Annotated in this window: 61 protein-coding genes and 1 tRNA gene (2 of these 62 cut by a window edge); 42 read left to right on the top strand and 20 right to left on the bottom strand. The window is 64.9% G+C overall.

Annotated features, from left to right (window positions below):
• From ABD050_RS11520 to ABD050_RS11545, 6 genes are all read left to right on the top strand, one after another.
• Window positions 1-967, top strand: the 3' portion of a protein-coding gene (locus ABD050_RS11520; RefSeq protein ID WP_343889483.1) for a multidrug effflux MFS transporter. 260 nt of this gene lie to the left of the window's left edge; 967 of the gene's 1,227 nt are visible here — the last part of the coding sequence; its start codon lies off the left edge, out of view; the stop codon is at window positions 965-967.
• 137 nt (window positions 968-1,104) lie between these two features.
• A complete protein-coding gene (locus tag ABD050_RS11525; protein WP_343889638.1) occupies window positions 1,105-1,440 on the top strand; it encodes a DNA primase in 336 nt (111 codons plus the stop codon).
• Window positions 1,441-1,523: 83 nt separating this feature from the next.
• The gene (locus ABD050_RS11530; protein WP_343889484.1) at window positions 1,524-2,120 is read left to right on the top strand and encodes a YdeI/OmpD-associated family protein; all 597 of its coding nucleotides are present in this window, start codon (window positions 1,524-1,526) and stop codon (window positions 2,118-2,120) included.
• Between the two features lie 81 nt (window positions 2,121-2,201).
• Window positions 2,202-2,645, top strand: a complete 444-nt coding sequence (locus ABD050_RS11535) for an ExbD/TolR family protein (RefSeq protein ID WP_343889485.1) — start codon at window positions 2,202-2,204, stop codon at window positions 2,643-2,645.
• A gap of 68 nt (window positions 2,646-2,713) precedes the next feature.
• A complete protein-coding gene (locus tag ABD050_RS11540; RefSeq protein WP_343889486.1) occupies window positions 2,714-3,379 on the top strand; it encodes a hypothetical protein in 666 nt (221 codons plus the stop codon).
• Between the two features lie 27 nt (window positions 3,380-3,406).
• Window positions 3,407-3,742: a DMT family protein gene (locus tag ABD050_RS11545; protein WP_343889487.1), complete on the top strand. Its 336-nt coding sequence runs from the start codon at window positions 3,407-3,409 to the stop codon at window positions 3,740-3,742.
• On the opposite strand, the gene ABD050_RS11550 is transcribed toward ABD050_RS11545, so the two are convergent.
• Together ABD050_RS11550 and ABD050_RS11555 are read right to left on the bottom strand one after the other, a co-directional pair.
• Window positions 3,739-3,969, bottom strand: a complete 231-nt coding sequence (locus ABD050_RS11550) for a hypothetical protein (RefSeq protein ID WP_343889488.1) — start codon at window positions 3,967-3,969, stop codon at window positions 3,739-3,741. The two genes, ABD050_RS11545 and ABD050_RS11550, sit on opposite strands and share 4 nt — an antisense overlap.
• Before the next feature lie 71 nt (window positions 3,970-4,040).
• On the bottom strand, window positions 4,041-4,226 hold the full coding sequence (locus ABD050_RS11555; protein WP_343889489.1) for a hypothetical protein: 186 nt from the start codon (window positions 4,224-4,226) through the stop codon (window positions 4,041-4,043).
• A 71-nt stretch (window positions 4,227-4,297) separates the two neighbouring features.
• Here ABD050_RS11555 and ABD050_RS11560 point away from each other — a divergent pair, with 71 nt between their 5' ends.
• The gene (locus tag ABD050_RS11560; RefSeq protein ID WP_343889490.1) at window positions 4,298-5,005 is read left to right on the top strand and encodes a Crp/Fnr family transcriptional regulator; all 708 of its coding nucleotides are present in this window, start codon (window positions 4,298-4,300) and stop codon (window positions 5,003-5,005) included.
• 77 nt (window positions 5,006-5,082) lie between these two features.
• Here ABD050_RS11560 and ABD050_RS11565 read toward each other — a convergent pair whose 3' ends face one another.
• Window positions 5,083-5,763, bottom strand: coding sequence for an RBBP9/YdeN family alpha/beta hydrolase (locus ABD050_RS11565; protein ID WP_343889491.1), 681 nt, complete (start codon window positions 5,761-5,763; stop codon window positions 5,083-5,085).
• Window positions 5,764-6,022: 259 nt separating this feature from the next.
• On the opposite strand from ABD050_RS11565, the gene ABD050_RS11570 reads away from it, so the two are divergent.
• From ABD050_RS11570 to ABD050_RS11615, 10 genes are all read left to right on the top strand, one after another.
• Entirely contained in the window at window positions 6,023-6,781 is a 759-nt protein-coding gene (locus ABD050_RS11570) for a TlyA family RNA methyltransferase (RefSeq protein ID WP_343889492.1), read from the top strand.
• Window positions 6,782-6,906: 125 nt separating this feature from the next.
• Window positions 6,907-7,461 (top strand): TspO/MBR family protein, encoded by a 555-nt coding sequence (locus ABD050_RS11575; RefSeq protein ID WP_343889493.1) that lies wholly within the window; start codon window positions 6,907-6,909, stop codon window positions 7,459-7,461.
• Window positions 7,462-7,485: 24 nt separating this feature from the next.
• Window positions 7,486-7,764, top strand: a complete 279-nt coding sequence (locus ABD050_RS11580) for an accessory factor UbiK family protein (protein ID WP_343889494.1) — start codon at window positions 7,486-7,488, stop codon at window positions 7,762-7,764.
• Window positions 7,765-7,876: 112 nt separating this feature from the next.
• Window positions 7,877-8,377, top strand: coding sequence for a type III secretion system chaperone family protein (locus ABD050_RS11585; protein ID WP_343889639.1), 501 nt, complete (start codon window positions 7,877-7,879; stop codon window positions 8,375-8,377).
• A complete protein-coding gene (locus ABD050_RS11590) occupies window positions 8,374-9,174 on the top strand; it encodes a pyrroline-5-carboxylate reductase family protein (protein WP_343889495.1) in 801 nt (266 codons plus the stop codon). Before ABD050_RS11585 ends, ABD050_RS11590 begins: the two co-directional genes overlap by 4 nt.
• Before the next feature lie 171 nt (window positions 9,175-9,345).
• Entirely contained in the window at window positions 9,346-10,599 is a 1,254-nt protein-coding gene (locus ABD050_RS11595) for a nucleotidyltransferase domain-containing protein (protein WP_343889496.1), read from the top strand.
• Window positions 10,596-11,645, top strand: coding sequence for a 50S ribosomal protein L11 methyltransferase (locus ABD050_RS11600; RefSeq protein ID WP_343889497.1), 1,050 nt, complete (start codon window positions 10,596-10,598; stop codon window positions 11,643-11,645). The genes ABD050_RS11595 and ABD050_RS11600 overlap by 4 nt, the downstream gene beginning before the upstream one ends.
• A 74-nt stretch (window positions 11,646-11,719) precedes the next feature.
• Window positions 11,720-11,872 carry a hypothetical protein gene (locus ABD050_RS11605; protein ID WP_343889498.1) on the top strand — a complete coding sequence of 51 codons (153 nt, stop codon included), beginning with the start codon at window positions 11,720-11,722 and terminating at the stop codon, window positions 11,870-11,872.
• A gap of 73 nt (window positions 11,873-11,945) precedes the next feature.
• Entirely contained in the window at window positions 11,946-12,806 is an 861-nt protein-coding gene (locus ABD050_RS11610; protein ID WP_343889499.1) for a Stf0 family sulfotransferase, read from the top strand.
• Window positions 12,803-13,501 (top strand): 2OG-Fe(II) oxygenase, encoded by a 699-nt coding sequence (locus ABD050_RS11615; RefSeq protein WP_343889500.1) that lies wholly within the window; start codon window positions 12,803-12,805, stop codon window positions 13,499-13,501. The genes ABD050_RS11610 and ABD050_RS11615 overlap by 4 nt, the downstream gene beginning before the upstream one ends.
• On the opposite strand, the gene ABD050_RS11620 is transcribed toward ABD050_RS11615, so the two are convergent.
• Window positions 13,418-13,705: a PqqD family protein gene (locus tag ABD050_RS11620; RefSeq protein WP_343889501.1), complete on the bottom strand. Its 288-nt coding sequence runs from the start codon at window positions 13,703-13,705 to the stop codon at window positions 13,418-13,420. The genes ABD050_RS11615 and ABD050_RS11620 overlap by 84 nt on opposite strands.
• 28 nt (window positions 13,706-13,733) lie before the next feature.
• Complete coding sequence (locus ABD050_RS11625) at window positions 13,734-15,668, bottom strand: asparagine synthetase B family protein (protein ID WP_343889502.1); 1,935 nt, start codon at window positions 15,666-15,668, stop codon at window positions 13,734-13,736.
• 54 nt (window positions 15,669-15,722) lie between these two features.
• Here ABD050_RS11625 and ABD050_RS11630 point away from each other — a divergent pair, with 54 nt between their 5' ends.
• The gene (locus ABD050_RS11630; protein ID WP_343889504.1) at window positions 15,723-16,655 is read left to right on the top strand and encodes a hypothetical protein; all 933 of its coding nucleotides are present in this window, start codon (window positions 15,723-15,725) and stop codon (window positions 16,653-16,655) included.
• 5 nt (window positions 16,656-16,660) lie between these two features.
• Here the strand turns inward: ABD050_RS11630 and ABD050_RS11635 are convergent, their stop codons facing one another.
• On the bottom strand, window positions 16,661-18,466 hold the full coding sequence (locus ABD050_RS11635; protein ID WP_343889505.1) for a RiPP maturation radical SAM C-methyltransferase: 1,806 nt from the start codon (window positions 18,464-18,466) through the stop codon (window positions 16,661-16,663).
• Window positions 18,467-18,622: 156 nt separating this feature from the next.
• Here ABD050_RS11635 and ABD050_RS11640 point away from each other — a divergent pair, with 156 nt between their 5' ends.
• From ABD050_RS11640 to ABD050_RS11650, 3 genes are all read left to right on the top strand, one after another.
• Complete coding sequence (locus ABD050_RS11640; RefSeq protein ID WP_343889506.1) at window positions 18,623-19,696, top strand: acyltransferase family protein; 1,074 nt, start codon at window positions 18,623-18,625, stop codon at window positions 19,694-19,696.
• Window positions 19,697-19,729: 33 nt separating this feature from the next.
• Window positions 19,730-20,011 carry a PqqD family peptide modification chaperone gene (locus tag ABD050_RS11645; protein WP_343889507.1) on the top strand — a complete coding sequence of 94 codons (282 nt, stop codon included), beginning with the start codon at window positions 19,730-19,732 and terminating at the stop codon, window positions 20,009-20,011.
• Between the two features lie 121 nt (window positions 20,012-20,132).
• On the top strand, window positions 20,133-20,492 hold the full coding sequence (locus tag ABD050_RS11650; protein ID WP_343889508.1) for a hypothetical protein: 360 nt from the start codon (window positions 20,133-20,135) through the stop codon (window positions 20,490-20,492).
• Between the two features lie 18 nt (window positions 20,493-20,510).
• Here the strand turns inward: ABD050_RS11650 and ABD050_RS11655 are convergent, their stop codons facing one another.
• Window positions 20,511-20,999: a MarR family winged helix-turn-helix transcriptional regulator gene (locus ABD050_RS11655; protein ID WP_343889509.1), complete on the bottom strand. Its 489-nt coding sequence runs from the start codon at window positions 20,997-20,999 to the stop codon at window positions 20,511-20,513.
• 71 nt (window positions 21,000-21,070) lie between these two features.
• Between ABD050_RS11655 and ABD050_RS11660 the strand changes: the two genes are divergently transcribed.
• From ABD050_RS11660 to ABD050_RS11700, 9 genes are all read left to right on the top strand, one after another.
• Complete coding sequence (locus ABD050_RS11660; RefSeq protein WP_343889510.1) at window positions 21,071-22,192, top strand: branched-chain amino acid aminotransferase; 1,122 nt, start codon at window positions 21,071-21,073, stop codon at window positions 22,190-22,192.
• Window positions 22,193-22,247: 55 nt separating this feature from the next.
• A tRNA-Gln gene (locus tag ABD050_RS11665) sits at window positions 22,248-22,322 on the top strand.
• A 57-nt stretch (window positions 22,323-22,379) separates the two neighbouring features.
• Window positions 22,380-23,099, top strand: coding sequence for a tyrosine-type recombinase/integrase (locus ABD050_RS11670; protein ID WP_343889512.1), 720 nt, complete (start codon window positions 22,380-22,382; stop codon window positions 23,097-23,099).
• Between the two features lie 343 nt (window positions 23,100-23,442).
• Window positions 23,443-24,132 carry an RNA polymerase sigma factor gene (locus ABD050_RS11675; protein ID WP_343889513.1) on the top strand — a complete coding sequence of 230 codons (690 nt, stop codon included), beginning with the start codon at window positions 23,443-23,445 and terminating at the stop codon, window positions 24,130-24,132.
• Entirely contained in the window at window positions 24,129-25,193 is a 1,065-nt protein-coding gene (locus tag ABD050_RS11680) for a FecR family protein (protein WP_343889514.1), read from the top strand. Before ABD050_RS11675 ends, ABD050_RS11680 begins: the two co-directional genes overlap by 4 nt.
• A 122-nt stretch (window positions 25,194-25,315) precedes the next feature.
• Entirely contained in the window at window positions 25,316-28,525 is a 3,210-nt protein-coding gene (locus ABD050_RS11685; protein ID WP_343889515.1) for a TonB-dependent receptor, read from the top strand.
• Window positions 28,526-28,910: 385 nt separating this feature from the next.
• Window positions 28,911-29,414 (top strand): hypothetical protein, encoded by a 504-nt coding sequence (locus ABD050_RS11690; protein ID WP_343889516.1) that lies wholly within the window; start codon window positions 28,911-28,913, stop codon window positions 29,412-29,414.
• Window positions 29,415-29,603: 189 nt separating this feature from the next.
• A complete protein-coding gene (locus ABD050_RS11695) occupies window positions 29,604-30,224 on the top strand; it encodes an ABC transporter ATP-binding protein (RefSeq protein WP_343889640.1) in 621 nt (206 codons plus the stop codon).
• Window positions 30,221-31,426, top strand: a complete 1,206-nt coding sequence (locus ABD050_RS11700) for an ABC transporter permease (protein ID WP_343889518.1) — start codon at window positions 30,221-30,223, stop codon at window positions 31,424-31,426. Before ABD050_RS11695 ends, ABD050_RS11700 begins: the two co-directional genes overlap by 4 nt.
• Window positions 31,427-31,589: 163 nt before the next feature.
• On the opposite strand, the gene ABD050_RS11705 is transcribed toward ABD050_RS11700, so the two are convergent.
• The gene (locus tag ABD050_RS11705) at window positions 31,590-31,850 is read right to left on the bottom strand and encodes a hypothetical protein (RefSeq protein WP_343889648.1); all 261 of its coding nucleotides are present in this window, start codon (window positions 31,848-31,850) and stop codon (window positions 31,590-31,592) included.
• Between ABD050_RS11705 and ABD050_RS11710 the strand changes: the two genes are divergently transcribed.
• From ABD050_RS11710 to ABD050_RS11720, 3 genes are all read left to right on the top strand, one after another.
• The gene (locus ABD050_RS11710; protein ID WP_486387570.1) at window positions 31,770-33,026 is read left to right on the top strand and encodes a TolC family protein; all 1,257 of its coding nucleotides are present in this window, start codon (window positions 31,770-31,772) and stop codon (window positions 33,024-33,026) included. The genes ABD050_RS11705 and ABD050_RS11710 overlap by 81 nt on opposite strands.
• 8 nt (window positions 33,027-33,034) lie before the next feature.
• Entirely contained in the window at window positions 33,035-34,333 is a 1,299-nt protein-coding gene (locus tag ABD050_RS11715) for an efflux RND transporter periplasmic adaptor subunit (RefSeq protein WP_343889519.1), read from the top strand.
• Between the two features lie 110 nt (window positions 34,334-34,443).
• Entirely contained in the window at window positions 34,444-35,055 is a 612-nt protein-coding gene (locus ABD050_RS11720; RefSeq protein WP_343889520.1) for a TetR/AcrR family transcriptional regulator, read from the top strand.
• 13 nt (window positions 35,056-35,068) lie between these two features.
• Here ABD050_RS11720 and ABD050_RS11725 read toward each other — a convergent pair whose 3' ends face one another.
• Genes ABD050_RS11725 through ABD050_RS11740 form a run of 4 tightly spaced genes read right to left on the bottom strand, consistent with a single transcriptional unit; the run spans window position 35,069 to window position 36,971 of the window.
• Window positions 35,069-35,485 carry a DUF2147 domain-containing protein gene (locus tag ABD050_RS11725; RefSeq protein ID WP_343889522.1) on the bottom strand — a complete coding sequence of 139 codons (417 nt, stop codon included), beginning with the start codon at window positions 35,483-35,485 and terminating at the stop codon, window positions 35,069-35,071.
• Window positions 35,482-36,336, bottom strand: a complete 855-nt coding sequence (locus ABD050_RS11730; protein WP_343889523.1) for a metal-dependent hydrolase — start codon at window positions 36,334-36,336, stop codon at window positions 35,482-35,484. The genes ABD050_RS11725 and ABD050_RS11730 overlap by 4 nt, the downstream gene beginning before the upstream one ends.
• Window positions 36,333-36,605 carry a hypothetical protein gene (locus ABD050_RS11735; protein WP_343889524.1) on the bottom strand — a complete coding sequence of 91 codons (273 nt, stop codon included), beginning with the start codon at window positions 36,603-36,605 and terminating at the stop codon, window positions 36,333-36,335. The genes ABD050_RS11730 and ABD050_RS11735 overlap by 4 nt, the downstream gene beginning before the upstream one ends.
• Window positions 36,606-36,614: 9 nt before the next feature.
• Complete coding sequence (locus ABD050_RS11740) at window positions 36,615-36,971, bottom strand: hypothetical protein (RefSeq protein WP_343889525.1); 357 nt, start codon at window positions 36,969-36,971, stop codon at window positions 36,615-36,617.
• Between ABD050_RS11740 and ABD050_RS11745 the strand changes: the two genes are divergently transcribed.
• A complete protein-coding gene (locus ABD050_RS11745) occupies window positions 36,971-38,749 on the top strand; it encodes an SLC13 family permease (protein ID WP_343889526.1) in 1,779 nt (592 codons plus the stop codon). The two genes, ABD050_RS11740 and ABD050_RS11745, sit on opposite strands and share 1 nt — an antisense overlap.
• Before the next feature lie 6 nt (window positions 38,750-38,755).
• Here ABD050_RS11745 and ABD050_RS11750 read toward each other — a convergent pair whose 3' ends face one another.
• The 3 genes from ABD050_RS11750 to ABD050_RS11760 all read right to left on the bottom strand — a co-directional run bounded on the left by ABD050_RS11750 (window position 38,756) and on the right by ABD050_RS11760 (window position 43,195).
• Window positions 38,756-41,071, bottom strand: coding sequence for a TonB-dependent receptor (locus tag ABD050_RS11750; RefSeq protein WP_343889527.1), 2,316 nt, complete (start codon window positions 41,069-41,071; stop codon window positions 38,756-38,758).
• 53 nt (window positions 41,072-41,124) lie between these two features.
• Entirely contained in the window at window positions 41,125-41,538 is a 414-nt protein-coding gene (locus tag ABD050_RS11755; protein WP_343889528.1) for a hypothetical protein, read from the bottom strand.
• Between the two features lie 67 nt (window positions 41,539-41,605).
• On the bottom strand, window positions 41,606-43,195 hold the full coding sequence (locus tag ABD050_RS11760) for a DHA2 family efflux MFS transporter permease subunit (RefSeq protein WP_343889529.1): 1,590 nt from the start codon (window positions 43,193-43,195) through the stop codon (window positions 41,606-41,608).
• Between the two features lie 32 nt (window positions 43,196-43,227).
• Here ABD050_RS11760 and ABD050_RS11765 point away from each other — a divergent pair, with 32 nt between their 5' ends.
• The 3 genes from ABD050_RS11765 to ABD050_RS11775 are packed head-to-tail and all read left to right on the top strand — an operon-like array spanning window position 43,228 to window position 45,394.
• Window positions 43,228-43,851: a TetR/AcrR family transcriptional regulator gene (locus ABD050_RS11765; protein WP_343889530.1), complete on the top strand. Its 624-nt coding sequence runs from the start codon at window positions 43,228-43,230 to the stop codon at window positions 43,849-43,851.
• Window positions 43,848-44,294 (top strand): PaaI family thioesterase, encoded by a 447-nt coding sequence (locus tag ABD050_RS11770; RefSeq protein WP_343889531.1) that lies wholly within the window; start codon window positions 43,848-43,850, stop codon window positions 44,292-44,294. The genes ABD050_RS11765 and ABD050_RS11770 overlap by 4 nt, the downstream gene beginning before the upstream one ends.
• Entirely contained in the window at window positions 44,291-45,394 is a 1,104-nt protein-coding gene (locus ABD050_RS11775; protein WP_343889532.1) for an HlyD family secretion protein, read from the top strand. Before ABD050_RS11770 ends, ABD050_RS11775 begins: the two co-directional genes overlap by 4 nt.
• Here the strand turns inward: ABD050_RS11775 and ABD050_RS11780 are convergent.
• From ABD050_RS11780 to ABD050_RS11790, 3 genes are all read right to left on the bottom strand, one after another.
• Window positions 45,391-46,023, bottom strand: coding sequence for a glutathione S-transferase family protein (locus ABD050_RS11780; protein ID WP_343889533.1), 633 nt, complete (start codon window positions 46,021-46,023; stop codon window positions 45,391-45,393). The two genes, ABD050_RS11775 and ABD050_RS11780, sit on opposite strands and share 4 nt — an antisense overlap.
• 8 nt (window positions 46,024-46,031) lie before the next feature.
• Window positions 46,032-46,940, bottom strand: coding sequence for an alpha/beta fold hydrolase (locus ABD050_RS11785; protein ID WP_343889534.1), 909 nt, complete (start codon window positions 46,938-46,940; stop codon window positions 46,032-46,034).
• A gap of 78 nt (window positions 46,941-47,018) precedes the next feature.
• Window positions 47,019-48,170, bottom strand: a complete 1,152-nt coding sequence (locus tag ABD050_RS11790) for an isovaleryl-CoA dehydrogenase (protein ID WP_425542450.1) — start codon at window positions 48,168-48,170, stop codon at window positions 47,019-47,021.
• A 118-nt stretch (window positions 48,171-48,288) separates the two neighbouring features.
• Here ABD050_RS11790 and ABD050_RS11795 point away from each other — a divergent pair, with 118 nt between their 5' ends.
• On the top strand, window positions 48,289-49,740 hold the full coding sequence (locus tag ABD050_RS11795) for an amino acid permease (RefSeq protein WP_343889536.1): 1,452 nt from the start codon (window positions 48,289-48,291) through the stop codon (window positions 49,738-49,740).
• Window positions 49,741-49,853: 113 nt separating this feature from the next.
• Here ABD050_RS11795 and acnA read toward each other — a convergent pair whose 3' ends face one another.
• Window positions 49,854-52,526: an aconitate hydratase AcnA gene (gene acnA, locus ABD050_RS11800; protein WP_343889537.1), complete on the bottom strand. Its 2,673-nt coding sequence runs from the start codon at window positions 52,524-52,526 to the stop codon at window positions 49,854-49,856.
• A gap of 149 nt (window positions 52,527-52,675) precedes the next feature.
• On the bottom strand, window positions 52,676-53,149 hold the full coding sequence (locus tag ABD050_RS11805) for a helix-turn-helix domain-containing protein (RefSeq protein ID WP_343889538.1): 474 nt from the start codon (window positions 53,147-53,149) through the stop codon (window positions 52,676-52,678).
• Window positions 53,150-53,304: 155 nt separating this feature from the next.
• Between ABD050_RS11805 and ABD050_RS11810 the strand changes: the two genes are divergently transcribed.
• The 4 genes from ABD050_RS11810 to ABD050_RS11825 form a co-directional block, all read left to right on the top strand.
• Window positions 53,305-53,550: a type II toxin-antitoxin system Phd/YefM family antitoxin gene (locus tag ABD050_RS11810; protein ID WP_343889539.1), complete on the top strand. Its 246-nt coding sequence runs from the start codon at window positions 53,305-53,307 to the stop codon at window positions 53,548-53,550.
• Complete coding sequence (locus ABD050_RS11815; protein ID WP_343889540.1) at window positions 53,547-53,933, top strand: type II toxin-antitoxin system VapC family toxin; 387 nt, start codon at window positions 53,547-53,549, stop codon at window positions 53,931-53,933. Before ABD050_RS11810 ends, ABD050_RS11815 begins: the two co-directional genes overlap by 4 nt.
• A gap of 142 nt (window positions 53,934-54,075) precedes the next feature.
• Entirely contained in the window at window positions 54,076-54,708 is a 633-nt protein-coding gene (locus tag ABD050_RS11820) for a bleomycin resistance protein (RefSeq protein ID WP_343889541.1), read from the top strand.
• A 168-nt stretch (window positions 54,709-54,876) separates the two neighbouring features.
• Window positions 54,877-55,190, top strand: partial view of an RNA polymerase sigma factor gene (locus ABD050_RS11825; protein ID WP_343889542.1) — the 5' portion only. 232 nt of this gene lie beyond the right edge of the window; only the first 314 of its 546 coding nucleotides appear in the window; the start codon lies at window positions 54,877-54,879; the stop codon falls past the right edge of the window.

The following is a 55,190-nucleotide window of genomic DNA, read 5'->3' on the forward strand; positions in this document are numbered from 1 at the left end:
GATGATGGCCGCTCTGGTCGCTTACGGCATCGCCAATGCCATCGCTGCCTTCTCGGCCAGCTTTCCGCTGCTGCTCGCGGTGCGGTTGCTCGGTGGCTTTTCGGTCGCCGCGACGCGGGTGGTGACGATCGCCATCGTGCGCGATTGCTATTCGGGCCGGCCGATGGCGCGGGTGATGAGCCTCTCGACCATCGTGTTCATGATCGCACCGGTCCTCGCGCCCACGCTCGGGCAGGGCATCCTGTTGTTCGGGTCGTGGCGCCTGATCTTCGGGGTGATCGCGATCCTGACGGCGATCGTGATCTTCTGGTTCAGCACGCGGATGCCCGAGACGCTGGCGGGTGAACTCAGGCCCTTCTCGGTCGGGCGGTTGCTGCAGGGCTACCGCACCACGATCACCAATCGCTGGTCGCTTGGCTATGGCCTCGCGGCGACGGCGCTGCAGGGCGCGCTGTTCGGTTATATCACCTCGGTCCAGCAGATCGTCACCAGCGTGTTTCACGCGGGCAAGGAGCTCAACCTGGTGTTCGCCGGCACCGCCGGCATGATGGCGGCGGCAAACCTGCTCAACTCGCGGGTGGTCATGCGGCTCGGGTCGCGCTTCCTGTCGCACACAGCCTTGGTCACCATGATCGCGATCGCGGCGATCAACCTGCTGATCCGGTCGCTCGGCGGCGAATCGCTGCTGGTCTTCGTCGTGCTGCAGGCGTTCACCATGGGCTGTTTCGGCCTGGCGATCTCCAATTTCGGCGCAATGGCGATGCAGGATATGGGGGATATCGCCGGCACTGCCTCGAGCGTGCAGGGTTTCTGCAGCGTTACCCTGGGTGCGCTGATCGGCACCTTTATCGGCCAGTCGTTCGCGGGGACGACAGTGCCGCTCCACATGGGTTTTCTCTGCTGCGGGCTGATCGCTCTCGTGATAGTAGCGGTTACCGAACCCGGGCGGATGTTTCGGCCGCACTGACGCGAAGGAGCGCCCCGGCGCCTCAGTGATTGAGCGCAGGGTTGCCCATTCGTCGCAAAGCAGCGGAACCGTCGCCCCTGTCCGCCGTTCGCCCAGTGAATACCGCGATCCGCGGCCGAAGGAGGCGTGACATGACGATGGGTGGCTATCAGGTGCCCGGCGAAGGCCCGGGCGACGACGGATTCGACGAAGAAGGCTATGATGAGAGCCAGCGCGCCGAAATCCTCGAGGTGACGCGCGACGGGCCGAGCGACGGCACGATCCTGACTGATCTCACCCCCGACCTCGGCAATGACGACGATGAGGACGAAGACGACCTCGAAATGGAGAGCGATGAACTCGGCGAGGAAGACGATGACGCCGACGAGGATGAGGACGATCTCACCGAGGACGAGGTGCAGGACGATCTCGACGACGACGATGTCGACGAAGATGATCTCAGCGATGCCGACGACGCTGCGCTGAGGCCCTGAACGCCACGAGCGGGGGCGCCGGGGCGGATTGACCGCCCCGGGCGGCCCTGCATAGGATCGCAGGCTGAGCAGGAGTTTCCGCCATGCCGAGCGATCCCCGCATCGATGCCTATATCGAACGTCAGGCCGATTTCGCCAAGCCGATCCTGAAGCATATCCGCGAGCGCGTCCACGCCGCCTGTCCCGAGGTGGTCGAAACGGTGAAGTGGAGCCGGCCGTTCTTCGAATATCGCGGCCAATCGCTCGCGATCATGTCCGGCTTCAAGGCGCATGCGAGTTTCGGTTTCTGGCGCCGCGATGCCCTGGCGACCGGGCTTGAAGGCGAAGCGATGGGGCAATTCGGGCGGCTGACCTCGGTCGATGATCTTCCCGGCAATGCCGAGTTTGATCGTCTCGTGCGCGAGGCGATGGCGCTGGTTGATGCCGGGGACGGCGCGATCAGGCGAAAGCCAAGGGTGGCCAAGCCGGAGGCGGCGGTGCCGGAGGATCTTGCCGAGGCGCTGGCGCGGGACGACGCGGCGGCGGCGACCTTCAACGCCTTTCCGCCGAGCTGTCGCCGCGAATATTGCGAATGGGTGGGAGAAGCCAAGCGACCCGAGACCCGGACGAAGCGCGTCCGGGAAACGATCGCGCTGTTGCGCGAGGGCAAGCGGCGGAACTGGAAATACGAAAGCAACTGAGCCGGTAATGCGTTGAATTGGTTCTTGCGGCGCACTCTTCTCATGATATGGTGTAACGTCACCACTTCAAGGGAGGACATGATGAGCGCACGAGCAATTGCTTTCCCGCGGCCACGCACCCCGGACTATGAGCCCTTTGCCTCAATGAACATCACGCCGCTGATCGACGTGATGCTGGTGCTGCTGGTGATGATGATCCTCTCGATCCCGATGATGACTCACAAGGTTCCGCTTGATCTGCCGCAGCCCGGCAAACCGACTTCCGATCGCCCGGTAATTCACCTGATCGATCTCGACGCCGCCGGCACGCTCGCCTGGGACGGCGCGCCGATCGATGCGGCGACCCTGCAATCGCGTCTCGCCGCGGTGCGATCCGATCCCGATACGGAGATTCAGATCCGCGCCGATGCGGCCGCGCGCTATGAGCGGTTCGATCAGACCCTCGCCGTGATCGAACGCTCGGGCATCACCAAGCTCGGCTTCATCGGCAATGAGCGCTTCAAGGATTTCGATGCGGGCAAATAGCGGCGGGCGGAACGTTGCGGGGGCGCCCTGCGTTGGGGCGCTCCTGCCGTAAGTGAAAGAGCCTATCCGTGCGTCATCTCGCTGCGTTCTCGTTGTTGCTGGTGGCGGGTTGCTCTTCCGGCACCGTCGTTCCCGCGAACACTAGCGTCGATATCAACGCCGCGGCGGTGGAGGCGCAGGGAAGCGTCGATGCCTATGCTGCCAATTCGGCGGTGGACAATACGATGCCAGTCTCGGCGCCCACGCCCGTTCCAGCCTCGAGTCCGCCGCCCTTGACGCCCCCGGCGCCAGGCACGCCCGGCGGATTGCCGGACGACCGTTCGCCCGTGTCCGAGGCGCCCTTTACGGCGGATAGCGCACAGGGCGCGGCCGATGTGGTGCAGCATTATTATGCGCTGCTGACTGAAGGAAAATACAGCCAGGCGCGTCTGTTATGGGCAGATGACGGCAAGGCGTCAGGTTCGGACGCTGCCGGGTTCGCCGCCCGGTTTGCCAAATACAGCGAATATCATGCCAATATCGGCGCGCCGGGCGATGTCGATGCAGGCGCCGGACAGCGCTACGTGACGGTGCCGGTGCAAGTTTATGCCCGTCTCAAACAAGGCGGCGGGGGCGAATATCAGATCGGCAGCGTCACGCTCCACCGCACGGCCGATATCGACGGCGCGGCCGCCGCGCAGAAAAGCTGGCACATCCGCAGCATCGACTTGAAGCCGGCGCCTGCAAAGCCATAAGTCGGCGCCTGGCCTGAAGGGCGATCGATGCCGACACTGTTTCTCCTGATTGCGTCCAACTGCTTCATGACGATCGCTTGGTACTGGCATCTGAAGGGCGGGATGTCGAAGCCGCTGATCGTGGTGATTTTGATCAGCTGGGCCATTGCCCTGTTCGAATATTGCCTCGCGGTGCCGGCGAACCGGCTCGGCTATGCCTCGGGCTGGAGCGGCGGGCAGCTGAAGATCGCGCAGGAAGTGATCACGCTGGTGGTGTTCGGGGTGTTCATGGTGACGGTGCTGGGCGAGCCGATCGGCTGGCGCCATCTCGGTGCCTTTCTGTGCCTGATCGGCGCAGCCACCTTCATGTTCGCCGGGCGTTAATTGCCGTTCATCACGCTCGCCAGGATCGCGAGGTCGCTGTTCTGGACTGCCTCGCCGGTCGCGTCGGTCTCGGCAGGCGCGGATGCGTTCGCCTGGGCAATCGCGTTCGTCGACGCATCGGTCTTGCGGGCGGGGGCGTAGCCGGCGACATCAGCCGCGGTCCACAGGATTCCTGCGGCCCAGATCAGCGCCGACCAGCGGCTGCGAAAGAGCTTGGCATAAGGCATCGGCGAACTTTGCCGCCATTCTGGTTAAGGCCGTCCTCGGCGAGATGGTAAATACGCGCAAGTCGGCAGGTCTATTTCCGCCGCCCCTTGTTCTTGAGCTGACGGTGCGCCTTGGTAGCCGCTGACGCCATTGCCGCGGCCGATTTGGCTGCCGCTTCGGCGGTGAAGGAGACGGCAAGGCCGGCCGGGCCGTCGAGCATCACCTCTCCCTGTTCTGCCGTCGCCTCGGTTGGCGTATTGTGGGGCTGGCCGGACATGCTACTATCTACCTGTGTCGAATAGGCAAAAACGCGAGCGGGCCGCGCACGGTTCCCGGGTCTGAGCATTTATGTATACGCGATTCTTCCTGCAGACTCACCGTGTTCCCAAGCTCAGCGAGGCTGAAGCCGCTTCCCTCGAAGCGTCTGTGTCGCGCACCGTCGAGTATCGGGCGAAGCAGGTCATCGTCCGTCAGCAGGTGCCGCTGACTCAGTGCACCTTGCTGCTCGAAGGGTTCATCGAGCGCTTCAAGGACACGCCGGAGGGGCGACGGCAGATCCTCGCCATTCATGTCCCCGGCGATTTCGTCGATCTGCACAGCTATCCGCTCAAGCGTCTCGAACATTCAGTCGCGGCGCTGACTCCGGTCAAGGTAGCGCTGTTTCCTCATCCTGCGATCCGAGGCCTGACCGAGCAGTCGCCTACGCTGACCGAGCTGTTGTGGCGCTCGACGCTGATCGACGCGGCGATCAACCGCGAATGGATCGTCTCGATCGGCGCGCGCTCGGCGGCGGTGCGCATGGCGCACCTGTTCTGCGAGATGTACCTGCGGCTCGAGCGGATCGGGCTGACGGAGGGCTTGCGCTTCTCGCTGCCGCTCACCCAGATCGACCTCGCCGACGCCACCGGGCTGACGGCCGTGCATGCGAACCGCATGCTCCGGCAGCTGCGCGAACAGGGCCTCGTTGAATTCCGGCAGGGCGTGGTGACCATCCTGGATTGGGATGCATTGCGCAGCTTCGGCGATTTCGACCCGGGCTATCTGTTCTTCGATTGAGATAGACGCAGTCGCCCTCCTTCCTCTGCCAAGGGATAGGAAAGGAGTGCCGGCCATCAATCCTGCCGCCGTCGATCCTAAAACCCCTTGCTACCGAGATAATGCGCCTGCGCCGCATCAGTCGCGTTGATCGCGAGGATAGACCGCGCGTCGCCGGGTGCGCGGGGCCGGCCCTTGCGGTCGCCCGCCGCATGGATGACCCGCTCGAGCAATTCCTGCCCTTCGCTCCACCAGCCGATCCCGCTTGCCGCATTGAGATGCCCCTGCGCGCCCGCGTCGACGAAATGACTGCCCCAGGTGGCCGCGAGGCTGTGCGCGCGGTCAAGCGCGATCCAGGGATCGTCGCTGCTGGCGACGAGAATCGACGGGAAGGGAAGGGGAACAGCGGGCGCGGGTCTGAATGCCTTGAGATCGTCATGGGCATCTGGCCGGTCGACATCGGCAGGCGCAACGAGCAGCGCGCCGGCGACCGGCCAGCCATAGGGCTGGCGAGTCAGTTCGGCCCACCAGGCGACGGCGAGGCAGCCAAGGCTGTGCGCCGCCAGGATCACCGGCGCCTGCGCGGCGCGGATCGCCTGGTCGAGCTTGGTCACCCAGGCATTGCGATGCGGCGTGGTCCACATGCCGAGCTCGACGCGGACCGTGTCGGGGCGGGCGCTCTCCCAAAGGGTCTGCCAGTGCGAAGGTCCCGATCCACCCAATCCGGGGACGGTGAGGATCGTGGGCTGGGCCGGATCGTGTGGTGAAAAACTTCCCATCGTCGATCTCCTGTGAGGCAAGGAGACGTGGCCGCTCGAAGCTCTAGGGGGACGCCGCGCGACCACGCCTCCCGACCGTCAACATATTCCTACTAATCTAATGGACAATAGCGCGTGCGGCGGATTGCGTGCCGGATGCGACGGGCCGAAACGGCCGCTTCACTGGTCGCGCAAGAAGGCGGTTTCACCGCGCCCCTGCATGGGCCGGAAGCGTTCGACTAAGGCTATGCCGCCGCGACTCGGCTTGGTAGGGCAGGCAATGCCCAAGCTTCGCGCTGACCAGTTGCTCGTCGATCGCGGCCTCGTCGAGAGCCGGACGCGGGCGCAGGCGCTGATCATGGCCGGGCTGGTATTCCTCGGCGACCGCAAGATCGACAAGCCGGGCCAGGCGGTTCCCGACGATGCGCTGCTCGACATACGCGGGCGCGATCATCCCTGGGTGTCGCGCGGTGGCATCAAGCTGGCGCATGGGCTCGATCATTTCGGCTGGGACGTGACCGGGGCGGTCGCGATCGACGTCGGGTCGTCGACCGGCGGATTCACTGATGTGCTGCTGACGCGTGGCGCGGCGCGGGTCTATGCGGTCGACAGCGGCACCAACCAGCTCGCGTGGAAGCTGCGTCAGGACAGCCGGGTCATCGTCCATGAACAGACCAGCGCGCGGGTCCTGACACCAGCGCATATTCCCGAGCCGGTCGATCTGATCGTGTGCGATGCGAGTTTCATCGGCCTCGCCAAGGTGCTCGAAGTGCCGATGGGTTTCGCCAAGCCGGGCGCGCGGCTGATGGCGCTGGTGAAGCCGCAATTCGAGGCTGGCCGGGCCGAGGTCGGCAAGGGCGGGGTGGTACGCGATCCGCAGGTCCATGCGCGGGTGTGCGCCGAGGTCGCTGCCTGGGTCGAAAGCCGGGGGTGGCGGGTGGAGGGCGTGGTCGAGAGCCCGATCACCGGACCCGAGGGCAATGTAGAATTCCTGCTCGCGGCGACCCGGGATGGAACGAATAGCGTCAATCAGCCCTGAATGGGCGGTCGCAGGCGCGAAATTTAACCAAACATTGGCATTCGGGTTAATCTATAGCAGGATCGGTGCTTTATTCGGTCGCGCCGCCGCCGCAGCTGACCGAACGAACGGGAAGGCGTAAAGCTTTGAGGGAAATCGCATCGAAACAGCAGCTGAGGCTGGCGTTCCTGCGCTGGGCCGTCGTCACGGTGCCGTTCATCCTGCTGCTGGGCTTCACTTCGGCACGGCTGGCGCCGACCGGAAGCCAGAGCAGCTGGTATCGCGCGCTGACCAAGCCCGCCGAGACGCCGCCGGACTGGGCATTTCCGGTCGCCTGGACGACGATCTACATTCTGCTCGGCCTTGCTCTTGCGATGATCATCCATGCGCGGGGCTCGAGGCTGCGCGGGCCGGCGATCATATTGTTCTCGGTGCAGATGGTCGCGAACCTGATCTGGTCGCCGTTATTCTTCGGCATGCACCAGGTATTCTGGTCGCTGGTGACGATCGGCGTGATGTTCGTGCTCGCCTTGGCGACGACGATCGTCTTCGGGCGAATCCGCGCCGGTGCTGCATGGCTGATGGTGCCGTATCTGGCCTGGCTGGCTTATGCCGGGATGCTCACTTACAGGATCGCCGAACTCAACCCGGGGGCGGAAACGCTACTTGCGCCATCCTCTTCGACCACCCAGATCATCTAGTCTGGCCATTTGCAGGATATTCCGATGCAATCCGACAACAAGATTTTCGACGATTTCGCGAAGTTCGTGAACGGTGCGGCGGGCACGCTGGCCGGCATGGGCCGCGAGGCCGAAGCGGGTGCCCGCGCCCGGGCCAAGGAGTGGATCGGCGGGCTTGATTTCGTCAGCCGCGACGAGTTCGAGGCAGTCAAGGCGATGGCGGCGGCGGCGCGCGACGACGCGGATGCGCTCCGCGCGCGGCTCGATATACTCGAAGGCAAGGCCAAGGCAGCCGCGCCGAAGAAACCCAAGGCAGGAGCCTGACAATCTTTTCCACAGTTTTTTCTACAGGCTTTTCCACCGTGCGCTTGTGCGCGGCAGCCCATCAAGGCACCACATCCGGTATCCTGATGGCCGCGCCGGGAGGCATGATGTGATGCTCGACGAAGCCGATTACGAACGCGACGACGCAGCGCCGATCGACATGCTCGAAAGCTATTTCGCTGCGCACGGCTGGGAGCATGAGCGCCAGGACGATGAAGTCATCGCCAAGGTCAAGGGCAGCTGGACTCAATATGAGCTGCGCGCGCTGTGGCGCGACGAAGACAGTGTCATTCAGTTCCTCGCCTTTCCCGATATCCGAGTCACAGACGAGCGCCGCTCCGCGATCTACGAAGCGATCGGGCTGATCAACGAACAGCTCTGGGTCGGGCATTTCGAGCTCTGGTCGTCGAGCGGCATCCTGCTCTATCGCCACGCCGCAATGATCGAGGGTGAGGGCGGCACCATGTCACTCGGCGCGGCTGAGTTGCTGGTGGAATCGGCGATCGACGAGTGCGAGCGCTTCTATCCCGTGTTCCAGTTCGTGCTCTGGGGCGGCAAGACTCCGAAGGAAGCCCTTGCCGCGGCGATGACCGAGACCCAGGGCGAGGCGTGAGCCTCACGCGCCTCTGGCTGATCGGCTGCGGTAACATGGGCGGCGCGATGCTGCGCCGCTGGATCGACAGCGGCGTGGTCGCTGCCGATCGGGTCGATGTCGTCAACCGCACGGATCGCGCTCTTCCACAGGGCGTTCGCCAGGCGCGCGATCTGCCGGAGGGGCCGCTTCCGGACGTGGTGATGCTGGCCATGAAGCCGCAGCAGCTCGACGAGATCGCGGCCCGCCATGCGGCGCGACTGGCCGGCGTGCCGGCGCTTGTGTCGGTTCTCGCCGGGGTCGAGGAGGAGCCGCTTGCCCGGCGATTCGAGGTGGGCGCGATCATCCGCGCTATGCCCAACCTGCCGGTCGGGATCGGCCGCGGCGTGGTTGCCCTGAATTCCCGCTCTGCCGACAGTGCGACCCGCGACGCGGTCGCCGCGCTGATGGCGCCGCTCGGGCTGGTCGAATGGATTGCGGACGCGGCATTGTTCGATCTCGTCACTGCACTTGCCGGGAGCGGGCCGGGGTTCCTCTACCGCTTCATCGATGCGCTTGCCGCTGCGGGCGCCGAACTCGGCCTGCCGGCTGATCAGGCGGCGCGCCTTGCGATCGCGACGGTCGAGGGATCAGCGATGCTTGCCGCTGCCTCCGGCATGTCGCCGGGCGCGCTTGCCGATCAGGTGGCAAGCCCCGGCGGCTCGACCCGCAAGGGCCTCGACGTGCTTGATCAGGGCGATGCGCTGAAAATCCTGCTGCGCGAAACGCTCGCCGCCGCGACCCGCCGCAATGCCGAGATGGCCGCCGCGGCGCGCTAAAAATCCAGGGAGACGTGTCGCGGGCTGCGATCGCCCAACCGTGCTCGGCATGGATGGGATATACCCGACGGTCAAAGAAAGGCACAGCTGGATTGCGAGCGGCAGTGGCTCACCGGTGCGTCTTTTGGAGTGTTCGGAACTTGGGAAAAAATATCTCAACAGGGGGCTGGCGTGATCACCGCTGGCGGGCTTGATCCGATCACGTTGCCGGTGGAAGCACGGCTTCTGCTCGCCTGCGCGCTTCACAATGCTCTGGTTTCGCCTCGCCAACTGAGGAGCCTTGCCAGCGAGGTTCGCGACTGGCCTGCCGTGGTGCGGCAGGCGACCCACCATTTGTCGCTCCCGGTGCTACGGGAGCGGCTATCCGAGATCGAAGACTGCGTGCCCTCCGAGATAATGGCGGAACTCGACCGCGCCGTGATTGTGGCGACCGCCCACAACCTTCAGCTCAGCGCGATCGCCGTCGAGTTGAATCAGTCCTGGTTTCAGCCAAAGCAAGTCCGTTTTGCGCTTTTCAAGGGCGTGGCCGTGGCCCAGCGTTATTATGGCTCGGTCAGCGGCCGCTCCTGCCGCGACCTCGACCTGCTGGTGAGCGCGAACGGGTTCGCGGACACGATGACTCATCTGATCGCCCAGGGGTTTCGCCTGAGCAAGCCATTCGAGCTGCCCGCCGATCCGGGGCGCCATGGGGCGCATATCGACGCGATGTGCGGTCTGAACCGGGAAATCTCGATGCGCGCGCCATCGGGCCCGATGGTCGATCTTCATCAGAGCGTTGATCTCACCGGGGCGGATTTCCCAACCGACGAGTTGCTCGAGCGCGCTGAAACGATAACGATCGCGGGCGAAACATTGCCTGTCTTCTCGACCGCCGATCTGTTCGTCTACATCTGCTACCATCACAGCCGTCATCGATGGTCGCGGCTGCACTGGATTGGCGATCTCGGCCGGATCGCGGCGGCGCCCGATTTCGATATCGCGGCGATGCGGGCCCAGGCGAAGCGGGCCGGGTTGGAGAAGCTGGTCCTCGCTTGCCTTGAAATGCCGGCGCTGCTGGTCGGTGCCGTCGCCGGGGGCTGGCCCGTCGGCCCTGGCCTCGCGGCGCGCATGACGCGGGATTGCATCAGGTTCCTCCACCCCGACAACGCAGCGCCCGAGCTCGAGCGCCACAGTCGAACCGATGATCGCCTGTTTCGTTGGCGGGACTGGTTCGCGACGACAGCGATCGAATGGCGCCAACGAGAGGGGCTGGGGCGCCGCGCCCGCGCCGTCGGGCGAAGCCTGGTACCGTCGTGGCAAGCCTATCGCGATCTGCCGCTTCCCAGGGGGCTTCGCTGGCTTTACGTGCCCTGGCGGGCGGCGGCGCATATGGTCCGCTATTTTCCGTTGCCAAAATTCGGCCGGAAGGACGGGAAACGCGGATGAGAGATCGCGCGCGGGAATTGCTCGCCATGCAGCCCATAGTCGAGGGGAAGCCAATGGCGATGCTGGCGCTGGCGCGGCAGCTGCCCGCTATCGGCCAGCGCGCGCTCGCGCTCGACATGATCAGGCGCGCGCTGGCCCTTGCGCCCAGCGATGGCGAGGTACGTGCTCTGGCCACCGAGTTGCTGAGCGACGGCGTGCACACATGGCATTTCTCGATCGTTCGGGATGAGGCGCGCAACCGGGTTTATGACACGGCGTTGCGCAACGCGATCTTTCCGGGTTGCACGGTCCTGGAGATCGGCACCGGCACCGGACTGCTCGCCATGATGGCGGCGCGGGCGGGCGCCGCGCGGGTGATCACCTGCGAGGTCGATCCGGCGGTCGCCGCCGCTGCGCGAGACAATATCGCCGTCAACGGATTCGCCGACCGGGTGACGGTGGTGAACAAGCATTCGACGAGGCTCGAGCTCGGCGATGTCGGCGGGCAGGCCGACATCCTCGTCTCCGAGATCGTCAGCAACGACCTGCTGAGCGAGGGCGCCCTCCCTGCCCATGAGGATGCGGTGCCGCGCCTGTTGAAGCCCGGCGGCGCGGTCATCCCAGTGCGTGGGCGGATCCGGATCGCTTTGATGGACGATGGCGGCGCGGCGCAACCCGACCTTGGCCTGATCGACTCGTTCGATCTCAGCGCGTTCAACAGATTGCGACGGCCTTATCGTGACATTCCGGTGGGTAGCCCTGCAATCACGTTGCGCAGCGCCGCGACTGACTTGTTCGCCTTTGATTTCGCAAATGGTCCGTGGCGGGGCGATCGCTGCGAGACACGTATCGCATCGCAAGGCGGACGAGTGACCGGCGTGGTGCAATGGATCGCGCTCGATCTGGATGATCGGGAGCACTATGAAAATCATCCCGGACCTGGCGCGGCCTCCTGCTGGGGCGCGATCTTCTGGCCGTTCGCCCGGCCAGTCATGTCCGCGCCGGGCGAATACCTCGCAATTGGCGCGTGCCACGAGCGAAATCGCGTTCGTATCTGGCTTGGTTAACCTCCTTCGGAATTGACTTGGATCGGATTCCGAGCCATCGAATATTGACTAGTAAGGCAATGCTGGATCGGCTCATGAGCGATATGAAGAACGATACACCGGCCCCCGCGGTCGAAACAGCCGACAAGCCCGAGTGGGTGAAGCCGGAGATCACTTCCTTCGCGCCGGTTCAGGCTGCGGAAGGCATCTCCTACCGGCCGAACGACGGTATCAGCAACCTTACCTGATCGACGGCGTCGTTTGAACAGTGACTGACGAACCCGGGGCGTCGGAGGCACCGGGCCCCCGCTTGATCGGGGCATGATGGATTTGCCGAGCACCGATCCAGCCAGCGAGCCCTATGATCTCGCGACGGCCGGGCATGACTATCCAGCATGGCACGGTGCGCCGCGCCGCTCGATAGTGATCTGCACGCATCCGCGATCGGGCAGCACCTTGCTTGGCGAGGCGTTATATTTTGCCGGCGGCCTGGGCTGCCCGCTCGAATATTTCCATGCCGGGTTCCGTCCGAACCTTGCAGCGCGTTGGGGGTGCGTCGGGCTGTCTGATTATGGCCGGGCCGTGCATCGCTGGCGCACCGATGCGTCGGGCACTCTTTCCGTGAAGCTGTTCTGGCGCGATGTGGCTGAGTTGGCTGGGGAACTCGATCCGGGTCGCTTCCACGATCTGCACCAACGCCGGCCGGACGCGACCTCGCCTGACACCTATCGCGAAATCGCCGCGCTGATCGCGCCGCTGTTCCCGGCCGCCGACTATATCCATCTTCTGCGGCGCGATCGGGTGCGGCAGGCAGTCTCTGCGGCGGCGGCCGTGCAGACTGGTATCTGGCGCCAGATTCCGCAAATGAGCGAGCGAACCGGAGCGGCGGCGCCGAGCTTTGATTTCGCCATGATTGAACGGCTGATCGGCTATGCCGATTTCTGCCATCGCCACTGGCGCGGCTTTTTCGCAGCGATCGGCGCGGCCCCCCATCGCCTGGCCTATGAAGACCTGACGCGTGACCATGATGCGGCCGTGAAAGCCGTGTTCGAGCATCTCGGCAGCACGGCTGCGGTGCCGCCCGTTCGCATGAAGCGCCAGTCGGATGCACGTAACGAGACGATGGTGTTGCGCTTCCTGCGGGAGAATGCCGCGCGCGCGACGGCCGGCACCGTGGCATGACCGTGTCGCGCGGCCTGATGCCTCCATGGCTGGTGCGGCACGACCTGCTTTCCCCGGACGAATGCCGCGATTTGCTGGATTGGGCTCTCGACAATGAGGCGCATTTCAAGCCGGCTGCTTTGGACAAGGGGCTGGTCGACCCGGCGATACGCCGTTCGCTCAGCTTGCGGGACCTCGGGCCATTCTCGCGCCTGTTCGAGGGACATGTTCGCGCGATGGTGCCGGAGCTGATTGACCAGCTGCGCGTGACGTCCTTCGTTGCCGGCGAGATCGAGCTCGAACTGGTCGCGCATAATGACGGAGCGCATTTCGCGCTGCACGGCGATCTCTACACTGGCCAGGGCAGCGCACGCGGCGACCGGCTGCTCAGCGCGGTCTATTATTTCCACCGCGCGCCGAAGGCATTTTCGGGCGGCTGCCTCAGGCTGCACCGGATCGGCGCGGTGCCAGGCGATATGGGTGTCGACATCGCGCCGGACCAGAACAGCCTGGTCGCCTTCCCGTCCTGGGCGCCGCACGAAGTCCTGACCGTGCGCTGTCCATCGGGCGCGTTCGGCGATTCCCGCTTTGCGGTCAATTGCTGGGTCTACCGTGCTAACCTACGCCAGCCGTCAGCCGATGGTGATCAGCCCCCGGTCGCGCATATCGGCGATGAACTCGATCACGTCGCCGCGACAGACCGTCGGATCGACTGAATGGGTCTCAGCCATCTTCCCGCATAGCGCGCCGGCCGAGATCGGCGATTCGAGCAAGGCCCAGATACCCGCCGCCGTCCGGTTGAGCTGGAAGAAATAGCCGCTCTGGATATCGAGTATGACGGCTTCGTCCCCCACGTCAGCCGCAATCATGTTCTGGCTGCGGCTGACCATCATTGCGTCATCGATATCGGTCGCTGGCATTTTTCGCGCTACTCCTCAGGGTCGTTGCTCAGATCTTGAAGGCGTTTTCGAGCCACATGTCCATCGCAAGCGTGAACCATACCGGCCCCCAGGGCTGATCGGGAATAGGCCCGGTCGATCCCTGGTCGCGCCAGCGCTGGAAGGCGGCGTGCATTTCCCCGATCTTCGCGCCATCGACCCAGCCGAGCTGGGCGCAGAGCAATTGTTCCGCCGGGCGCCGGTGCAGCAGGTCGGAGATCGCATCGACCGTATGGGCGACGAAGGCAGCCTTGGTTTTCCGCGTCCTGACCTTTTCGGGCAGGGTTCCCTTCATTGCCTGGCGCAGCAGATATTTCTTCTGCCCGTAGCGGTTCAGCACGCTGCCCGACGCGCCCATCATGAAGCTGGCCAGCCGCTGATCGTGGAACGGATGGCGCTGCTCGATGCCGAAGCTGGCGCTATAGGCCATCGCCGGCTCGACATTCACATGACGGCGGGCGAGCGCGAACACGCCGTAGCGCTGCTTTTGGGCAATACCCGGCAGATCGACGGGCAAGGCATCGGCATACCATCGCTCCGTCAAGCCGATCCGCTCAGCCCAATCGGCATTGAGCCAGGGTGGTGCCTGTGTCGCGAAATCGAGATGAGGTCTGAGCAGACGTTCGCGGTGGCGGGGGCGAAACAACGGGCCGAAGCCATGATAGAGGATACGGCGCGCCGAAACATAAGCCGGCTTGTCGGGAAATTGCTCGAAACCCGCCCTGACAAGATCGCCCCACCGGCCGGTCCTGGCAAGATCGGGCCAATGCGCCAGCGATCCGGCGAGCCAGTCGTCGCCGCCCTCTCCGGTCAGCAGCACGCGTTCGCCATCGGCCTGTTGGCGGGCGCAAACCCCGGCCATCGTGTCGAGCACATTGGGCCGCAGCGGAAGCTGCAGCGTTTCCGCGCACCACTGCGCTGCGGCGTCAGCGCTGAAGGGGTGGGCCCCGACGACTTTCGCGGTGATGCCGAGATGCGTCTCGACCGCGCTGCTCCATTCGGTCTCGTCGTGCGGCTCGCCGGGGAAGCGTGCCGTGATCGCCCCGATCTGTCGGCCGATCCGCCCGGCACGATGGAGCTCGGTCGCCCGGCACACGACCGAGGAGGAATCGAGCCCGCCTGAAAGCTGCGAGGACAGGGGCGTCGCGCTTCGGGTGGTCGCAATCAACGCCTGGTCGAACAGCTCCTGGAAGCGCGCGACATGATCAGCCTCGGACAGGCGTGACTGATCCTCGAACGGCCCGACATGCCAGTGCCATTGCCTGACCCTGCCCTTTTCCAGCGCCAGCGCCGATCCTTGCGGGAGCCGATTGAGGCCCTGCCAGAAGGTATCCGTCTGGCTGACGAACCGCGCTGAGAGAAATTCCCCGATCGCTGGTTCGTTGAGCTTGCGCTCCATGCCCAGCCCGACAACCAGCGAGCGCGGCTCCGTGGCGAAGCCGAAGGTTGTGCCGTCAAAGGTCCACACCAACGGCCGCCAGCCATAAGGCGACCGCACCAGCAGCAAGCGTCGGTCGCGCGGTTGCCAGACGGCAATGGCGAAATCGCCGACCAGCGACGCGACATAGTCGTCGCCGCGCCGATCGAACAGCGCGAGCGCGATTGCGCCATCGGGCGCTGCCTTCAACGCCTCGCCCTGCGCGCCGAGCTGCGCGATCAGGTCTGCGCGATTGTCGAGCCGGCCGTCGAACGCCATGACCGCGCCGGAGCGCGCGCTGATAAAGGGCTGCACCTCGCCGACTGCCTCGGGCGTGGTCGCGTGCGCGAAGCGGATCAGGCCCGCCGCGCCATCATGCCACTGCTTGACGCCATCGAAGCCGCGCGGCACGGCGGCCCGGAGAATCGACGCGAGCAGTGCCTCGGTCATGTCGCGTCCATCGACATGGACCGCGCCGGCAATGGCACCCAATTTCGTCTCCAGTCCGGCCTGACGGGGTTTCGGCATAGCATGGATCACCGAGCTGGCAATTGCGCGGCCCGGTGTGTGAGGAAAGGTGGAATGGGTTCGACCTGGGTCTACAGCTTCGGCGGGCTGCGTCTGCGTTCGACCACAGCGATCGATCAATTGCGGCCGTACCAGGCAGAGGCCGAGGCCTGGGCCGATATCGCCCTTTCCTTCGAGACCGGGGAGCCGCCCGTTCAGGACCGGATCTCCTATCGCTGGCCAGGCCGTTACGGGCTGATCGTCGGCACCTGCGGCGATGAATGGCTGATGACCTCGTCGCTCGACGGGGCGTTCCTGATCAGCCGGGAGCGGCGTACGGTGCGGTGCATCTCGGCGCCCGGCGCGTCGTTCGACGCCTGTGTCGATGTCCTGATCCGGCGCGTGCTGCCGCGCGTGGCGACCTTGTTCGGGGCAAGCGCGATCCATGCCGCGGCGCTGGCGCGGCCGGAGGGCGGCATTCTTCTGCTCGGTATGTCCGGGGCGGGGAAATCGACCATGACCGCGGCGCTGGGGAATGCGGGCTGGCATATTCTCAGCGACGACATCTCGGTGATGTGGGGGCGGGAAGAGCCACTGCTCGCGCCCGCGGCGATGGGGGTCTGTGTCTGGCCGGCATCGCGCGAGGGGGTCGGGCTTCCGATCGAGCGCTGCCGGCCGATGCCGGCCTATGACGGCAAGACCCATTTCGTGCCGGAGGGTGAACCTGCCACGGTGCCGGTGCCGTTGCGCGCGCTGCTCTTTCTGAAACGCGGCAGCAACGTCGCGCCGGCGCTGGAGCCGTTGCGCGAAGCCCAGGCACTGGTGGCGGCGGCGCATATGCTGGTTCAGTTCGACCCGGGCGATCCGGCCCGGCCCGACCGGGTGAGGGGTTTTGCGCGATTGAACGCCGCAGTGAAGATAGCGCCGAGCTACCGCCTGCTCTATCCCAACGACTTCGCCGCGCTCGCCGATGTCGAGCTGCTGTTGCGGGGGCTGTTGAAAGCCTGAGGAGCCTATGCCGCCACGAGCGCACCGGCCTTGCGTAACAGGGATTGCGCCGTCACCTCGGGCCGTGCGCGGACGACGATACTCATCAACCTGTCCTCGTAATTGATGACGAAGTCCCGCGCGATCAGCCAATCGGCATCGGCCAGCTTTTCGGGGGCGAGCGACCGGCGGGGCATCGGCTTTTCGAGTTCGAGCAACAGCGCCACCTGCGCGGCCGTCAGCGGGGTCAGTGGCGCGCGCGCAATCGCTCTTGTATCGAGCACGGCCTGGACGGCGCCGATATCGAACAGTTCGAGCGCCGGCAGCTTGTCCTGCCGCCAGGCCTGTTTCCAGGCATCCATCACGGCGTGAAGCCGCCCGATCAGATCGGGATCGCTGAGCAGCGGCGTGGTGTAGGAGCCGCTGAAATGATAGCCGACCTCGTCAGCCCCGACATCGGGCGGATAGAGCTGGCGATAGCCCGGAAAGGGCGCGATCTCGCCGATGCCGAGGTCGACCGGATCATTATAATAGGGGCTATATCGGTCGATCAGGATCGCGTTGCGTCCGGTCGGGCCGTGCAGATGGGCAAGCTTGGGGATCAGGCCGATCATCGCTTCGTAGTGATCGGCCTCCTCGCCCGGGAAGCCGTAGATCATGCCCCAATGCACGCGCATCCCGATGCCGCGGCAATGCCGCAGCAGGGCGATATTCTGGTGCGCCGACACGCCCTTGCGCATCAGCTTGAGCACCTCGCTCGACAGGGATTCGATGCCCGGCTGGATCGAGACGATGCCACCCATTGCCATTGTGTCGAGCTGGGCCTCGGTCAGGTTCGCCTTGACCTCATAGAAAATCTTCATGCGCGGGCCACGCGCGGCGAGATCGGGCCATAGTTCGCGCAGATAGCGCATCGGCATGATGTTGTCGGTCATGAAGACCTGGTCCACGCCCCAATGTTCGAGCGCGTCGAGCTCGTCGGCCACCGTCTCGACCGGCTTTTCGCGAAACGCCATGCCTTCGCCGTTCAACCCGCAAAAACTGCAATGGTTCTTGGCACCCCACCAGCAGCCGCGCGACGTTTCCATCATCAGATAGCGCGGTAGCCAGTCGGGCAGGGCGCCGGCTGCCTGGAGCGGGCGCAGCGTGGCGAAGAAATCCGTATAGTCTGGCGCGAACACGGTGCGCATGTCGCGGATCGGCTCGGTATGGATCACCCGCGCCTCGGCCCGCACGCCGTGACGAAGATAGTTTTCGCAGAATTCGGGGAAGTCGATATCGGCCTCGCCCGCGAAGAAATGGTCGATCCACGGAAAGGCCCTGGCGAGGCCGAGGCTGAGCGGCCAGGCTGCGTTCGCGCCGCCCATCACCGTCACGATGGTTGGATCGGCTTCCTTCACCCGCCGCGCGATGGCCGAGGCAGCCATATTCTGTTCGAACGTCGACGACACGCCGACGATACGGGGGCGCAAGGCGAGGATCTGGTCGACCACCTCGTCAAGCATCGGGGGAATCGCATCGACCACCCGGTCATGGTCCGCATATTGCGCGTCGGTCAGTGTTTCGAGCTGCGGCAGCGTCGCCAGGGTGGCTGGGGGATAGGCGTGCGGGCGGAACAGCCGCTCGCCGACCATCGCTTTCATCTGACCATGGCTGATCGCGTCATAGGCCTCGAACCCGACCCGCTTCGCCAGCGCGATGCCCGCATAGACGATGCGGGTATCCAGCCCACGCGCCGCGCAGGCGCTTTTGAGGATCGCGGTGCCGAGCTGCGGATAGTGCATTGAATCGAACGGGGGGACGACGAGACAGATTTCCGTGACGGGGGACATCAATCCGCGGTTCATCTCGCTCTCTCGCAATGTACGAGCGGCTTACCATAGCGCGGCGATCTTGCCATCCTGCCCCTGACATTGATCGAGGCGCGACTGGCGCCGTGCCCGAGCAGCGGGTATCGCCATGGACTGTCGTTCAGCAAGAAGAGCAAAGTGGCCGATCCATCAGCACCTGCCGAGCATAGAATCGACTGGCTCGACTATTTTCGTCTGCTGTGTGCGCTCATCGTTCTGATGGCGCATTATGTCGTCGTCGTCGTGCCCAAGGTCCCCGGCCTGACGAACACCGATCTCGGGCTGATCTCGGATATATTGAGCTATGGGCATATCGGGTTGTTCGCCTTCTTCATCATGAGCGGCATGATGATTACCCAGATCGTCCAGCGCCAGACATTGTCTACCTTCGTCTCCCACCGGGTGACACGCGTCTATCCGACCTTCTTCGTCTGCCTGACGATCACCACGCTGGTGGGGATCGGGGAAGTTGGCCGAATGCATGTCGGGCTATGGCAATATGTCGCCAATCTGACGATCGACGCCGAGGCGTTCGGATATCGTCCGGCCGACTCCTCCTACTGGACCCTCACGGTCGAGATCATTTTCTACGCAATGATCATTGCGGTCGCGATGCTGGGATGGATCAGGCACATCCAGGCCGTCGTTGCTGTGTGGATCGGGCTTCAGATGATCGCCGCGCCCTTCTTTCCACGGGCACCGTTGCTTGGCGCCGATTATTATTTTCTGGCCGCCGGCTGCGTGATGGGGCTGCTGTACCAGCGCCGCAACGAAAAGCTGAACCTGGCGCTGCTCGCGGTTACAGCGCTGCTCGGCACGCGGACCATCTTCATCGCCTCCCGGGGCATGCCGTTCAACCCCTGGATCGGGACCGTCCTGATGATGGGGGTCATGGTCCTTTTTCTGGGGATGCGGGGCCGCGATATCCGCCTGCCCTGGGCACATCGGATCGGCTCGTTCACCTATCCGCTCTACCTTCTCCACTTCAAGATCGGCACGATCATGCTGATGTGGTGGGCAACCGACGCGAACAAATGGTGGCTGGTACTGGCATTGTCGCTCGGCATGATCCTGTTCTCATTCGTGCTTGACGATATCGTCGAATTCCGGCTGCGAGAGACGTGGCGCAGGCTTGCACGGGCGACGGTGGCGCGACCGTTCATCCTGTGGGAGCAACGTCGCGCTCAGGCGGTGACGCCGGCCAACATCTGAGCCATGAGCGCGGCCAGGCTTCAGGACAGGACCATGATGCTGACGATCCCGACCTATATCACCTGGCAGGACGTCGATGGCGAACTCGCCTTGTTCGACGAGCGCGACGGTCGGTATCATCTGCTGAACGGCACTGCGGCCACGATCTGGCGCGCTATTGCCGCAGGGATGGACCGCGCCATGCTGATCGACCAGATCGCGGCCGGCTTTCAGGCGAAGCCCGAGGAAATTATCGCGGATATTGACGCCTTTGCCGCAGCGGCAGTCGCGAAGGGCCTGGTCCTGAGGAAGGAGGCGACGCCTTCCGCTGACTAGACTGAAGTGGCTTGGGTGAAACCCGACCCTGCCATCGGGCGTCCCTCGGTCGATTCACCGGGGCGAGGATTGCGAAACGGTGCCGGCGGAGGAGCGCTGCACCGGCCTGCCCCGCTGAGCTATGTTGGACGTGCGCCTGCCGCTGTTATTTCCGCCGCTTCCGGCGATCCTCGGCAACGAGCAAGGCAGGTTCGTCGCCAACGTGAATGGCGCCGGGGCGCGGCAGCCGTCCGACGGCGTCAAGCAGGCGCTTGACGATTGCTTCCCTGACCGGCCCGAAGAAAAGGCGAAGACCGATCCGCCCGCCTATGACGTCAACAACCTCGGGCTCTCCGTGTCCCAGCCGGGATGGCACGGCGCGCGCACGACCACCGGTTGCGACCAGCGCAATTCGGGCAACAGCCATTGTGGACATAATTTCGGGACCAGTTTGACCCCGGACCGGAAGCTGGCCTTGCTTGAGTATCTGAAGAAGCTTTGAGGGCAGGGGAGATGCCCCCTATTCGCGAAGACCCTCGATCCGCTTGCGCTCGTCCTCGGGGATCAGGCCCTCGAGCACTGCCCAGAAGCCGCCGACGGCCGCCTGGCCGGCGCTGGCATAGGCTGCCGACAGGCGCTCGCGCAGCGCCTCGAACAGCTCATTCTCGAGCGCCTTGCCGTCCTCGGTGAGGTTCAGCAGGCGCTGGCGCCGGTCGCGGTCGCCGGGTCGGGTCTCGACCAGGCCGCGATCGGTCAACTCGGTCAGCACCCGGCCGAGCGACTGTTTCGTGATCGCCAGCAAGGCAAGCAATTGGCTGACCGTCATGCCGGGCGAGCGGGCGATGAAATAGAGCGCGCGGTGGTGCGCCCGGCCAAGGCCGCGCTGCGCCAGCCCGCGATCGATCGATCGCGTGAAGTGGCTGTTGCCGAAATAGAGCAGCTCCATGCCACGGCGGAGCTCGGGCTCCCGCAGGAAGAGCGGAGAGGCGGACGTTGTTGGGGCAGCCATGTTGACCGGATTTGCAGCCTTCCTTACTAGGCTTCAACCCCGAAATTGTATCAAATTGTATGATGGACACCATGCTCGACAAAACCACCGACGGTATCGAATCGAGCAGGGGCCTGACATTCGTCAGGCAGTCGCACCCCCGGCCTGTCGACGCGAATGAGCGTACACGTCTCCTTGAAAACCCGGGGTTCGGGCGTGTCTTCACCGACCATATGGTGACGATCCGCTATAATGAGGCGGACGGGTGGCATGATGCCCGGGTCGAACCGCGCGCGCCCTTCCAGATGGATGCCTCGTCCGCGGTGCTGCATTACGCGCAGGAAATCTTCGAAGGGATGAAGGCCTATCGGCTCGCCGATGGCGGCACCGCATTGTTCCGGCCCGAGGCCAATGCCCGGCGTTTCCGGAGTTCGGCACGGCGCATGGCGATGGCCGAATTGCCCGAGGAGCTGTTTCTCGACTCGATCCGCGAGCTCGTCCGGGCCGATATCGACTGGATCCCGACCATCCCCGGCGGTTCGCTCTATCTGCGCCCCTTCATGATCGCGAGCGAGGTGTTCCTCGGCGTGAAGCCTTCCTCCGAATACCTCTACGCGGTGATCGCGTCCTCGGTCGGCGCCTATTTCAAGGGCGGCGCGCCCGCCGTCACGCTCTGGGTGTCGGAAGAATATACCCGCGCCGCGCCGGGTGGTACGGGCGCTGCCAAGTGCGGCGGCAACTACGCCACCAGCCTGGTCGCCCAGGCCGAGGCGATCAGGCAGGGCTGTGATCAGGTGCTGTTCCTCGACGCGGCCGAGCGCCGCTGGATCGAGGAGCTCGGCGGCATGAACATCTTCTTCGTGTTCGATGACGGATCGCTGGCCACGCCGCCGCTGACCGGCACGATCCTGCCCGGCATCACGCGCGACTCGATCATCACCATGGCGCGGGACATGGGCCTGACCGTGCGCGAGGAGCCCTATGCGATCGACCAGTGCCGCGCCGATGCTGAAAGCGGGCGGCTGCGCGAGGCGTTCGCCTGCGGCACCGCGGCGGTGGTCGCGCCGATCGGCCAGATGAAGATGCGCTCCGGTGACTTCATGATCGGCAGCGGCGGTCCGGGGCAGACGACTCAGCGCATGCTCGCCGCCCTGACTAATATCCAACGCGGCAATGCACCCGATCCGCATGGCTGGCTCGATCGGCTCGACTGAGGCGATTACAGCCGTTGCGGGAATCGGGCGGGGTGCCTAAAGGCCTCCGCTCTGCTGGGGCGTCGCCAAGTGGTAAGGCAGCGGCTTTTGATGCCGCCATTCGCAGGTTCGAACCCTGCCGCCCCAGCCAGCTACCATTTTCAACCTGTATCAACCCGTGCCGGGATGCGGGCAGCATTGCGGCTGCGTGTTTCGCTTCGCCATCGTCGATGGCAAGGCGATGCACGATCCGAGCGCAGATATCGCCGAAGCTCAGCCAAAGCCAAAGCCGAAGCGGAAGCCGGAGAAGCACTATGCCCGGATCAAGGCACTGGGCATGCCGGTCTTCTATTCGCGGCTGGCTAAGGACGGTGGCCATGAGCTGACGCCCCTCGCGCTGCGCTGGACGATGCTCACCATCGTTCGGACTCAAGAGACGCGGTACGCGCTGAAGGATGAGCTGGAAGGGATCGACGGGGCAACGCCGCAATGGCGCATCTCTCCGGAGCGGATGAAGATGTCCAACGAGCATATCGTGCCATTGTCGCGGCAAGCGATGGCGTTGCTGCCCCGAATTCTGGAATTGTCCGGCGACAGCAAATGGCTGTTTCCTATGCCGGGCAGCAAGAAGGGGGCATCTCCGAAAACCGCATGCTCGATTGCCTGTACCGGCTTGGCTACAAGGGCACTGCGACGATTCACGGGCTTCGAGGGCTCGCGTCGACGGTGCTCAATGAAGAAACCCGCATGGACGAGAGGGGCGAGACAGTACGTCGATGGGATGCTGACTGGATCGAGCGCCAACTTGCCCATGTCGAGCAGGATGAAGTGCGGGACGCCTACAACGCTGCCGAATGGATCGGCCCCCGGCGGCGCATGCTACAATGATGGGCCGATTGGCTGGACGCACAGGAGGCTTCCGGGATGAAACTTGCCGAGACGACGGGAGCCGCGGTTCCTGTTGCCAACGCCTTCGGATAGTCACGCCTGACCTTCTCGACTTCACCGGCCGCGATCAGCTCGTAAAGTTTGGTGCGGCCGATGCCGATCGTGCGGGCAGCTTCATTGACGCGTGGCAGATCGGCTCGGGAGAAGGCGAGGCGATCATCGTCCCGGGCTTCCGGCGCAATCCTCGCGATAGGCTGTCGGGTTGGCAATAGATCGGCTTGAGTTGCCTGTAAGCGACGATCCGGAAGTCCCGATGCGAAGGCAGGTGCTTGACGATGATCGCATCTGGATCCCGCACGCGAAGGGACCGACCACTGGTTACGATGGCGAGGCCCCGCCAAATCCACCGTATAGCGCAGCCAGAATCGGCGCCAACCAAGAGCCTCCGCAACGCTGGGTCGTTCGAAATATATCAGCCGAAATCGAGCGACCTGAACTGTGTGTTTTGGCATCTCGCGCGTATTAATCCGCAGAGAAACACTTTGCCGAGGATGCTGACCCTGTTGCCTGAGCGGGAAGACGAGCTTTCGCAGCATTATCGCCGCTGGCGACCGGCGCTGCTGTCGTTCTTCCTCAAGCGAGTCCATGATCACGCCGAGGCAGAAGATCTGACCCAGGAGACATTTGCGCGCATATTCGGGGCAGCGGGCACGGAAACCGGCCTCCATTCCGGCTATATCTTCCAGGTGGCTGCCAATTTACTGCGCGACCGGGCGCGGCGTTCGAAGGTGCGCACGGATTATCGCGAGATGATCGGTGCACTTCAGGGCCAGGGAATCGACTGGCTTGATCCCGAGAAGATCGCCGCCGATCGCGATGCCCTTTCCCTGCTGGTTGCCGGGCTTGCCGAATTGCCGGAGCGCACGCGCACCATCTTCGTGCTTTACCGCATCGAAAACATCGACAAGCGCTTCATCGCGGAGAGCTTCGCCATTTCACGGAGCGCCGTCGAAAAGCATGTCGCCCGCGCAATGATGCACCTGATGGCGCGCGCCAGGAAGAACGGTCTATGAACACGGCCGAAAGCCAGCCTCCGGTAGGGCCCGACGAGCAGGCTGCATTATGGTGCATCCGCTTCGCCGATGGCCATCTCGACGGGGCCGAGCAAAGTGAGTTCGACTTGTGGTTCACCTCCGATCCAGCGCATGGCAAAGCGTTCGAGGAAGCCGTCGCCATCTGGCAGGGCATCGACATGGTCGCCGATACGCCGGAGATGATCGGGTTCCGCGCGGAGGCAGTCGAGGGGCTGCGCCGGGTCAATGCCCGTCGATGGGCCCCCGATCTCAGCCGGCGCTGGCGCTGGTCGGGCGCCCTTGCCGCGTGCCTGGCGCTGTTCCTCCTGGTCGGCACCTGGCTTCTGAACGATCCGACCCGCAGCTATGAGACGGGAATCGGCGAACGCCGCGTGGTCATGCTCGAGGATGGCACCCGCCTGACGCTCGACGGGGCAACGCGGGTGGAAGTGCGGATGGACCGCGATCAGCGACGGCTGAAGCTCGTTGCCGGTCGCGCCCTTTTCGACGTCGCGCACGATCCCTTGCGGCCCCTGAGCGTGCTCGCGCGCAACCGCCTCACGATCGCAACCGGCACCTCCTTCAGCGTCGAACTGCTCCCGCGCCAGATGCGTGTCGTCCTGTATGAAGGCAAGGTCGAGGTGCTGGCACAGGCGGCCGGCCCCCATCGCCTGCTTGGGCCCGGCGACGGCAGCGGCGGCACCGTCATCGCTGCACTGGTTCCCGGGCACGAGCTCGTCGCATCCACCGAAGGCCGCGCGACGCGCATCGACGCCACTGAAGCGACACGCTCGCAGACTTGGGAAACGGGCGTGCTGAGTTTCGATGGGGAACCGCTCGCCATCGCAGTTGAGCGCATGAATCGCGATTCGAAGAACAAGCTGGTGATCGCCGATGCAAGCATCGCCGACTTTCCGATCAGCGGCGTATTCACCGCCGGCGACGTGGAAGCCTTTGTCGAAGGGGCCGGCGCCCTGTATCCGATCGCCGTTGTTCGTGAGCCCGGTCAGCTGGTTCTGAAAAGGGAAACCGGTGTGAAGAAAATACCCGACAACAGGTGAGTGAAACAGCCGTTCGTGCGTATTACCCCGTTGATCGCAAATCGAAAATGACCTGCGACGATATAGGGGAGGAACGCATGATGCAGAGGTCTCTGCGGGGATATCTGGTTTCCGTAACGTCAATGGCGGCTATCATTGCTGCCGCAGCCCCGGCATCGGCGGTAGCGCGGGAACAACTCTACAGCTTCAATATTCCCGCCCAGGACCTGGGCAACGCGCTGAACGCGTTTGCGCGTGCATCGCGGCAGCAAATTACCTTCGATTCGGTTGCAGTTCGCGGCAAGACCAGCCGCGCATTGACCGGCAGGTTCAGCGTGCGCGACGGCCTCGACAAGTTGCTGCAGAAATCCGGACTCTCGGTTCAGGTCGGCCGCTCCGGCGTGCTCATCATCCGCCGCGCCGAGGCCCAGGAGCCTAGCCAATCCACTCCTCCCGGCAGAACGCAGGAGTCCGCCACCATCGACGCCGGCCAGAATGACGGGCTCGATATCATCGTGACCGCGCAGAAGCGCGAGGAGCGCATCCAGGACGTGCCGATCGCGATTTCCGCCTTCAAGAAGCAGGCGCTCGACGATCGCAAGATCGAAGGCGGATCGGAACTGCTGCGTGCGGTGCCCAATGTGAATTTCTCCAAGGGCAATTTCAGCATGTACAATTTCTCGATCCGCGGGATTGGGACGAAGGCAATCTCCGCCAGCAGCGACCCTGCCGTGGCGGTGAGCTTCAACAATACGCCCCTGATCCGCAATCGCTTGTTCGAGCAGGAGTTTCTCGATGTCGAGCGGGTGGAAGTGCTGCGCGGGCCGCAGGGAACATTATACGGCCGCAACGCGACGGGCGGCGTCGTCAACCTGATCCCCGCCTTGCCCACGCAAGAGTTCCAGGGCGAAATCAAAGGGGAGATCGGCAGCTTCGATTCGCGCCGGGTAAGCGGCATGATCAATATTCCGCTGGGGGACACGTTCGCCATCCGCGGCGCAGGCGCGTTCACCAAGCGCGACGGCTTCGACTATAACAGCTTTACCAAGCAGCGTGTGAATGGCCGCGACCTGTGGTCGACCCGCTTCTCGGCACAATGGGAACCCTCCGCCAGCTTCAAGGCGAACGTAATCTGGGAACATTTCAACGAGGATGACGATCGCTCGCGCACGGGCAAGCAATTGTGCACGCGCGACCCCGGCCCGGCCAGCGTGGGAGGCGTCGTCCTGTCCGATGCGTTGCGGGCGCGGCTGAGTCAGGGCTGCCTTCCCGGCTCGCTCTACAGCGACGCCGCTTATAGCGCCCCCAATGGCTCCAGCCTGGCCTATGTCTACATCGCCAAGCAGATCGGCCTCGGTTTCCAGCCGGGTTCGGGCGGCAGCCTGGGCGCTCCGGTGCAGATCATCGGGACCAATGTCGATCCCTATGCGGGCATCGTCCAATCGCAGAACCTGCGAGAGATCGCCACCAGCTACGACCCCGTCTTTCGGGCGCGGAACGACGTGGTCCAACTCAATCTCGAGGCGAAGCTGGGAGACAATCTGAAGCTCATCTCGCAAACCGCCTACGCCCAGGATCGCTATTACTCGTCGCAGGACTATAACCGCTTCGTCTCCAATCCGATCTTCAACGATTCCGCCCAGCCGCTGACCGACGTGCTCGGCCGGCCGATCCAGGGGACGGGGCCGACACCAGGCGGGGTCTATACCGATCCGCAGCTCGGCCCGTCGAACCGGATGCTGTCGATCGACATCAGCAAATCGCGCAACCATCAATGGACGCAGGAGCTGCGACTGCAGTCATCTTCGCCGGGCATGTTCAACTTCAGCCTCGGCGCCAATTATCTCAATTTCAAGTCAGAGGATGATTATTACGTCCTCAATAATTTGTTCAGCATGATATCTCAATATTACTACAACCGGGATCTGGACATAACGCGCGTCGCGACGACGGCCTGCCCGCCGAACACCACCGACCGGGAATGCATCTACGTCGATCCCAACCCGCTCAATGCGCTGAACAACCAGGGCCACAATTACTTCCTGAGCAAGAATATCGTTAGCACGAAATCCTGGGCGATTTTTGGCGAGACCTATTGGCAGGTCGCGAAGAACGTGAAGGTCACGCTCGGGGCCCGCTACACCTCCGACGAGAAGACCACGACGCCCATTCCGAGCCAGTTGCTGCTGGGCGGCGGCGGTGGCGGCACGACCGGTGGCACGGTCAACAGCGGCTATCCCGCCCTCGCCGACATCAACCAGAAATGGGGCCGCTTCACGGGACGCGCCGTGGTGGACTGGAAGCCGAACCTGGCCTTCACCGACGATACGCTGCTCTATGCGTCCGCATCGCGCGGCTACAAGGGCGGCGGATCCAACCCGCCGCGGGTCGATATCAACCCGGCCGTCATCCAGTATCAGCCGCTCCCGACGACCTTCAAGCCTGAATATGTCAACGCGTTCGAGATCGGCATGAAGAACACCCTGGCGGGCGGCAAGATCACGCTCAACGCCACTGCCTTCTACTATGACTATAAGGACTATCAGGTCTCGCAGATCGTGGACCGCATCTCGCTCAACGAGAATTTCAACGCGCGCAGCATGGGGCTTGAGTTCGAAGGCGCGTGGCGGCCGTCGCGGCATTTCCGTCTCGACGCCAATCTCGGCTACCTCAACACCCGGCTGAAGAAGGGCGCGCATTCGATCGACGTGATGAACCGCACCCAGGGCAATCCGGGTTGGACGCTGTTGCGCCCCTGGCTTCAGGTACCGTCGAACTGCATCGCACCGACGGAATATGTGAACAGGATCATTTCCTCGCCCTTCGACGACGACCTCAAGACGTTCATGCTGGTGTCGCTGTGCAACGGATCGGCCCGAACCGGGAGCTTCAATCCCAATGTCGCCACCAACCTGCACTGGGATCAGTTCCTGGGCTTCACCTACGACCCGCTCACCCAGGCGCCCAACGGGGGCAAGGGATTCGATGCCGATCTCGCGGGCAATGAACTGCCCAATTCGCCGCATCTGACATTCAACCTCGGCGCCCAATACACCTTCTTCCTGAGCGACCTGGAGCTGACGTTCCGCGGCGATTATTATCGCCAAAGCGCGAGCTACGCGCGGGTCTACAACACCGCCTATGACCGGCTGAAAGGCTGGGACAACATCAACCTCGCCGTAACGCTCGCCAGGCCGAAATCGGGCCTGACCGTCCAACTCTATGTGAAGAATCTGTTGGATAGCGCCCCGATCACCGATTTTTTCACGAACAGCGACGACACTGGCCTGACCGCCAATGTCTTCACCCTCGATCCGCGCATCATCGGGTTCAGCGTATCCAAGCGATTCTAGAGGGCGGTACGCGACGATGACGATCCGGCGCCGCCAATATCCTTCGTCGGCCTGCGGCGGCGCCCATTTCGGCCGGACGATCGGCATCGGTTTGTCACCGCCCGTCGCCGACGAGAATTTTCCGGCCCCGAACACCACAGGGACAACACGCATGGCAAGTGAACAAAAGTAAAACTGCGCATATTACAAAAACTCTACCTTACTACATGACGCTCTGAAAGATTGACCTTTCAGAATAAGGCAATATTTGTACAATAAATCTACCAAATGAATATATTCATATTGAAACTATAAATTTTTGACTATTCTATAGATGGTATTATCATTAGGAATGCTTCCACGGACTCGGAAGCGACTCGATAATAAATAAAGAGAGGATCAATACATGAAAAAACTTGGCATGCTGTTCCTGAGCACGGTGGCGCTGGTAAGCGCCCAGGCTGCCCAGGCAACCACGTACACCCCCGCCGGGACCTTCACCGCCACTGGGACGCTGACGGTGCAGAAGGGCCTCACCCTGAACTGCGCCGCCACGTTCAAGATCGTGGTGCCCGAAGCCGCACCGGATGCCCATGGGACCTTTTCCCACGGCCATTCCGCCAATGTGACGGCCGCGACGCTGACCGGCGGCCTGTGCCCGCTCGTGACGCTGAACAACCTCCCGTGGCCCGTGACCTATGACGGCACCAACCTGATCTTCACCGGTGTCGCCGCAAGCACGATCACGCCCGGCGGCTGCCTGCCCGGTACGATCCAGGGCGCCTGGAACAACACCACCAAGACCGTCACCTTCGTCAACCAGACGCTGACCGGCGGCAGCGGCAGCGCCAATTGCATCATCAACGGCACGCTGACGGTCAATCCGACGATCAGCATCACCAATCCCTGATATGCTATCAGATTGACATCCCGTTTACCTGTAATGCCCAGGAGCCCTCCGGGACTCCTGGGTCTTTGTTCTTCCCTTGACCGAAGTCGAGCCATGCGATCATGGTCGGCGCAAGGAGGGGGGTAATTCTTGCTGCGCCTCACAGATGTCGCCAAAGATTATGGAACGCCGCAACGGTCCATCCCGGTATTGAGAGACATATCCTTTACTGTGCCACAAGGCGCGTTCTGCGCGATCGTCGGCCCATCGGGCTCCGGCAAGAGCACGCTGCTCAATATCATCGGCCTGCTCGACCGCCCCGACCGCGGCGAGATCTGCTTTGGCGGTGTGCGGGCGAATTTCACCTCCGCTGCAGAAGCGGCACAGTTGCGGAACCGACTGATCGGTTTCGTCTTCCAGTCCTTTCAGTTGCTCCCCCGGCTGTGCGCGTGGGAGAATGTCGCCCTGCCGCTGCTGTATCGCGGCGTCGCCCGGAGCAATCGCAGGCTGCTGGCACTGGCCATGCTCGAGCGGGTCGGCCTTGCCAATCGCGCGGACCATCTTCCCTCCGAATTGTCGGGTGGCCAGAGCCAGCGCGTCGCGCTCGCCCGGGCACTGATCGGGGAGCCCCGGCTCCTGCTCGCCGACGAACCGACCGGAAGCCTCGACAGCGTCACCGCGACGGAAGTCGTCGCGCTGCTGCGCGATCTGAATCAGCGGCTCGCCGTCACGATCCTGATGGTCACCCATGATCGCGATCTGGCTGCGCAATGCGAACGGCGGATCGAGCTTCTCGACGGTCGGATCGTCCGCGAGACGGGGATCACATGAACAGCGACGGTCCGGCCCCGCACCAGGGCGTCAGCCTGCGCGAGATCGCCGGCGAGGCATTCGCAAATCTCCGCGCGCAGGGGCGGCGGTCGATCCTCGCGCTGCTGGGCATCATGATCGGCACCGCCTCGATCGTTGCGATGCTGAACATTGGCCACAACGCCCAGCTCGAAACGCTGAAGTTATTCGTCAATATGGGCGTCGACATGCTCCAGGTCCGCGCATCCCCGACCGGGCAGGCGCCCGCCCGGCTGGACCGCACCCTGGTCGAGCAGCTTCCCGGACGCGATCCGGATATCCTGCTGGCCACGCCGATGGCGACCGGGCGGCTGCCCGTCAGTGCCGGCGCGCAGCAGGCCGACCTGGGCATCATCGCGATGCCGCCGGCGCTCGCGGCCATGGCGCGGCTGCCGCTGCGCCGGGGCCGGCTGCTCGGCACGATCGATGATTGCGGGCTGGTGGCGCTGGTCGGTGACGGCGCTGCGCAGAAACTGTCGGCACCGGGCGCCCAACTGCTCCCGGGAAGCAGGCTGGGCGTCGGCGCCTATGTGTTCACCGTCGTCGGCATTCTCGGGCCAACCGTGATGGAATCGCTCAATCCGACCGACTATAATGACGCAGTCTTCATCCCGCTTGCCTGCGCGCGTCGCGCCCTGCCGGGGCCGGATCCGAACGTGGCGATGATCAGGCTGCGCCCCGGCGTGGATGCCGATGCGGTCGGGGCGCGAGTCAGCGCCGCGCTGGCCAATCCGGCATCAGCGATCCAGATCGTCAATGCCCGCCTGATCATCAAGACCATGAACGAACAAAAGGCGGTCCACACGCGCATGCTCGCTGCGATCGGCGCGATTTCGCTGCTGGTCGGCGGAATCGGCGTGATGAACGTCATGCTGATGAGCGTGATGGAGCGACGGCGCGAGATCGGCCTGCGCGCGGCGATCGGCGCGACGCCCCGCGACCTGCGGACCATGTTCCTGGTCGAATCGGGTGTGCTCGCCGTGCTCGGCGGCGCGGTGGGTGCCTTGCTGGGCGTCCTCGCCGCCTTCGTCGCTGCCAGGAGTTCGGGCTGGACCTTCAGCCTGGCCCTCTACGTCCTGCCCCTCGGCCCCGGCATCGCAGGCCTGGTAGGTCTCGCCTTCGGCCTCTATCCCGCGATCACCGCGGCGCGGCTTGATCCGATCGAGGCGCTTCGTGCGGAATAGGCTGCTGATACCGGGGAAGATCGGGCACGGCCACGGGCTGGCCGAGGGTCGGCCCGCCGGGTGGTTGCCGGAGTTCGCGCGGCGTGGCGCAAGCTGCGAGCGAAAGGGCGGCCAAGCCCGCCGCAAACATCCTCATGCCTCTCTCCTTCTGCTTGCTGCCTTCTTATTCCAGACGATCTTGATGCCGCATGCAAGGGCGCAGCGCGTCGCGCCCGACGCCCCCTTCCCGTCCCCGCCTGCGCGACCGGTTCCCAGCGGCAAGCCTGTCCCGCTCAGCCTTGTCGAGGCAGTCGCGCTCGGCCTGCGCGACAATCGCGGGATCAAATCGGCCTATCTCGAGCGCGTGGCGCAGAAATTCGACCTGGTCGTCGCCGAAAGCCTGTTCCGTCCGCGGATCGATCTCGCCGCCGATCTCGTCCGCCAACGCGTCGGCGGCATTACCTCGACCGATCTCGCGATGACGCCGAGCATCTCCTGGCTCGCCCCGACCGGGGCGAGCGCGGGCCTTGTCTGGGACCGGCGCCAGCGCCTGGACGGGGGATCGAGGGCGCTGTCCGACACGACCTCCTTCTCGATATCGCAGCCCCTCCTGCGCGGAGCCGGTTTCGATGTGACGCTGGCACCGGTGCGGATCGCCCGACTGCAGGAACAGATCAACCATCTCAGGCTGAAGTCGACCGTCTCCGACACCGTCACCGCGATCATTTTCGCCTATCGCGACCTGCTGCGCGCGCAGCAGCAGGTACAGCTGGCCCAATTGTCGCTGGAGCGTACGCAAAGCCTGCTGGACACCAATCGCGCCCTGATTGCCGCCGGCCGGATGGCCGCCGCCGATATCGTCCAGACCGAATCGGGACTGGCGAACCAGGAGGTGGCGGTGCTGCAAGCACGCCAGCAAAAAGCGAGCGCCCAGCTTTCGCTGCTGCAGCTGCTCGCGGTCGACCCGCGCACCAATGTCGTGGCCGGCGATCCCATCCGGGCGGAGCAGATGTCGATCGACCTCGACGCCGTGATCGACCTCGGCCTGAGTTCACGGATGGACATCCTCGCCCAGCGCAAGGCGCTCGAGCAGGATCGCCAGGCGCTGATCGTCGCGCGCAACAATCGCTTGTGGAACCTGTCGGTCACCGGTTCGATCTCGCGCCAGCGGGGGAACGACGCACTGCTCGGACAGACCAACCCACGCACCGATCACGCCGTCGGCCTCCAGCTCGACATCCCGATCGGCGACCCCTCGCTGCGCCAGCGGGAGATCCAGGCGACCACCACGATCCGTACCGCCGAATTGCGCTATCAGGATCTCTGCCAGTCGGTGGAGACGCAAATCCGCGACGCCGCCCAGACGGTGGAGGCGAACTGGCAGCAGCTCGAGGCGGCGCGGCGCGCCCGGAACCTGGCGGCGAAGGCACTGGAACTGGAACAGGAAAAGCTCAAGGTCGGCCGCGCCTCCAATTTCGAGGTCCTGTCGTTCCAGACCGACCTGCGCGCGGCCGATACCCAGGAGTTGACCGCCAGCATTACCTACCTCAACGCGCTGACCGCCCTGGATCAGCAGATCGGGAATACCCTGGACACATGGCGCATCGACCTGAACGATTGAGCGGCGCCATGCGGCGCCTCGGCACCCGGCGCACGGCGTGGCTCGCCGCGCTGGCGATCAGCCTGCTCGCCTTGTGGTGGCTTGTCCCGCGCGGCGCGGCGCCACCCGCCACCGGGGCGGGCCTCGTCGAGCAGAGCTTGGTCGTCGCACGGCGCCCCTTCGTCGCTTCGGTCAGTTTCACCGGCACGATCGTCCCAGGCGACGGGATCGGGATTACCGCCCCGTTCGACGGGACGGTCAAGTCAGTGGGTTTCGCCTATGGCGAGCGCGTGACGCCCGGACAGGTGCTCGTCGAACTCGACGTCTCCGAACTGGAGCAGCGCCGCAACGAAGCCGAGAGCGCCTATCTGAAGGCGTCGCAGAACGCCGCGGATATCGACAACTGGGCCAGTGGGCCGGAGGTATCGCGCGCGCGCCGCGCGGCCGCCTCGGCAACGTTCGAGCTGGGCGACACCGAGCGCAAGATGCAGGAGACCAAGGCGCTGCTCGATCGCGGGCTGGTTGCGCGCAGCGAATATGATGGGCTGGTCCAGCAGCTGCGCACTCAACGGCTCTCGCTCGCCGCCGCGCGCGACGATCTCGGCGTGGCGCTTCGCCGCGGCGAGGGCGCCAACCGCAGGGTGGCGACGCTCGAGCTCGAAAACACGCGCGCGCGCCTCGCCCGGCTGAATGCGGAATTTGCCGCCGCTGTCGTGCGGGCGTCGGATGCGGGCATCATCGTGCGGCCGCCGAGCGTACGCCCGGACGTCACCGACAGCGGGATCCATGTCGGCCTTCGCCTGTCACAAGGCCAATTGATCGGTACCATCGCGCGGTCCGGCGGACTGGCCGTCTCGTTCCGGCTCGACGAAGCGGATGTGAACCGGCTGAAGCCGGGCCAGGCCGTCACCATCACCGGCCCGGGCTTCAATGGCTTCGCGCTGACCGGCAAGATCATCGGAATCGCGGGCGAGGCGAGTTCGGCTGAGGGCGCTGCGGGCGGCAAGGCGAGCTTCACCGCGACTGCCCGGCTTGATCCGCTCACTGCCGACCAGGCGCTCCAGGTGCGCATCGGGATGAGCGCGAACATCGCCGTCATCACCTATCAAAACCCTATGGCTCTGGTCGTCCCGCCACAGGCCGTCCAGGGCGCCGCGCCCGCCGCGACCGTCCTGGTTCGCGACCGCGGAACCGGCGCCCGGCACCCGGTGACTGTGCAGATCGGCCAGGTCGGCCCCGATGGCGTCGAGATCCTGTCCGGGCTGAAGCCGGGCGACACCGTGATCTGGGATTCCCCGGCGCCCCCGGCCGCGCCGCCGGCGCCTTAGCGACAGCCGGCAACGCCGTCGTTTCGATCCTGACGTTGATGTTGATCCCCGGTGCCCCGATCCACTAACGGTGCGCCGTTCGGCGCGAGGCGCCGGGCGGGAGCCGAATGATGACCGATGCCGAACCGCTTCGCACGAAACGCCGCAAGCGGCAGGCCGGGGAAGCGCGCGAGGAAGGCCTGGCCGCTGCGCGGGCGCTGCTGCTCGAAGGCGGGCCGGCATCGGTGACGCTGGCCAATGTCGGTCGCGAAATCGGCATGTCGCACACCAATGTCATCCACCATTTCGGCTCGGCCGAGGGCCTGCAGAGCGCCCTGATGGGGTCGATGATCCGGGACCTGGCTGGTGCGCTCGACGAGGCAGTCCTACACCTGAAGACCGATTCCGCGGCGCCGTCGATGCTGGTGGATCAGGTATTCGACGCGTTCGACGAGGGCGGCGCAGGCCAGTTGGCCGCGTGGCTGGTCCTGTCGCGCGAGTCCGATCATCTCGAGCCGATCCGGCAGGCGGTGCTCGATCTGGTCGCCGCCGTGCGGGAGAAGCTGGCCGAGGACGCGGCGGCGGACGATCGAATGCGCAGCATCGTGCTGCTTATCGCGATCTGCGCGTTCGGCGATGCCGTGATCGGGCCCCAATTGCGGGAAATGCTGGGCCTCGACGCGGAAGCCGGGCGGCGGCTGGTCGCCCAGATCCTGCCGTCCCTGATCCTGCCCGGGCGCTGACCCGGTCCAACAATCAGCGGATGCGCGTCCAGGTCTGGGTGCGGCACAAAAAGGCCACGATGCACCCCTTCACCTGCAAGGTGTCGGGATTGAGCAGCGTCAGATAGCCGCTCGATGCCCCATCGCCGGTATCGGGATCGTACATCGGCCCCCCGGTCCATGTTCGCGGACCGCCGGTGAAGCCTTCCAGCACGCGCAAGCCCATCACCCGGCGCGCGCGAAGCGCTGCATCGCGATTCCGGACATCGCGCTGGTCCGGGTTCGCGCGCAACGGCGCTCCGTCGAGCACCTTCCCGCAGATCGCCGGACCACAGGGAGCGAGCTCGACGATCCCGTTCCGCTTCTCGGTCCGCCACCGGCCGATCAGCGGATTGACCGGGGCGGCCACATCCGCACCGAGCAGCGCGACCGCCGCCAGGACCGCCATCATGCGGCCGCCCCGGCGAGATCGAGACGCTTCAGCGCCGCAGCGAGCAATCCCCGGTCGTCATGCTGCCAGGGGTGAAAGCCGGGCCTGAAATAGGTGAGATACGCCGGGAAGACGCGGCGCAATATCCCGGGCCGGCGCCAGAGGAATCGCATCGTGCGCAGCCATATTCCCGGCCCCTTCAATCCGTCCTCGCGATACAGGTCGCGCATGTTGCCACGCATGGTCGTGACGAGGATCAGCGTGGCGATCAGCATCGCGCGCACGCGCAGGAAATAGCGCCGCGCTGGCGACCAATGGGCCGTTGCCGCGAAAAAGGTGTCATAGGCGACCGCCTTGTGCTCGATCTCCTCGACTGCGTGCCAGCCCCACAGGCGGGCGGCTTCTTCCGGGGCGCCCGCAAGGTCGCTCCCCCCGGTTGCCAGCAACGCATGGGCGAGGATGGCGGTGAAATGTTCAAGCGCGCAGGTCGCGGCAAGCTGATGCTCCTTCCCGCGGGTGCGGGCAAAGTCGAGCACGCGCTTGGTGCGCCGTTCGAGCTTCGCCACGTCATAGCCGCTATCCGCGGCGAGCTTGTTGAAATGGGCATGCTCCCGGCTGTGCACCGATTCCTGCGCGATGAACGCGCCGATCTGGGCCTGGAGCGCGGGATCGAGCGAACGCCGATAGGCTCGCACGCTATCCATGAAGAATTTCTCGCCGGCCGGAAACGTACAGGAAAGCGCATTGAAAAAGGCCGTCGCGACGGGATCGCCGCCAAGCCACCACCGGGGATGCCCGGCTGGCTCCCGATTGAAGCGCAGATCGCGCAAAGGGATCGAATGGCTGGTCTGTGAGAGGGGTGAAGGGCTCATGGGATTTCCTCCGCTATATTGACATTGATATTCATATATATTTGAACATCAATGTCAATATAGGCCATCCGCGGGTTCGACAGCGTTTCGCGGTTGGCGTCGCTCCGAAGACGCCGGATCAGGCGCGTGCGATGGCGCGGTAATATTTCGAGGAGTGATTTCCGACCGGCGACGAATTTTAGATCGTGTCCTACCACATGGTGGGACACGATCGGATTCCGCGCTTTGATTGACGGGGCGAAGGCGGCCGCAACGGATTTGCGCTTCACTGAAGATCGCTAAGTGACCCAGAGAACATCGATGACCGGGGAAGGAGAGGAGGTGCGATCACCGGGCTTGGGAACGGCTACGCTGGTCGGTGCCGACATCACCGCGTGCCGCTGCGTGTCATCCAATCCAGGTTGGCCGTTGGTCTTTTTGTTGGTCTCGCTCTTGTTGGATTTAGGATAGTTCATATAAAACAATGTATTAGATGATATGATCGAACCCTGCCGCCCCAGCCAGTCCTGCCCTTTTTCCGAAGGTGCGATCGTGCGCCCTTCGCGTAATTGATGCCTGATCACTGAACCTTTTCGGTTCTGACGCGTCGAACGCAAGGTGACGGTGTCCTGCCGGCGCAAGGGGCAGAACCACATTGACGACCGCACAGATATTATCCTTCGCGATCATCGCCGGTGCGATCGCCAATTTCGCCTGGGGGCGGTTCCGCTACGACGTCATATCGGTGGTCGCGCTGCTGATTGCGGTCGTGGTCGGCGTGGTGCCGGTCAAGCTCGCCTTTACCGGCTTCACCAGCGACGTCGTGATCATCATTGCGTCAGCGCTGATCGTGAGCGCAGCGGTCGCGCGTTCGGGCGTGCTTGAAACCGCGATTGCACCGTTGCTGAGGCGGCTCAAATCGCTGCCGGTACAGGTGCCGGCGCTTGCCGGTGCGACCGCGCTGCTGTCGATCTTCACCAAGAATGTCGGCGCGCTGGCGATCCTGATGCCGACGGCGATCAGGATTGGCCGCTCCGAACGAAGCTCGGTCTCGGCATTGCTGATGCCGATGTCCTTCATGTCGCTGCTGGGCGGCCTCGTCACCCTGGTCGGGACATCCACCAATATCATCGTCAGCCAGGTGCGCGAGGAGGCGATCGGCAAGCCTTTCCGGATGTTCGATTTCGCACCGGTCGGCCTGACGCTGACCGTCCTCGGCTTCGTCGTGGTCAGCTTCGGCTGGCGGCTGCTGCCGCGTAACCGCCAGGGCCGGGAGAATCTCGAGGATAGCGCCGCATCTAAATCCTATGCATCCGAGGCGACGATCCCGGATGATCTGCCCGAAGGGATGCGAACCGTTGCCGATCTGGGCCTCGGCAAGGACAAGGTTACGCTCGCCGCCATCGTCCGCAAGGACGGCCGGCGCACTGCCCCCTTGCCGGACGCGCAACTGGTCGCCGGCGAAGTCCTAGTGCTGGAAGGCGAGGACCAGGCGCTCGCCGCCCTGTTTGCGCGGCTGCCCCTGCTTCCGGCCCGGTCGGACAGGGATATCACCAAGGAAAAGTCCAATGAGGAGGTCCGCTCGATCGAAGTGGTGATCCAGCCAGACTCCGCGCTGGTCGGCATGAGCGCGCAGCGTGCGCGGCTGCAGGACCGCTATGGCGTGAAGCTGCTGGCGGTCGGGCGCCAGAATGAGCGCATCACGCAGCGGCTTCGCGAGGTGACCTTGCGCGCGGGCGACGTGCTGTTGCTCCAGGCGGGCGAAAGCGCCTTTCCGGATTTCGTCCGGAACCTGTCGCTGCTCCCGCTCGCCGAACGCGTGGTGCAACTCGGCAATCCGCGGCAGCGGTTCGGGCCGCTCGCCATCCTGCTGGTGGCGATCCTGCTCATTGCCTTCAGTGTCGTGCCGGTGGTCGAGGGCTTTTTCGGCGCGGCGGTGCTGATCGTGGTGATAGGCGCGTTGCCGATGCGCGAGGCCTATGCGGCGCTCGAACCCGAAGTGCTGGTACTGATCGGCGCGCTGACGCCGATCAGCGAAGCTATCCAGCACACCGGCGGCAGCGCGCTGATAGCCGGGGGGCTCGCCCATGCCCTGACCGGTATCTCGCCCATCCTCGTCCTCGGTGTCCTGCTGGTCACCGCGATGGCCTGCTCGCCCTTTCTGCACAATGCGCCGACGGTGTTGGTGCTGGGGCCGATCGCCATGCTGATGTCGAAGCAGCTCGGGCTGAATGCCGACCCGTTCCTGATGGCCGTGGCGACAGGCGCCGGGTGCGATTTCCTCACCCCGATCGGCCACCAGTGCAACACGCTGGTGATGGGCCCGGGCGGCTACCGGTTCGGCGACTATTGGCGCCTCGGCCTGCCGCTCTCGATCATGGTGATCCTGGTGGGTGTGCCGGCCATCGCCTGGTTCTGGCCGCTGGCGGGCTGACGATCTTTACAGGCGCCATGTCATGTCAGCCGAGAAGGAGCGCTGCGGGAAGGGGTGGAAGAGGAAATATCGGTCGTTGTTGATATTGTCGACGCCCAGGCCAAGCGCCCAATGCTCAGTCACCCGGAATTGCGCGCGGAGATCGACTACCAGATATTTGTCGAAGCCCTGATAGGTGTTGCCTACCACATCGCTATTGTCGAGGCTGCCGTACATCCGGCTCGCATAGCGCCCCGCCGCGGTCAGCGAGACCTGGTTGGTCGGGCGCCAAGTCACCACAAGGGTGGATTTCCAGCGCGGCACCGAGGGCAGCAGCCTGCCTTCGGCGGCCGGGAGCGCGGCATCCTTTCGGGTCGTCGCATCGGCATAGGTGAGGCTGCCCGAGAGATCGACGCGCGGCACGATGTCGGTCCGCTGGAACGCGAGTTCGACGCCGCGCGCGCGGGTGCGGTCGACATTCTGGATGAAGGTGGCGGGCGTTGGCGTGCCGCTGATGGTGAGCAGGCCGATCTGTGAAATCAGCGCGTCCTTCACTGACTCGTTGAACAACGACAGGCGCACTGAACCATGAGCGCCTTGGCGTTCGACCGAGAGCTCTTCCGACAAGGCGCGTTCCGGCCTGAGGTTCGGATTGGGAACGGCGCCGGGGGAAGGGGTTGTCACGATCTGATAGAGCTCGGCCACCGTCGGGAAGCGCCAAGCCTCGCCGAAGGAGAAATGCACCGTCCAGTCTTTATCCGGGCTCCAGGCAAGTGATGCCTTGGGCGAGAAGCGGTTGGCCGAGAGTCGCGGCTGGATGACCGCCGCTCCGGGCGCCACGGGCGACGGGAAGTTCACGCCGTCATAGGCCCTCCACCATTCATACCGCCCGCCGAGCGTCAGCGTGACTGCCGGCAGTGGTTTCCACGCATCCTGCGCCCACAGCGCGACGATATTGGTCTTGCCTTTCGATTGCAGGCTGAGCGCGCCTTCGCTGCCTTTGATCCAGTCGGTGGTGGCATAGCGGTTGCTGGCGAGGGTGAACCAGTCGGCATGCGCGCCGAAGCTGACCCGGTGAGTCGCGGCGTCATCGGATGTCCATGCGCCCTTGGCGTCGAGCGTCTTCCAGCCGGTGCCGTCGAGCCGGGTGATGGTGCCAGCGCCGCCGCTCTGCGCACCGGGCAGCGCGGTGGTCGGAATGCGCTGCTCGTCATGATCGAAATCATAAAGCGTGCCGATCACCTGCCAGTCGAACCGGCCGCTGGTGCCGGTGGCGGAGAGTGCGTGCGACCAATGGCGCTCGTCATATTGATAGACGCCGCCCGAAAAGGCGCCCGGCGCAATCGTATAGAGTCGGCCGCCGATATTGAGCGATGAGCCTGCATAGAGCGGCAGGCCGCTCGCGCCGTCGGCCAGATAGGTCTCGGCATGCGAGTTGGTCCGGTTGAGGAACAGCCCGCCGACATAGGTGACGCGCAGGCCGGAGGCGATGTCGACTGCCGCCTTGAGCTTGAGGTGATCCTGGACCTGATGCTCGAATCCGCTCGCGCCGAGGATGCGGATGGGCAGGTTGGTCCGGTTGACGTCGTCGAAGCCGCCGTTGACGGGTGCGCCGATGGTGCTGGTCGTGGCGGGGCGGGTCGCGGTGACATATTGAAGCGGCTGGCCGTTGCTCGCGACATGATCGACGCTTGCAAACAGCGCCAGTGGGCCAAAGCGGTCGCCGATCGTGCCGCCGATCTGCCAGGCGGGCAGCGTCTGGTGCGTGCCATATTGGTCGAATATCTGGACATTGGTGCCGGCGGTCACGGTCGCTTCGAGCGTGTCCGGAAGCCGCGTCGTGATGTTCACCACCGCGCCGATCGAATTGCCCGGATAGGCGGCCGAAAAGGGGCCGTAGAGGACATCGATCCGCGCGATCTCCTGCGGGCTGACCAGGCTCCAGCGCGGCGAGGCCAGGGTGTTGTTGTTGCCGATCAGCGACGAGAGCAAAGCGCCGTCGGCATAGATCAAGCTACGCGCGCTCGCACCGAGGCCCGATGTGCGTGTGGCGAGCGGTGCCTGAGTATCGCCGACATGGCGTTTGCGGACGATAAGGCTCGGCAGATATTTGACCGTGTCCTCCACATTCACTGCGTTGATCGTCGTCGCGATCGTGTCGGCGGTAACGGTCGCGCGGGTGGCCGGAGCATTCTCGATCGATTGCTGCAGCTTCTGTGCAGTGATGAGAATGTCCTGGGGGAGGTCCTCGGCGCGCGCGGTGGCGGGCGCGAGAAGGCAGGGCACGGCAAACGCGGCTACGAGCGCACGCCGCGAGGGCGCGCGCGAGAGAGGCATGTTCATTGTCATTCCATTCGACTGACGGGTCAGGGCGCACGCAGAGCGTGGCATGGCGGTCAGGCGAGGATCGGCGGTCCGGTCTTGGGCGGCGGCGGCGCGGCGAGGCCGAGCCCTGGACGGGTGAAGGCATGGAACAGGGGCGGCGCGAAAGCCGCCATGATCGCTGGCGCGACCGGGTGAGCGGTGGCGGCCAGATCGATTGCGGCCCCGGCAGCGGCGAAGGCGCAAGGATGGTCAGCGCTTTTATCGTGCTGGTCGCCGCCCTTGTGGTGCATGTCGTGGCCGGCCATTGCGGGCATCGCCATCGGCGCCATCGGGCCCTGTCCGGGGCAGGCGATCAGGGTCGGGAAGCCACTCGCTGTCGGCGCGAGCATGAAGCCCGAAGGCACCAGCATCCGCATCATCAGCGCGCATGCCACCAGCATTACGGCGACGCCGCGACAATGCCGGTTCAGAAGCAGGCTGCGCATGATGCGCACGCCCTAGGCAGCGGACAGGCCCGGGGCAAGGAAAGATGCGCCCCGGTTCAAACAGGCTTCAATGCGCCTCGATCGGCTCGCCCGAGACCTGCTTCGGCGGTCGGCAGAAGGGCACCATCACCAGCGCGGCGATGAACAGCCAGGCCATGATCCTGAACACATCGTCAAAGGCAAGCGTCAGCGCTTCACGGGCGACGACGCGGCCCATCACTGCCTCGGCCATCAGGACCGCGCGCGCCGGATCCGGCGTGACCTGCTGCATCATATGGGCAAGGCCGGCGAGCGTGTCGCTAGCGATCCGCGGCGCGGCGCCAAGTCGCTCGCTGATCCGGAGCGCGTGGAGCCGGGTCAGGTCGCCGAGCCACGTGTTGACGAGCGCGATGCCGATCGCGCCGCCGAGATTGCGCATCAGGTTGAACAGCCCCGAGGCGTAGCGAAGCTCGGGCCCGGCAAAGCCGTTGAGCGCGAGGCCAACGCTCGGTACGATGCACAGCATGATCGCGAAGCTCCGCACCGCCTGCGGCCAGAACAGGGCGGCAAAGCCCCAATCGGGCGTCATATAGGAGAAGAGCCAGAGGCCCGCCGCGAACAGGCTCAGCCCGAAAGTGATGATGATCCGCTGATCGACTCGCTGCGACAAGCCCGCCGCGATCGGCACGCCGAGGAACTGGATGACGCCGCTGATGAACACCGTCGTGCCGATTTCCGAGGCGTTATAGCCGCGCACGCGGCCGAGATAGAGGGGCACCAGATAGGTGCCCGCATAGATGCCGAAGCCGATCACGAGGTTGAAGACGCAGGCGAAGGCGAAGGTGGGCTTCCGGAACGGGGTGAGCTTCACGATCGGCCCATCGGAGCGGAACGAGCGCTCGAGAAAGAGCAGGAAGGCGACGAACGCTATCCAGGCGGCGGCGGTAATCCCGGTATCGCCGAACCAGTCATTTTTCGGGCCTTCCTCGAGGACATATTCGAGCCCCGCCAGGAACACCGCCATCGAGGCGAGATGGACCCAGTCGATGCGGCCGAGCATCTTCGGATTGCTGCGGTCGACCCGGACCACCATGAAGGCAAGCAGCGTGACCAGCGCGCCGGGGACGACGTTGACGTAGAAGATCCAGCGCCAGCCCGCGGCATCGGTGATCCAGCCGCCGACCGTCGGCCCGAGCGTCGGCGCGAGCACCGACACCATGCCGAGGATCGCCGGGATCATCGCGCGCTGCTTGCCTGAGAACATCGCGAAACCGGTCGCGAACACCGTCGGGATCATCGCGCCGCCGACGAAACCCTGGATCGCGCGAAAGGCGATCATCGTCTCGATGCTCCAGGCCAGCCCGCACAAGGCGCTCGCCAGGGTGAACAGGCCGGCCGAGAGCACGAACAGCCAGCGCGTCGAGAGCGCCTGGGCGAGGAAGGCAGCGAAGGGGATCATCACCAGTTCGGCCATCAGATAGGCGGTCTGCACCCAGCTGATCTCGTCGGGTCCGGCCGAGAGCCCGGCCTGCACCTCGTTCAGGGAGGCGGCGACGATCTGGATATCGATCAGCGCCATGAACTGGCCGAACGCCATCACCCCGAAAATCAGGAACTTGCGCTTGTCGGGCAACGCCATCGGATCGATCGGTACAGGAGGCGAAACGGTATCGGACATGGAACACTTGCCTCCGGCAGTCTTTATATTATATGCATCATATAAAGGAGGTCGACAAGGCCATGCGGTACGACAGCGATCACAAGGGCGAGACGCGCAAGCGCGTGCTGAAGGAGGCTGCCCGTGAAATCCGGGCGAAAGGCCCCAATGGCGTCGGGGTCGCCGGCATCATGGCGCGGGCCGGACTCACCCATGGCGGCTTCTACGCGCATTTTGAATCGAAGGAGGCGCTGATCGCGGCCGCGATCGAGACGATGTTCGAAAGCGCGCGCAGCCGGTTCGAGCTGACTGCGAACGATGCCGATCCCCGCCTGGCGCTGCTCGGCTATGTCGACTTCTATCTTTCGCCCCAGCATCGCGATTCGCGCGAACATGGCTGTCCGCTCCCGGCCTTGTCGGGGGATCTGGCGCGTCTCGATCCTGAAGCGCGGGTGCGATTCGGGGCGGGTGTCGCGGGCTTGACCGGGCGGCTGGCCGAGGCGCTCGGCCGGCATGGGATTGCTGATCCGGAGCTCGCCGCGGCATCGATGCTGGCGGAGATGGTCGGCGCGGTGACGCTGTCGCGCGCGGTCGCTGATCCCGCCCAGTCGGATGCCATCCTGCAGCGCGCCCATGCGGCGGTGGTGCAGCGCTTTGCGCTCGGAGATGGGCAGTGACCGATACGCTCGATCGGGCCGCGTTGAGCGGTATCGAGCAGTTGCGCGCGATGATCGTGTCGGACGCGCAGCCGCCGATCGGCCGGACGCTCGACTTCGCGCTGGTCGAGGTTGAGGAGGGCAGGGCGGTGTTCGAAGGCAACCCGGATGGCCGCGTCTATAACCCGATCGGCAGCGTCCATGGCGGCTATGCGGCGACCCTGCTCGATTCGGCCTGCGGCATCGCGGTGCATTCCAGGCTTGCGCCCGGGCAGGCGTACACGACGCTCGAGCTGAAGGTCTCCTATCTGCGCGGTATGACGGCCGATACCGGACTGGTCCGCGCCGAGGGCGTGGTCGTCAGCATTGGCCGGCGCGTCGCCTTTGCCGAAGCGAAGCTGACTGACGCAGCGGGCAGGCTGCTCGCGACCGCGACCTCAACCTTGCTGGTGATCACTCAATGAACGCGCCCGTCACCATCGATGCGCCTGTCATCACCAGGCGCAAGCTCGGCCGCAATCCGCTGATCGCGGGCGCGGTGGCGATCCTGATTGCACTCGCCGGCATCGCCTGGCTTTTCTCGCCGCGGACCAGCGAATCCACTGACAACGCCTATCTCAAGGCGGACAGCAGCTCGGTCGCGCCGAAGGTCGGTGGGCTCGTCTCGGCGATCCTGGTGCGTGACAACCAGGTGGTGCACGCCGGCGATCCCCTCGTCCGGATCGACGCGCAGGAATTCGACGCGAAGTTCGCCGGCGCCCAGGCTGCGCTCCAGGATGCGGAGGCCGGCGTTGCGACGGCCAGGGCAGCGCTGGCCGCGCTCGACGCCGATGAGCAGCTTGCCGCGGCACAGGTCCGCGCGGCGCAGACCTCGATCCAGTCGGCCGATGCCGAATATGTCCGCGCCGCCGCCGACAACATGCGCTTCGCCGCGTTGATGACGCAGGGCTTTGCGACACGGCGCGATGCCGAGCGGGTGCGGGCGACCGCGATCGGTGCTGCTTCCGCGCGCGACCGCTCGCGCGCGGATCGCGACGTGACCAGCGAGCAGGCGGCGGTGACGCGTGCCCGCCGCCCGGTGCTGATCGCGCAGCTGGCCCAGGCCGAGGCGGCTGCGGCACGAGCGCGGGCAGCGCTCGATCTCGCGCGCCAGGACCAGGGCCACGCCATCGTCCGCGCGCCGATCGACGGGGTGATCGGCGACCGCCAGGTGCAGACCGGCGACTATGTCCAGCCCGGCGCGCATCTGCTCACCCTGGTGCCGTCGCGCGGGCTCTATGTCGTCGCCAATTTCAAGGAGACCCAGACCCGGGCGATGCGCGCCGGCCAGGCAGCGACGATCAGGGTCGATGCGCTGGGCGGCGATGCGCTGACCGGCCATGTCGAGAGCTTCGCGCCGGGTTCCGGCTCCGAATTCACCTTGCTGCCGTTCGAGCCGGGATCGGGCAATTTCACCAAGATCGTCCAGCGCGTGCCGGTGCGGATCCTGCTCGACCCGAACCAGCCCGCCATCGCGCGGCTGCGGCCGGGATTGTCGGTCACGGCGAAGATCGCGCTTCGCTAATCCTCCGGCATCGCCAGGTTGAAAGGTTGGCAAGCTGCTGCGAATTCGGGAAGGGCTTCGCAGCGGACTGAGTGACGCGACAGCGCATGCCAGCGGCCCATCTCGAACTGGTCGGGCAGCGCCTCGCTCAGGAAGCGGAACATGGTCGCGAGGATGATGTCGGCATGGCTGATCTCCTCGCCGAACAACCAGGGGCCGGCTCGGGCCGCACGCTCGCCGTCAAGCATGTCGAGCGTGTCGCTGACCTGGGCGCGGCATCGCTGCACCCAGAGCGGCAGCCCCTCGCGAAAGGCGCCTTCGTAGACAAGGCTCACGCCCTTGTCGGCGACCCCCGCGGCGAAGGCGCACCATCGGAGCAGGGCGCGCCGCTCGTCGCCACGCCGCGCGAGAAAGGCGCGATCGCAGCCGACCATGTCGTCGATGCTCTCGACGATCGCGCTGCTGTCGACCAGGGCCATCCCGTCGTCGAGCACCAGGGTGGGCACGCGGCGAAGCGGATTGTAGCGGGCGATCCTGTCGACGTCGCCAAAGGCGGACCAGGGAGCATGCTCGAAAGCGAGGCCGTAAAAGCCGAGCGTGATCGCGACGCGGCGCACAAAGGGCGAATCATATTGGCCTATCAGCAGCATCGTCGCCCCTAATCGAGAAAGCCGCGGATCGCGGCCATGGTGGCTTCGGGCTGCTCTTCCATCAGCCAATGGCCTGAATGCGGAATCGAGACGCTCTTCACATTGGTCGCGACATAGCCGAGCTCAACCGCGAGCTTGGCACCGTACGAGGCCTCGCCGCCGATCGCGAGCACCGGCATGGTGAGCTTGCCTTTTGCGAGAAAGGCCTGGTTGTCGACGCCGTCGCGCGGGAAGGCGACGAACTGCTCGAACGCGTCATGGATCGCGTGCGGGCGGGCATAGAGCTCGGCATAATGGACGCGCGTCGCCTCGTCGATGCCGGCGGGGTCGGCCGAGAGCTCGTTATAGAAGCGGTCGAGATAGATTCGCTCGCGCCCGGCGACGAGGCGCTCCTCGTCGGGGCCGTGGAAGTTGAAATGCCAGGTCTTGGGGTTGCTGAGCTGCGCCGCCCAATTGCCGATGCCGGGGAGCGGCGCATCCATCACCACCCATTTCTGCACGCGGTCGGGGTGCATGGCGGCGAGCGCATAGCCGACCATGTTGCCGATATCATGGGTGACGAGCTGGAACTTGTCGATCTTCAGCGTGTCGAGCACCGTGGCGATATCGGTCGCCTCGGTCTTCTTGTCATAGCCGGTGTCGGGATGCGAGGAGAGGCCCATGCCGCGCAGATCGGGGACGATCACCGTGTGGTCCGCCGCCAGCGTGACGGCGAGCGGCTCCCACATGTCGCCGGTATCGCCGAAGCCGTGGAGCAGCACCACCGCCGGCCCGTGCCCGCCGACCCGGACATGGATCGTCGCGCCATCGACTGCCATATCGCGGACTTTGAAGCTGGCCGGGAAGGGTTTGACCTCCGCGGTGGCGGAGGCGGTGACGAAGAGAGTGGCGAAGGCAAAGAGCAGCGGTCGAATCACAAGGCATCTCCCTGGCGGTCGGGAGAAGAATGACGAAGATTGATCGTTACGGCTACTGATCAATCAGCGCTCACTGGATTATGCCCCGATCAATTCCCGCCCGATCAGATAGCGGCGAATCTCGTTGGTCCCCGCGCCGATATCGTAAAGCTTGGCGTCGCGCAGGAAGCGCTCGACCGGCCATTCCTTGGTATAGCCGGCGCCGCCCAAAGCCTGGATCGCCTCGAGCGAGGTCTTCACCGCATTCTCGCTCGCCAGCAGGATCGCGCCGGCCGCGTCGAAGCGGGTCGTCTTGCCGGCGTCGCAGGCGCGGGCGACCGCATAGACATAGGCGCGGGCCGAATTCAGCGCGACATACATGTCGGCGATCTTGCCCTGCATCAGCTGGAAGCCGCCGATCGGCTTGCCGAACTGCTTGCGCTCGCGGACATAGGGAAGGACGACGTCGAGACAGGCCTGCATGATGCCGAGCGGCCCGGCCGCGAGCACCGCGCGCTCATAGTCGAGCCCTGACATCAGCACGCCGACGCCGCCGTTCATCGGGCCCATCACATTCTCGGCCGGAACCTCGCAATCCTCGAAGACGAGCTCGGCGGTGTCGGAACCGCGCATGCCCATCTTGTCGAGCTTCTTCGAGACGCTGAAGCCGGCCATGCCCTTCTCGATCAGGAACGCGGTGATGCCGCGCGGCCCCGCCTCGCTGTCCGTCTTGGCATAGACGACGAGGGTGTCGGCTTCGGGCGCGTTGGTGATCCAGAATTTCGTGCCGTTGAGGATGTAGCGGTCATTGCCGGTCGCGGTTGCCTTCAATTTCATCGAAACGACGTCGGAGCCCGAGCCGGCCTCGGACATGGCAAGGCTGCCGACATGCTCGCCCGAGATCAGCTTGGGGAGATATTTCGCCTTCTGCTCGGGATTTCCCCAGCGCCTGATCTGGTTGACGCAGAGATTGGAATGGGCGCCGTAGGAGAGGCCGATCGAGGCCGAGGCGCGGCTGACTTCCTCCATCGCGACGACATGCTCGAGATAGCCGAGGCCGAGCCCACCCCATTCTTCCTCGACCGTGATGCCGTGCAGGCCGAGCGCGCCCATCTCCGGCCAGAGCGAGCGGTCGAACTTGTTGTCCTCGTCGATCGCGGCGGCTTTCGGCGCGATGCGGTCGGCCGCGAAGCGCCGGGTCGTCTCGCGGATCATGTCCGCATTCTCGCCGAGCGCGAAATCCAGGGCCATGTCCATGTCGTATCTCCTGAAACCGTTGGGGCGGCTGTAGCGCCGCGCAATCGCTCGCGCCAGCATTGCGCCGGCGCTCCGAAGCGGCCAAGTTCGGTCGCAACATCCGGGGACGAGAATGCGCAGCCTGTTCAGATTGAAGACCATCGTCGCGGCCGAGGACCAGCCCGAGCATCACCGCCTGGCGCGCACCCTGTCCTGGCCGCATCTCGTGGCGATGGGCGTCGGCGCGATCGTCGGGACGGGCATCCTGACGCTGATCGGGGTGGGCGCCGACCGGGCCGGGCCCGCGGTGCTGCTCAGTTTCGCGGTAGCCGGCGCGATCTGTGCGTGCGCCGCGCTTTGCTATGCCGAGATGGCGACGATGATCCCCGCCTCGGGCAGCGCCTATACCTACAGCTATGCGGCGCTTGGCGAGATCATTGCCTGCGTGGTCGGGTGGAGCCTGATCCTCGAATATTCGCTGGTGGTGTCCACGGTGGCGGTCGGCTGGTCGGGCTATGCGGTCGGGTTCCTGAAGGGGCTCGGCGTGTTCCTGCCTGACGCACTGACCCATGGGCCGTCGCTGGAAGGGAGCTGGGCGAACCATGACCTCCACCTCGCCAATCTCGGCGTGAACGTGCCGGCGATGCTGATCATCGCGGTGGTGGCCGGCATGCTGATGCTCGGCACCCGCGAAAGCGCCCGCGTCAACACGGCGCTGGTGGTGCTGAAGATCGCGACGCTCTCGCTGTTCGTCGCGGTGGCGCTGCCGCATTTCGACGCAGCCAATCTCCACCCCTTCGCGCCCAATGGCTTTGGCAGCGTCGCTGACGATCACGGCGTGAAATATGGCGTGATGGGCGCGGCTGCGATCATCTTCTTCGCCTTTTACGGGTTCGATGCGATCTCGACCGCGGCTGAGGAGGCCAAGAACCCCGAGCGCGATCTCGCGATCGGGATCGTCGGGTCGATGCTCGCCTGCACGCTGATCTACGTCATCGTCGCGGCGGCGGCGGTGGGGGCGGTGCACTACACCGTCTTCTCGAAAAGCGCCGAACCGCTGGCGCTGATCCTGCGCTCGCTCGGCAGCGCCAGGGTGGCGACGGTGGTGGCGGCGGCGGCGGCGATCGCGTTGCCGACGGTGCTGCTCGCGTTCCTCTACGGCCAGAGCCGGATCTTCCTGGTGATGGCGCGCGACGGCTTCCTGCCGCCGGCGCTGGCGAAGGTTTCGGCGCGGGGGACGCCGGCGCGGATCACCGCGGTGACGGCTGTGTTCGTCGCGATCCTCGCGGGGCTGCTGCCGCTCGATGTGATCGCCTCGCTCGCCAATGCCGGGACTTTGTGCGCGTTCGTCGCGGTGGCGGCGTGCGTGCTGGTGTTGCGGCGGCGGTCGCCCGAGGCGAAGCGGCCGTTCCGGACGCCGGTCGCCTGGGTGGTCGCGCCGGCGGCGATCCTCGGATGTGTCTATCTGTTCATCAGCCTGCAGGTGGTGACGCAGGTTTCGTTCCTGATCTGGAACGGGGTCGGGTTGCTGGTGTATTTCCTCTACGCCCGGGCGCGGGCGGTTGAGGGGCGAACCGCCCCCTGAACCGTCATGCCGGACTTGTTCCGGCATCCATTCCTCCGCGAGCGCCACGCTCGAACTCGGGCCACCGCCAGGAGGAGCCATGGACCCCGGCACAAGGCCGGGGTGACGGCGGTTTAGGCCGCCAGTTTCCGCAGCACGTACTGCAGGATCCCGCCGTTGAGGAAATATTCGAGCTCGTTGACGGTATCGATCCGGCAGCGGGTCTCGAAGGTCTCGGTCGTGCCGTCGGCGCGGGTGAGGATGACCGTCACGTCCTGGCGCGGGCGGATGTCGGCCACGTGCTGGATGGTGAAGGTCTCCGAACCGTCGAGCTCAAGCGTCTGGCGAGTCACCCCCTCGGCGAATTGAAGCGGGAGCACGCCCATGCCGACCAGGTTCGAGCGATGGATCCGCTCGAAGCTCTCGGTGATCACCGCGCGGACGCCGAGCAGGTTGGTGCCCTTGGCCGCCCAGTCGCGCGACGAGCCGGTGCCATATTCCTTGCCGGCGATGACGACGAGCGGGGTGCCGTCGGCCTTGAAGCGCATCGCCGCGTCGTAGATCGGCATCACCTCGCCTTCATATTTCGTCATGCCGCCTTCGACGCCGGGCACCATCTCGTTCTTGATGCGGATATTGGCGAAGGTGCCGCGCATCATCACGTCATGGTTGCCGCGGCGCGCGCCATAGGAGTTGAAGTCGAGCTTGCTGACCTGATGCTCCATCAGGAACTTGCCGGCCGGGCTGTCCGCCTTGATGCTGCCGGCGGGTGAGATGTGATCGGTGGTGATCGAATCGCCGAGGATCGCGAGCGGCCTGGCTTCGATGATGTCCATCACCGGCGCGGGCGTCATGGTCATGCCCTCGAAATAGGGCGGGTTGGCGACATAGGTCGAGCCGGCGCGCCAGGTATAGGTGTCAGACCCCTCGACCTCGATGCCGCGCCACTTCGCGTCGCCGGCATAGACATTGCCGTAGCGCGCGCGGAACATCGAATCGTCGATGTTGGCGGCCATCACCTCGGCGATTTCGGCGTTCGAGGGCCAGATATCCTTGAGGTACACGTCCTCGCCGTCCGAGCCCTGGCCGAGCGGCGTCTCGACCATGTCCTGCGTCACGGTGCCCTTGATCGCATAGGCGACGACCAGCGGCGGCGAGGCGAGGAAGTTGGCGCGCACGTCCGGCGAGACGCGGCCCTCGAAGTTGCGGTTACCCGACAGCACCGAGGCGGCGACGATGTCATTCTCGTTGATCGCGGTGGAAAGCTCAGGCGCGAGCGGGCCGCTATTGCCGATGCAGGTGGTGCAGCCATAGCCGACCAGGTTGAAACCGAGCGCGTTCAGGTCCTCGGTCAGCCCGGCCTTGTTGAGATAGTCGGTGACGACCTGGCTGCCGGGTGCGAGCGAGGTCTTGACCCAGGGCTTGGCGGTGAGGCCCTTGGCCCTCGCCTTGCGGGCGACGAGGCCAGCGGCGACCAGCACCGAGGGGTTCGAGGTGTTGGTGCAGCTGGTGATCGCGGCGATGACGACGTCACCATCGCCGATATCGTCCGGACGGCCTTCGACCGCGGCGCGGACAGCCTGCTCCTTCTTGTACACCTTGAACAGATCGCCGTTGAAGATCTCGTCGACCTTGTTGAGCGAGACGCGGTCCTGCGGGCGCTTCGGCCCGGCGAGGCTCGCCTGGACGGTGCCCATGTCGAGCTCGAGCGTATCAGTGAAGACCGGATCGGGGCTGTTCTCGTCGTGCCACAGGCCCTGCGCCTTGCAATAGGCCTCGACCAGGGCGACCGTCTCGTCGGGCCGGCCAGTCAGCTTCATATACTCGATCGTCTTGGCGTCGATCGGGAAGAAGCCGCAGGTGGCGCCATATTCGGGCGCCATGTTGGCGATGGTCGCGCGGTCGGCGAGCGTCATTGTGTCGAGACCGGGGCCGTAGAATTCGACGAAGCGGCCGACCACGCCCTTGGCGCGCAGCATCTGGGTGACGGTCAGGACGAGATCGGTGGCGGTGATGCCCTCGCTCATCGCGCCGGTCAGCTTGAAGCCGACAACCTCGGGGATCAGCATCGAGACCGGCTGGCCGAGCATCGCTGCCTCGGCCTCGATCCCGCCGACGCCCCAGCCGAGCACGCCCATGCCGTTGACCATCGTGGTGTGGCTGTCAGTGCCGACCAAAGTATCGGGATAGGCGATCGCCTTGCCGTCGGGTGCGACCGAATCCCACACGCCGTGGCCGATATATTCGAGGTTCACCTGGTGGCAGATGCCGGTGCCGGGGGGCACGACCTGGAAATTGTCGAGCGCCTTGGAGCCCCATTTGAGGAACTCGTAGCGCTCGAAATTGCGGCTGTATTCGAGATCGACATTGTCGGCGAACGCCTTGGGCGTGCCGAACTCGTCGACCATCACCGAGTGATCGATGACGAGATGGACGGGGACGAGCGGGTTGATCTTGGCCGGATCGCCGCCGAGCTTGGTGATCGCGTCGCGCATCGCCGCGAGATCGACCACGCAGGGAACGCCGGTGAAATCCTGCATCAGCACGCGCGCGGGGCGATACTGGATCTCGCGGTCGGAGCGCTTGTCGATCTGCCAGTCGATCACTGCCTTCACGTCATCGGTGGTGACCGTCTTGCCGTCCTCGAAGCGGAGCATGTTCTCGAGCAGCACCTTCATCGAGAAGGGAAGCCGCGAGATGTCGCCATATTTCGCTGCCGCCGCTGCGAGCGAATAATAATCGTACGACTTGGCGCCGACGGTGAGCGTTGCACGAGTGGAGAGCGTGTCCTGGCCGATGGCGGTCATGCCGGCGGGTCCTTCCCTGATATGGCCCGGGCGGCGCGGCGGGGAGGCGGCTGAGAAGCCGCGCGGGCGCGCCTGACGGGCGGATGCGATGAGTCGCGAGGGGCCTTAGCAAGGGGTGTGGGGTTGGGGAAGGGTATGGTTGTGATGGATCAATCGTCACCGGCCCGACCATGCGCCGCCCTGTCGGCGACTACCCGGGCGCGGGCCTGGGCGAGCATTTCAGCGAGATCGAGGCCGTCAGTATTTTCGCGCCGCTCGCTCCACTCCTTCGGCCGACGGAAACGAAGCCAATGCTGGGCGGCGCCGACATCCGGGAGCACCTGGACGGGGTAGCGCACCAGCACCGCATCCTTCGCGCCGGCGGGCATGAAGACCCTGACGGCCTCATATTCGAAACCGACCGCGCGGCGGTGAAGCGCCTGCTCGACCTGCTTGTCGCACACGTCCTTGCCCTCGGTGACGGCGGCGGCGAAATCGGGATGCTCCTTGCGCCAGCGATAATAGGTCGTGGTGCCGATCCCGAAGAAATCGGCCATGTCGCTGTCAGTCGCGCCGAGCCGGCAGAGCTTGCGCGCCTGCTCGGCATATTCGGGCTGGTAGAGGCTGGGGCGTCCTGCGGTCATGGCGTGGGGCGATAGGCGCTGAACGCCTGGAGTTGAATCGCGGTTGGGCCGGATGTTGGATAATTTCGGTAGACTGTATGGGAGGGGCTTTCCCAATTCCCTTGCACGAGAGCGAGGAGTGAACTAAGTTCAGTTAGTCTAGTCCGGAGAATGTGATGCTGACGGTCAACATCCATGAAGCGAAAACGCAGCTCTCCAAGCTCATCGAGATGGCAGTGAAGGGTGAGCCGTTCGTGATCGCCAAGGCGGGTAAGCCAATGGTGAAGGTGACGGCGATCGAGCCGCCGGAACCTGCGGCGAAACGTCGGATCGGATCGCTGAAGGGCAAGATCAAAGTGCCGGAAGATTTCGATACGATGGGTCAGGAGGAGATCGAGCACATGTTCTATGGCGACGAATGAAGCTCCTGCTCGATACGCATCTGTTATTATGGGCCCTGGAAGACTCACCGCGATTATCGGCTGAGGCCCGTGCGTTGATTGGGGAGGAAGAGAATATTCTTCTGTTCAGCGCGATCAGCATGGCTGAAGTCGCCATCAAGAGCGTGTTGCGGCGGCCCGATTTCGATATCGATCCCCATGTTGTGCGCCGTACGCTGATCGACGATGGCTATCTGGAATTGCCGTTGACTGCCGTCCATGCGGTGGGGGTTGCCGGCCTGCCGCCCATCCACAAGGATCCGTTCGACAGACTGCTGGTGGCGCAGGCAATGGTTGAAGGAATTACCCTGTTGTCTGCGGATGCGGCGGTTGCTGACTATGGTGGGATCGTACGCCGGGTTTGAACCCGCGCTCGTTGCGGCATCCCGACCGGCTTGACACCCGATCGCCCCCGAACTTACCCTGCAACCGCTCGATCGGGGTGCATCGGCCGGACGGCCGAAAGGGCAAGGCCCGCCCGCTGAAACCTCAGCAGGAGCGTGCCCGATGGCGACGATCGAGACCTATCGCAAATTGGCGAAATTGCTGGTGCGCTGGCACCGCGAGGGCAATTATTCAGTGGGCGGGAAGCTTCGCATGCTCGACCGCTTCCGCCATGTGACCGATCGCGACGCGCTCGACATGCCGATGCCGCTTGCGCTGGCGCAGGAGGTGATCGCGGTCGAGGCCGGTTTTGCCGACTGGCCGGCGCTCAAGGCAGCGACCGCCGGCTCGGCCAAGACGCCAAGACCTGACCCGGGCGCGCCGGTGGTGGGCGGGGCCGTGCCCATCTTCTTCGTCAGCGATGTGGCGGCCGCCGCGGCTTTCTACCGCGACAAGCTCGGCTTCGCGGTCGATTTCCTGCACGGCAAGCCGCCTTTCTACGGCGCTGTGTCGCGGGGCGGCGCCCGCCTGCATCTGCGCTTCGTCGGCAAGCCGAACTTCGCGGCGCTGGCCGCGACCGAGCCGTCGCTGATCCTCGCGACCATCGCGGTGAGCAATGTGAAGGCGCTGTTCGAGGAGTATCAGGGGCGGGACGTCGCTTTCCCGCAGCATATTACCAAGCAGGCCTGGGGCGGCACTGACTTTCAGGTGCGCGATCCGGACGGGAATGTGCTGTCGTTCGTTCAATATGGGTGAGAGGAAAAATGAGCGCCCGAGCAGCCCGCGATGGTGTCGCCGCCTCGAATGATGCACAACGCCGCCGGGACAGATGGCTCAGGCGTATCGATGAAGAGATCCGGTCGTGCCATCGTGACGGAGCTGCCGCCATCCGGTCGCGGCCCATTTCACGGGCGCCCCTGACCCATGGCGGACGCCAGGGACGATCCCGACAACGACCTTCTCGCCGCCGCCGTCGCGGGCGATCGCGATGCGTTCGGGGCGCTGCTGGAGCGGCACTATAACCGGATCCACGGCCTCGCCTGGCAGCTGACCGGATCGCGCGCCGATGCCGACGATATCGCCCAGGATGTCTGCTGCACGCTGGTCGAGAAGATCGCCACCTTCCGGGGGGAGGCGAAATTCACCACCTGGCTGTGCGGCATCGTCGTCAATGCGAGCCGCGACCTGCGGCGGCGGCGGCGCTCGTTCAGCGGCTTTACCGAGCGGCTCGCGGTGCT

The sequence above is a fragment of the Sphingomonas oligophenolica genome, from assembly GCF_039522915.1.
Classification (GTDB): domain Bacteria; phylum Pseudomonadota; class Alphaproteobacteria; order Sphingomonadales; family Sphingomonadaceae; genus Sphingomonas; species Sphingomonas oligophenolica.

Bases quoted from the DNA above. Each gene is read 5' to 3' on its own strand.
- ABD050_RS11525 (WP_343889638.1), top strand. From the start codon at position 1,105: ATGGGTGGCTATCAGGTGCCCGGCGAAGGCCCGGGCGACGACGGATTC.
- ABD050_RS11530 (WP_343889484.1), top strand. From the start codon at position 1,524: ATGCCGAGCGATCCCCGCATCGATGCCTATATCGAACGTCAGGCCGAT.
- ABD050_RS11535 (WP_343889485.1), top strand. From the start codon at position 2,202: ATGAGCGCACGAGCAATTGCTTTCCCGCGGCCACGCACCCCGGACTAT.
- ABD050_RS11545 (WP_343889487.1), top strand. From the start codon at position 3,407: ATGCCGACACTGTTTCTCCTGATTGCGTCCAACTGCTTCATGACGATC.
- ABD050_RS11550 (WP_343889488.1), bottom strand. From the start codon at position 3,969: ATGCCTTATGCCAAGCTCTTTCGCAGCCGCTGGTCGGCGCTGATCTGG.
- ABD050_RS11555 (WP_343889489.1), bottom strand. From the start codon at position 4,226: ATGTCCGGCCAGCCCCACAATACGCCAACCGAGGCGACGGCAGAACAG.
- ABD050_RS11560 (WP_343889490.1), top strand. From the start codon at position 4,298: ATGTATACGCGATTCTTCCTGCAGACTCACCGTGTTCCCAAGCTCAGC.
- ABD050_RS11565 (WP_343889491.1), bottom strand. From the start codon at position 5,763: ATGGGAAGTTTTTCACCACACGATCCGGCCCAGCCCACGATCCTCACC.
- ABD050_RS11570 (WP_343889492.1), top strand. From the start codon at position 6,023: ATGCCCAAGCTTCGCGCTGACCAGTTGCTCGTCGATCGCGGCCTCGTC.
- ABD050_RS11580 (WP_343889494.1), top strand. From the start codon at position 7,486: ATGCAATCCGACAACAAGATTTTCGACGATTTCGCGAAGTTCGTGAAC.
- ABD050_RS11585 (WP_343889639.1), top strand. From the start codon at position 7,877: ATGCTCGACGAAGCCGATTACGAACGCGACGACGCAGCGCCGATCGAC.
- ABD050_RS11600 (WP_343889497.1), top strand. From the start codon at position 10,596: ATGAGAGATCGCGCGCGGGAATTGCTCGCCATGCAGCCCATAGTCGAG.
- ABD050_RS11605 (WP_343889498.1), top strand. From the start codon at position 11,720: ATGAGCGATATGAAGAACGATACACCGGCCCCCGCGGTCGAAACAGCC.
- ABD050_RS11610 (WP_343889499.1), top strand. From the start codon at position 11,946: ATGATGGATTTGCCGAGCACCGATCCAGCCAGCGAGCCCTATGATCTC.
- ABD050_RS11615 (WP_343889500.1), top strand. From the start codon at position 12,803: ATGACCGTGTCGCGCGGCCTGATGCCTCCATGGCTGGTGCGGCACGAC.
- ABD050_RS11620 (WP_343889501.1), bottom strand. From the start codon at position 13,705: ATGCCAGCGACCGATATCGATGACGCAATGATGGTCAGCCGCAGCCAG.
- ABD050_RS11625 (WP_343889502.1), bottom strand. From the start codon at position 15,668: ATGCCGAAACCCCGTCAGGCCGGACTGGAGACGAAATTGGGTGCCATT.
- ABD050_RS11630 (WP_343889504.1), top strand. From the start codon at position 15,723: ATGGGTTCGACCTGGGTCTACAGCTTCGGCGGGCTGCGTCTGCGTTCG.
- ABD050_RS11635 (WP_343889505.1), bottom strand. From the start codon at position 18,466: ATGTCCCCCGTCACGGAAATCTGTCTCGTCGTCCCCCCGTTCGATTCA.
- ABD050_RS11645 (WP_343889507.1), top strand. From the start codon at position 19,730: ATGATGCTGACGATCCCGACCTATATCACCTGGCAGGACGTCGATGGC.
- ABD050_RS11650 (WP_343889508.1), top strand. From the start codon at position 20,133: ATGTTGGACGTGCGCCTGCCGCTGTTATTTCCGCCGCTTCCGGCGATC.
- ABD050_RS11655 (WP_343889509.1), bottom strand. From the start codon at position 20,999: ATGGCTGCCCCAACAACGTCCGCCTCTCCGCTCTTCCTGCGGGAGCCC.
- ABD050_RS11660 (WP_343889510.1), top strand. From the start codon at position 21,071: ATGCTCGACAAAACCACCGACGGTATCGAATCGAGCAGGGGCCTGACA.
- ABD050_RS11675 (WP_343889513.1), top strand. From the start codon at position 23,443: ATGGCGAGGCCCCGCCAAATCCACCGTATAGCGCAGCCAGAATCGGCG.
- ABD050_RS11680 (WP_343889514.1), top strand. From the start codon at position 24,129: ATGAACACGGCCGAAAGCCAGCCTCCGGTAGGGCCCGACGAGCAGGCT.
- ABD050_RS11685 (WP_343889515.1), top strand. From the start codon at position 25,316: ATGGCGGCTATCATTGCTGCCGCAGCCCCGGCATCGGCGGTAGCGCGG.
- ABD050_RS11690 (WP_343889516.1), top strand. From the start codon at position 28,911: ATGAAAAAACTTGGCATGCTGTTCCTGAGCACGGTGGCGCTGGTAAGC.
- ABD050_RS11700 (WP_343889518.1), top strand. From the start codon at position 30,221: ATGAACAGCGACGGTCCGGCCCCGCACCAGGGCGTCAGCCTGCGCGAG.
- ABD050_RS11715 (WP_343889519.1), top strand. From the start codon at position 33,035: ATGCGGCGCCTCGGCACCCGGCGCACGGCGTGGCTCGCCGCGCTGGCG.
- ABD050_RS11720 (WP_343889520.1), top strand. From the start codon at position 34,444: ATGACCGATGCCGAACCGCTTCGCACGAAACGCCGCAAGCGGCAGGCC.
- ABD050_RS11725 (WP_343889522.1), bottom strand. From the start codon at position 35,485: ATGATGGCGGTCCTGGCGGCGGTCGCGCTGCTCGGTGCGGATGTGGCC.
- ABD050_RS11730 (WP_343889523.1), bottom strand. From the start codon at position 36,336: ATGAGCCCTTCACCCCTCTCACAGACCAGCCATTCGATCCCTTTGCGC.
- ABD050_RS11740 (WP_343889525.1), bottom strand. From the start codon at position 36,971: ATGTGGTTCTGCCCCTTGCGCCGGCAGGACACCGTCACCTTGCGTTCG.
- ABD050_RS11750 (WP_343889527.1), bottom strand. From the start codon at position 41,071: ATGAACATGCCTCTCTCGCGCGCGCCCTCGCGGCGTGCGCTCGTAGCC.
- ABD050_RS11755 (WP_343889528.1), bottom strand. From the start codon at position 41,538: ATGCGCAGCCTGCTTCTGAACCGGCATTGTCGCGGCGTCGCCGTAATG.
- ABD050_RS11760 (WP_343889529.1), bottom strand. From the start codon at position 43,195: ATGTCCGATACCGTTTCGCCTCCTGTACCGATCGATCCGATGGCGTTG.
- ABD050_RS11765 (WP_343889530.1), top strand. From the start codon at position 43,228: ATGCATCATATAAAGGAGGTCGACAAGGCCATGCGGTACGACAGCGAT.
- ABD050_RS11775 (WP_343889532.1), top strand. From the start codon at position 44,291: ATGAACGCGCCCGTCACCATCGATGCGCCTGTCATCACCAGGCGCAAG.
- ABD050_RS11780 (WP_343889533.1), bottom strand. From the start codon at position 46,023: ATGCTGCTGATAGGCCAATATGATTCGCCCTTTGTGCGCCGCGTCGCG.
- ABD050_RS11790 (WP_425542450.1), bottom strand. From the start codon at position 48,170: ATGGCCCTGGATTTCGCGCTCGGCGAGAATGCGGACATGATCCGCGAG.
- ABD050_RS11795 (WP_343889536.1), top strand. From the start codon at position 48,289: ATGCGCAGCCTGTTCAGATTGAAGACCATCGTCGCGGCCGAGGACCAG.
- acnA (WP_343889537.1), bottom strand. From the start codon at position 52,526: ATGACCGCCATCGGCCAGGACACGCTCTCCACTCGTGCAACGCTCACC.
- ABD050_RS11805 (WP_343889538.1), bottom strand. From the start codon at position 53,149: ATGACCGCAGGACGCCCCAGCCTCTACCAGCCCGAATATGCCGAGCAG.
- ABD050_RS11810 (WP_343889539.1), top strand. From the start codon at position 53,305: ATGCTGACGGTCAACATCCATGAAGCGAAAACGCAGCTCTCCAAGCTC.
- ABD050_RS11815 (WP_343889540.1), top strand. From the start codon at position 53,547: ATGAAGCTCCTGCTCGATACGCATCTGTTATTATGGGCCCTGGAAGAC.
- ABD050_RS11820 (WP_343889541.1), top strand. From the start codon at position 54,076: ATGGCGACGATCGAGACCTATCGCAAATTGGCGAAATTGCTGGTGCGC.